Annotated in this window: 54 protein-coding genes, 2 tRNA genes and 1 pseudogene (2 of these 57 cut by a window edge); 30 read left to right on the forward strand and 27 right to left on the reverse strand. The window is 61.7% G+C overall.

Features of this window, described 5'->3' with window-relative positions; genetic code table 11:
• On the forward strand, nt 1-898 hold the 3' portion of the coding sequence (locus NKH23_RS28385; protein WP_353035939.1) for a peptidoglycan DD-metalloendopeptidase family protein. Its footprint begins 635 nt before the window's first position; only the last 898 of its 1,533 coding nucleotides appear in the window; the start codon falls outside the window, past its left edge; it ends in the stop codon at nt 896-898.
• Nucleotides 899-995: 97 nt separating this feature from the next.
• Here the strand turns inward: NKH23_RS28385 and NKH23_RS28390 are convergent, their stop codons facing one another.
• Complete coding sequence (locus NKH23_RS28390) at nt 996-1,871, reverse strand: ATP-binding protein (RefSeq protein ID WP_353026622.1); 876 nt, start codon at nt 1,869-1,871, stop codon at nt 996-998.
• A 275-nt stretch (nt 1,872-2,146) separates the two neighbouring features.
• On the opposite strand from NKH23_RS28390, the gene yajC reads away from it, so the two are divergent.
• Genes yajC through NKH23_RS28410 form a run of 4 tightly spaced genes read left to right on the forward strand, consistent with a single transcriptional unit; the run spans nt 2,147 to nt 6,350 of the window.
• On the forward strand, nt 2,147-2,488 hold the full coding sequence (gene yajC, locus NKH23_RS28395) for a preprotein translocase subunit YajC (protein ID WP_352719163.1): 342 nt from the start codon (nt 2,147-2,149) through the stop codon (nt 2,486-2,488).
• 51 nt (nt 2,489-2,539) lie between these two features.
• Nucleotides 2,540-5,092: a protein translocase subunit SecDF gene (secDF, locus tag NKH23_RS28400; protein ID WP_352719164.1), complete on the forward strand. Its 2,553-nt coding sequence runs from the start codon at nt 2,540-2,542 to the stop codon at nt 5,090-5,092.
• A 15-nt stretch (nt 5,093-5,107) separates the two neighbouring features.
• The gene (locus tag NKH23_RS28405) at nt 5,108-5,497 is read left to right on the forward strand and encodes an Mth938-like domain-containing protein (protein ID WP_352719166.1); all 390 of its coding nucleotides are present in this window, start codon (nt 5,108-5,110) and stop codon (nt 5,495-5,497) included.
• Between the two features lie 25 nt (nt 5,498-5,522).
• The gene (locus NKH23_RS28410) at nt 5,523-6,350 is read left to right on the forward strand and encodes a phytoene/squalene synthase family protein (RefSeq protein WP_502912385.1); all 828 of its coding nucleotides are present in this window, start codon (nt 5,523-5,525) and stop codon (nt 6,348-6,350) included.
• Nucleotides 6,351-6,435: 85 nt separating this feature from the next.
• On the opposite strand, the gene NKH23_RS28415 is transcribed toward NKH23_RS28410, so the two are convergent.
• From NKH23_RS28415 to trmFO, 3 genes are all read right to left on the reverse strand, one after another.
• Nucleotides 6,436-6,768, reverse strand: a complete 333-nt coding sequence (locus NKH23_RS28415; protein ID WP_352719168.1) for a type II toxin-antitoxin system RelE/ParE family toxin — start codon at nt 6,766-6,768, stop codon at nt 6,436-6,438.
• Nucleotides 6,740-7,042, reverse strand: coding sequence for a type II toxin-antitoxin system ParD family antitoxin (locus tag NKH23_RS28420; protein WP_352719169.1), 303 nt, complete (start codon nt 7,040-7,042; stop codon nt 6,740-6,742). The genes NKH23_RS28415 and NKH23_RS28420 overlap by 29 nt, the downstream gene beginning before the upstream one ends.
• Before the next feature lie 78 nt (nt 7,043-7,120).
• Nucleotides 7,121-8,530, reverse strand: coding sequence for a methylenetetrahydrofolate--tRNA-(uracil(54)-C(5))-methyltransferase (FADH(2)-oxidizing) TrmFO (trmFO, locus tag NKH23_RS28425; RefSeq protein ID WP_353026617.1), 1,410 nt, complete (start codon nt 8,528-8,530; stop codon nt 7,121-7,123).
• Between the two features lie 239 nt (nt 8,531-8,769).
• Here trmFO and NKH23_RS28430 point away from each other — a divergent pair, with 239 nt between their 5' ends.
• On the forward strand, nt 8,770-9,231 hold the full coding sequence (locus tag NKH23_RS28430) for a hypothetical protein (RefSeq protein WP_352719171.1): 462 nt from the start codon (nt 8,770-8,772) through the stop codon (nt 9,229-9,231).
• 359 nt (nt 9,232-9,590) lie between these two features.
• On the opposite strand, the gene NKH23_RS28435 is transcribed toward NKH23_RS28430, so the two are convergent.
• The gene (locus NKH23_RS28435) at nt 9,591-9,731 is read right to left on the reverse strand and encodes a DUF1127 domain-containing protein (protein WP_023678914.1); all 141 of its coding nucleotides are present in this window, start codon (nt 9,729-9,731) and stop codon (nt 9,591-9,593) included.
• Nucleotides 9,732-9,778: 47 nt separating this feature from the next.
• Nucleotides 9,779-9,919, reverse strand: a complete 141-nt coding sequence (locus tag NKH23_RS28440) for a DUF1127 domain-containing protein (RefSeq protein ID WP_091596947.1) — start codon at nt 9,917-9,919, stop codon at nt 9,779-9,781.
• Between the two features lie 223 nt (nt 9,920-10,142).
• Between NKH23_RS28440 and NKH23_RS28445 the strand changes: the two genes are divergently transcribed.
• Nucleotides 10,143-11,261 (forward strand): DUF2157 domain-containing protein, encoded by a 1,119-nt coding sequence (locus NKH23_RS28445; RefSeq protein WP_352719172.1) that lies wholly within the window; start codon nt 10,143-10,145, stop codon nt 11,259-11,261.
• Nucleotides 11,258-11,842 carry a GDYXXLXY domain-containing protein gene (locus NKH23_RS28450; RefSeq protein ID WP_352719173.1) on the forward strand — a complete coding sequence of 195 codons (585 nt, stop codon included), beginning with the start codon at nt 11,258-11,260 and terminating at the stop codon, nt 11,840-11,842. Before NKH23_RS28445 ends, NKH23_RS28450 begins: the two co-directional genes overlap by 4 nt.
• A 91-nt stretch (nt 11,843-11,933) precedes the next feature.
• Here NKH23_RS28450 and NKH23_RS28455 read toward each other — a convergent pair.
• Nucleotides 11,934-12,018, reverse strand: a tRNA-Leu gene (locus tag NKH23_RS28455).
• 343 nt (nt 12,019-12,361) lie between these two features.
• Here NKH23_RS28455 and tig point away from each other — a divergent pair.
• From tig to NKH23_RS28480, 5 genes are all read left to right on the forward strand, one after another.
• The gene (gene tig, locus NKH23_RS28460; RefSeq protein WP_353035953.1) at nt 12,362-13,837 is read left to right on the forward strand and encodes a trigger factor; all 1,476 of its coding nucleotides are present in this window, start codon (nt 12,362-12,364) and stop codon (nt 13,835-13,837) included.
• A 160-nt stretch (nt 13,838-13,997) separates the two neighbouring features.
• Nucleotides 13,998-14,522: a hypothetical protein gene (locus NKH23_RS28465; RefSeq protein ID WP_352719174.1), complete on the forward strand. Its 525-nt coding sequence runs from the start codon at nt 13,998-14,000 to the stop codon at nt 14,520-14,522.
• 187 nt (nt 14,523-14,709) lie between these two features.
• Complete coding sequence (locus tag NKH23_RS28470) at nt 14,710-15,090, forward strand: c-type cytochrome (protein ID WP_352719175.1); 381 nt, start codon at nt 14,710-14,712, stop codon at nt 15,088-15,090.
• Between the two features lie 147 nt (nt 15,091-15,237).
• Entirely contained in the window at nt 15,238-16,170 is a 933-nt protein-coding gene (locus tag NKH23_RS28475) for a heme o synthase (RefSeq protein ID WP_353035942.1), read from the forward strand.
• Between the two features lie 315 nt (nt 16,171-16,485).
• Nucleotides 16,486-17,298, forward strand: a complete 813-nt coding sequence (locus tag NKH23_RS28480; protein WP_352719177.1) for a DUF2189 domain-containing protein — start codon at nt 16,486-16,488, stop codon at nt 17,296-17,298.
• Nucleotides 17,299-17,360: 62 nt separating this feature from the next.
• Here the strand turns inward: NKH23_RS28480 and NKH23_RS28485 are convergent, their stop codons facing one another.
• The 7 genes from NKH23_RS28485 to NKH23_RS28515 all read right to left on the reverse strand — a co-directional run bounded on the left by NKH23_RS28485 (nt 17,361) and on the right by NKH23_RS28515 (nt 23,195).
• Nucleotides 17,361-17,834 (reverse strand): aminoacyl-tRNA deacylase, encoded by a 474-nt coding sequence (locus NKH23_RS28485; protein ID WP_352466993.1) that lies wholly within the window; start codon nt 17,832-17,834, stop codon nt 17,361-17,363.
• Nucleotides 17,835-17,978: 144 nt separating this feature from the next.
• Nucleotides 17,979-18,383, reverse strand: a complete 405-nt coding sequence (locus NKH23_RS28490) for a cytochrome C oxidase subunit IV family protein (protein WP_353026611.1) — start codon at nt 18,381-18,383, stop codon at nt 17,979-17,981.
• A 10-nt stretch (nt 18,384-18,393) separates the two neighbouring features.
• Nucleotides 18,394-19,116 carry a heme-copper oxidase subunit III family protein gene (locus NKH23_RS28495; protein WP_352719179.1) on the reverse strand — a complete coding sequence of 241 codons (723 nt, stop codon included), beginning with the start codon at nt 19,114-19,116 and terminating at the stop codon, nt 18,394-18,396.
• Nucleotides 19,117-19,129: 13 nt separating this feature from the next.
• The gene (locus NKH23_RS28500; protein ID WP_352719180.1) at nt 19,130-19,834 is read right to left on the reverse strand and encodes a cytochrome c oxidase subunit 3; all 705 of its coding nucleotides are present in this window, start codon (nt 19,832-19,834) and stop codon (nt 19,130-19,132) included.
• On the reverse strand, nt 19,831-21,600 hold the full coding sequence (ctaD, locus tag NKH23_RS28505) for a cytochrome c oxidase subunit I (RefSeq protein WP_353035944.1): 1,770 nt from the start codon (nt 21,598-21,600) through the stop codon (nt 19,831-19,833). The genes NKH23_RS28500 and ctaD overlap by 4 nt, the downstream gene beginning before the upstream one ends.
• A 91-nt stretch (nt 21,601-21,691) precedes the next feature.
• Entirely contained in the window at nt 21,692-22,507 is an 816-nt protein-coding gene (gene coxB, locus NKH23_RS28510; RefSeq protein ID WP_352719181.1) for a cytochrome c oxidase subunit II, read from the reverse strand.
• A 331-nt stretch (nt 22,508-22,838) separates the two neighbouring features.
• Nucleotides 22,839-23,195 (reverse strand): SPW repeat protein, encoded by a 357-nt coding sequence (locus NKH23_RS28515; RefSeq protein ID WP_051409696.1) that lies wholly within the window; start codon nt 23,193-23,195, stop codon nt 22,839-22,841.
• A gap of 495 nt (nt 23,196-23,690) precedes the next feature.
• On the opposite strand from NKH23_RS28515, the gene NKH23_RS28520 reads away from it, so the two are divergent.
• The 3 genes from NKH23_RS28520 (at nt 23,691) to NKH23_RS28530 (ending at nt 28,952) form a co-directional block, all read left to right on the forward strand.
• Entirely contained in the window at nt 23,691-24,881 is a 1,191-nt protein-coding gene (locus NKH23_RS28520; RefSeq protein WP_353035946.1) for a glycosyltransferase family 4 protein, read from the forward strand.
• A 139-nt stretch (nt 24,882-25,020) separates the two neighbouring features.
• Nucleotides 25,021-25,887, forward strand: a complete 867-nt coding sequence (locus tag NKH23_RS28525; protein WP_353035948.1) for a class I SAM-dependent methyltransferase — start codon at nt 25,021-25,023, stop codon at nt 25,885-25,887.
• Nucleotides 25,888-26,372: 485 nt separating this feature from the next.
• A complete protein-coding gene (locus tag NKH23_RS28530; RefSeq protein ID WP_353026641.1) occupies nt 26,373-28,952 on the forward strand; it encodes a bifunctional diguanylate cyclase/phosphodiesterase in 2,580 nt (859 codons plus the stop codon).
• Nucleotides 28,953-29,069: 117 nt separating this feature from the next.
• Here NKH23_RS28530 and NKH23_RS28535 read toward each other — a convergent pair whose 3' ends face one another.
• Complete coding sequence (locus tag NKH23_RS28535) at nt 29,070-29,591, reverse strand: MarR family winged helix-turn-helix transcriptional regulator (protein ID WP_352667981.1); 522 nt, start codon at nt 29,589-29,591, stop codon at nt 29,070-29,072.
• Nucleotides 29,592-29,682: 91 nt separating this feature from the next.
• Here NKH23_RS28535 and NKH23_RS28540 point away from each other — a divergent pair, with 91 nt between their 5' ends.
• Together NKH23_RS28540 and NKH23_RS28545 are read left to right on the forward strand one after the other, a co-directional pair.
• Entirely contained in the window at nt 29,683-30,126 is a 444-nt protein-coding gene (locus NKH23_RS28540; protein ID WP_352719184.1) for a DUF417 family protein, read from the forward strand.
• 61 nt (nt 30,127-30,187) lie between these two features.
• Nucleotides 30,188-31,717: an MFS transporter gene (locus NKH23_RS28545; protein WP_352914998.1), complete on the forward strand. Its 1,530-nt coding sequence runs from the start codon at nt 30,188-30,190 to the stop codon at nt 31,715-31,717.
• 78 nt (nt 31,718-31,795) lie between these two features.
• On the opposite strand, the gene radC is transcribed toward NKH23_RS28545, so the two are convergent.
• Together radC and map are read right to left on the reverse strand one after the other, a co-directional pair.
• A complete protein-coding gene (gene radC / locus NKH23_RS28550; protein WP_502908404.1) occupies nt 31,796-32,461 on the reverse strand; it encodes a RadC family protein in 666 nt (221 codons plus the stop codon).
• 34 nt (nt 32,462-32,495) lie between these two features.
• Nucleotides 32,496-33,323 carry a type I methionyl aminopeptidase gene (map, locus tag NKH23_RS28555; protein WP_353026601.1) on the reverse strand — a complete coding sequence of 276 codons (828 nt, stop codon included), beginning with the start codon at nt 33,321-33,323 and terminating at the stop codon, nt 32,496-32,498.
• A gap of 300 nt (nt 33,324-33,623) precedes the next feature.
• Between map and NKH23_RS28560 the strand changes: the two genes are divergently transcribed.
• Nucleotides 33,624-33,920, forward strand: coding sequence for a DUF982 domain-containing protein (locus NKH23_RS28560; protein ID WP_023678889.1), 297 nt, complete (start codon nt 33,624-33,626; stop codon nt 33,918-33,920).
• A 126-nt stretch (nt 33,921-34,046) separates the two neighbouring features.
• Here the strand turns inward: NKH23_RS28560 and NKH23_RS28565 are convergent.
• The 3 genes from NKH23_RS28565 to phaC form a co-directional block, all read right to left on the reverse strand.
• Nucleotides 34,047-34,121 (reverse strand) — tRNA-Glu (locus NKH23_RS28565).
• A 174-nt stretch (nt 34,122-34,295) separates the two neighbouring features.
• Entirely contained in the window at nt 34,296-35,411 is a 1,116-nt protein-coding gene (locus NKH23_RS28570; RefSeq protein WP_353026639.1) for a YcbK family protein, read from the reverse strand.
• A 327-nt stretch (nt 35,412-35,738) separates the two neighbouring features.
• Nucleotides 35,739-37,574: a class I poly(R)-hydroxyalkanoic acid synthase gene (gene phaC, locus NKH23_RS28575; RefSeq protein WP_353026599.1), complete on the reverse strand. Its 1,836-nt coding sequence runs from the start codon at nt 37,572-37,574 to the stop codon at nt 35,739-35,741.
• Nucleotides 37,575-37,671: 97 nt separating this feature from the next.
• Between phaC and NKH23_RS28580 the strand changes: the two genes are divergently transcribed.
• The 5 genes from NKH23_RS28580 (at nt 37,672) to recJ (ending at nt 43,698) form a co-directional block, all read left to right on the forward strand.
• Nucleotides 37,672-38,058, forward strand: coding sequence for a hypothetical protein (locus NKH23_RS28580; protein ID WP_353026597.1), 387 nt, complete (start codon nt 37,672-37,674; stop codon nt 38,056-38,058).
• 40 nt (nt 38,059-38,098) lie between these two features.
• Complete coding sequence (locus tag NKH23_RS28585) at nt 38,099-39,316, forward strand: LL-diaminopimelate aminotransferase (RefSeq protein ID WP_353026595.1); 1,218 nt, start codon at nt 38,099-38,101, stop codon at nt 39,314-39,316.
• A gap of 40 nt (nt 39,317-39,356) precedes the next feature.
• Complete coding sequence (locus tag NKH23_RS28590) at nt 39,357-40,670, forward strand: homoserine dehydrogenase (RefSeq protein WP_352719223.1); 1,314 nt, start codon at nt 39,357-39,359, stop codon at nt 40,668-40,670.
• 199 nt (nt 40,671-40,869) lie between these two features.
• Complete coding sequence (glpX, locus tag NKH23_RS28595) at nt 40,870-41,853, forward strand: class II fructose-bisphosphatase (RefSeq protein ID WP_352719224.1); 984 nt, start codon at nt 40,870-40,872, stop codon at nt 41,851-41,853.
• A 60-nt stretch (nt 41,854-41,913) separates the two neighbouring features.
• A complete protein-coding gene (gene recJ, locus NKH23_RS28600; protein WP_353026592.1) occupies nt 41,914-43,698 on the forward strand; it encodes a single-stranded-DNA-specific exonuclease RecJ in 1,785 nt (594 codons plus the stop codon).
• Between the two features lie 20 nt (nt 43,699-43,718).
• Here the strand turns inward: recJ and NKH23_RS28605 are convergent, their stop codons facing one another.
• The 3 genes from NKH23_RS28605 to folE all read right to left on the reverse strand — a co-directional run bounded on the left by NKH23_RS28605 (nt 43,719) and on the right by folE (nt 45,916).
• Nucleotides 43,719-44,690, reverse strand: coding sequence for a patatin family protein (locus NKH23_RS28605; protein WP_352466977.1), 972 nt, complete (start codon nt 44,688-44,690; stop codon nt 43,719-43,721).
• Nucleotides 44,691-44,774: 84 nt separating this feature from the next.
• Nucleotides 44,775-45,245 (reverse strand): phosphoribosyl-AMP cyclohydrolase, encoded by a 471-nt coding sequence (hisI, locus tag NKH23_RS28610; RefSeq protein ID WP_353026590.1) that lies wholly within the window; start codon nt 45,243-45,245, stop codon nt 44,775-44,777.
• Between the two features lie 35 nt (nt 45,246-45,280).
• Entirely contained in the window at nt 45,281-45,916 is a 636-nt protein-coding gene (gene folE / locus NKH23_RS28615) for a GTP cyclohydrolase I FolE (protein WP_352719227.1), read from the reverse strand.
• A gap of 240 nt (nt 45,917-46,156) precedes the next feature.
• Between folE and NKH23_RS28620 the strand changes: the two genes are divergently transcribed.
• Nucleotides 46,157-46,603, forward strand: coding sequence for an iron-sulfur cluster assembly scaffold protein (locus tag NKH23_RS28620; RefSeq protein WP_023678879.1), 447 nt, complete (start codon nt 46,157-46,159; stop codon nt 46,601-46,603).
• Here NKH23_RS28620 and NKH23_RS28625 read toward each other — a convergent pair.
• Nucleotides 46,600-47,514 (reverse strand): annotated as a pseudogene (locus NKH23_RS28625) (LysR substrate-binding domain-containing protein). The gene NKH23_RS28620 and the pseudogene NKH23_RS28625 sit on opposite strands and share 4 nt — an antisense overlap.
• Nucleotides 47,515-47,838: 324 nt before the next feature.
• Here NKH23_RS28625 and yidD point away from each other — a divergent pair.
• The 4 genes from yidD (at nt 47,839) to NKH23_RS28645 (ending at nt 52,350) form a co-directional block, all read left to right on the forward strand.
• Nucleotides 47,839-48,225 (forward strand): membrane protein insertion efficiency factor YidD, encoded by a 387-nt coding sequence (gene yidD, locus NKH23_RS28630; protein WP_502912384.1) that lies wholly within the window; start codon nt 47,839-47,841, stop codon nt 48,223-48,225.
• A gap of 145 nt (nt 48,226-48,370) precedes the next feature.
• A complete protein-coding gene (gene blaOXA / locus NKH23_RS28635; RefSeq protein WP_353026586.1) occupies nt 48,371-49,186 on the forward strand; it encodes a class D beta-lactamase in 816 nt (271 codons plus the stop codon).
• 168 nt (nt 49,187-49,354) lie between these two features.
• Nucleotides 49,355-51,328, forward strand: coding sequence for a threonine--tRNA ligase (gene thrS, locus NKH23_RS28640; RefSeq protein WP_353026584.1), 1,974 nt, complete (start codon nt 49,355-49,357; stop codon nt 51,326-51,328).
• An 83-nt stretch (nt 51,329-51,411) separates the two neighbouring features.
• Nucleotides 51,412-52,350, forward strand: coding sequence for a lysophospholipid acyltransferase family protein (locus tag NKH23_RS28645; protein WP_353035951.1), 939 nt, complete (start codon nt 51,412-51,414; stop codon nt 52,348-52,350).
• An 11-nt stretch (nt 52,351-52,361) separates the two neighbouring features.
• Here the strand turns inward: NKH23_RS28645 and NKH23_RS28650 are convergent, their stop codons facing one another.
• Entirely contained in the window at nt 52,362-53,327 is a 966-nt protein-coding gene (locus NKH23_RS28650) for an RgsD C-terminal domain-containing protein (RefSeq protein ID WP_352466968.1), read from the reverse strand.
• A gap of 156 nt (nt 53,328-53,483) precedes the next feature.
• Between NKH23_RS28650 and NKH23_RS28655 the strand changes: the two genes are divergently transcribed.
• Nucleotides 53,484-54,068: a nitroreductase family protein gene (locus tag NKH23_RS28655; RefSeq protein WP_352466967.1), complete on the forward strand. Its 585-nt coding sequence runs from the start codon at nt 53,484-53,486 to the stop codon at nt 54,066-54,068.
• 20 nt (nt 54,069-54,088) lie between these two features.
• Here the strand turns inward: NKH23_RS28655 and NKH23_RS28660 are convergent, their stop codons facing one another.
• Nucleotides 54,089-54,970 carry an HpcH/HpaI aldolase/citrate lyase family protein gene (locus NKH23_RS28660; RefSeq protein WP_353027346.1) on the reverse strand — a complete coding sequence of 294 codons (882 nt, stop codon included), beginning with the start codon at nt 54,968-54,970 and terminating at the stop codon, nt 54,089-54,091.
• Nucleotides 54,971-54,973: 3 nt separating this feature from the next.
• Nucleotides 54,974-55,325, reverse strand: partial view of a MaoC family dehydratase gene (locus tag NKH23_RS28665; RefSeq protein ID WP_502908456.1) — the 3' portion only. Its footprint extends 140 nt past the window's final position; the window shows 352 of its 492 coding nt (coding positions 141-492); its start codon lies beyond the right edge, outside the window; its stop codon occupies nt 54,974-54,976.

Below are 55,325 nucleotides of genomic sequence, written 5' to 3' on the forward strand. Positions count from 1 at the left end.
GCCGAAAGTCGCCGACGCCAAGCCCGCGAATGGCACCAGGCACGACCAGCCGGCCGACGCGCCGGAGAAGGTGGCCGTGCTGCCGCAGCAGCCGAAGCTTAGGGAAGGCAAGTCTACCGCGCAGGTGGACGCCTCGGCTGCCGCAAGCCAGCCGAAGGATGGAAAGGCCGCGGCGAAGGTGGCTTCGGCGACGGCCAAGCCGGCCAGTGCCGGCGGTACCTACACGGTTCAGCAAGGCGATACGCTGTCCGCCATCGCCAGAAAGACCGGCGTCGGCGTCGTCGCGTTGAAGCAGGCGAACGGCATGCAGGATGGACTGCTCAAGATCGGCCAGACCCTGCAAGTGCCGGCAGGCGGAACCGCTGTCGTCGCCGGTGCGAAGCCGGCAAAGGTCGATCCGGTGACGACGGCCACGACCCAGCCGCCTGCCAAGACAACGCCGACGCAGACGCTCGCCTCCTACACGCCGCCGAAGAAGGACGCGAAAGTCATCCAGCAGGCCGAGGACGACGATGCGGTGGCGCCGGACGCAACCGGCATCGGCAAGATGCGCTGGCCGGTGCGCGGCCGTGTGATCTCAAGCTTCGGCGGCGGCAAGGACGGCGTCGACATCGCCGTGCCCGAGGGGACGCCGGTCAAGGCGGCCGAAAACGGCGTCGTCATCTATGCCGGTGACGGCCTCAAGGAATTCGGCAACACGGTGCTGGTGCGGCACGAAAACGGTCTGGTCACCGTCTACGGCCACGCCAGCTCGATTGAGGTGCAGCGCGGCCAGAAGGTCAAGCGCGGCCAGGAAATCGCCCTGTCCGGCATGAGCGGCACCACCGACTCGCCGAAACTGCATTTCGAAGTGCGGAAGAACTCGGCGCCGGTCGATCCTTCGACCTATCTCGAATAGAAGACGAAAAGCAATTTGCGGGCCGCCTGACCTTCAGCCCGCCGAGGAAGTCCGCTCCGCAAGGTGCGGGCTTCTTCTGCTGTTAGTCCTTGAGCGGCTAATCCTTGAGCGATTTTCCGAGCCGGCCTGCCAGATCCTGGGTGAACTGCCAGGCGATGCGGCCCGAACGGCTGCCGCGCGTCGTCGCCCATTCCAGCGCCTCGGCGCGCAGCGTCTCGGGATCGATGGCGAGATCGTGATGGCGGACATAGCCGTCGATCATGTCGAGATATTCATCCTGCGAACATTTGTGGAAGCCAAGCCACAGGCCGAAACGGTCCGACAGCGAAACCTTCTCCTCGACCGCTTCGGACGGATTGATCGCCGTCGAGCGCTCATTGTCGATCATGTCGCGCGGCAACAGATGCCGCCGGTTCGAGGTGGCGTAGAAGATGACGTTGGCCGGGCGGCCCTCGACGCCGCCTTCAAGAGCTGCCTTCAGCGATTTATAGGACGTGTCGTCATGGTCGAATGACAGGTCGTCGCAAAACAGGATGAAGCGGAACGGCGCGGCCTTCAGCAGTCCCATCAGCTTCGGCAGCGTGTCGATGTCTTCGCGATGGATCTCGATAAGCTTGAGCGGCAGGTTGAGCTTGGTCGAAGCGTTGACCGCGGCGTGCACCGCCTTGACCAGCGACGATTTGCCCATGCCGCGCGCGCCCCACAACAGCACGTTGTTGGCAGCATAGCCGGAGGCGAAGCGCTCGGTGTTGTCGACCAATATGTCGCGGACGCGATCGACCCCGCGTATCAGGCCGATGTCGACGCGGTTGACCTTGCGCACCGGCTCCAGATAGCCGGGATCGGCCTGCCAGACGAAGCAATCGGCTTCGCCGAGGTCGGTTTGCGGCACCGGCGGCGGCGCGAGGCGGGCGACCGCCTCGATCAGGCGGTCGAGCTTCTGGCTCAGGGTATCGATGGTGCTGTCGGTCATCTCTTGTCTTTTTTGTTTCGCATTCGGGACGTGCGGCAGGCCAACCTACCTGATTTCAGCGGTTTCGAAACTCGTCCCAAGCATTTGTTCGGGCATGATCTTTTGCGAAAACCGAGCGTCGCTTTTCGGGATCACCCTCTAACACGGCTCACCAGCCCGGAAAAGCAGCCGATTTGCCCGGCGGCGCAGTTGCATTGGCAACGTTACCGACTATATTCCGGCCAAATTTGGCGGGGCCGCCTTGCGGCTGTTTTTCAAAGTTCAGGAGTACCTCGATGTTCGTGACACCGGCATACGCCCAAGGCATCGGCGGGGACTCGTCCGCAATGTTTATCCAGATCGTGCCGTTTGCTCTGATTTTCGTGATCATGTATTTTCTGATCATCCGGCCGCAGCGCACGCAGCTGAAGAAGCGCGGCGAGATGCTGGCGGCGGTTCGCCGCGGCGATACGGTGGTCACCGGCGGCGGCTTCGTCGGCAAGGTGACCAAGGTGATCGACGACAACGAGCTCGAAATCGACCTTGGCGGCGGCACCAAGGTGACGGCGCTGCGCTCGACACTCGCCGACGTGCGCGTCAAGGGCGAACCGGTGGCGAACCAGAACGCCAAGAAATAACCGAATTGTCGGCGGAACGATCCGCCAGCACGCCCTGACGGACGACGCCATATGCTTTATTTTTCGCGCTTCAAGATGATCCTGATCTGGCTGGCCGTGGCCGCCACAGTGGTCCTCGCTGCGCCCAACCTTTTTTCCGCCAGCACGCTGGCCAAGTTGCCCGACTGGCTGCCGAAGCGGCAGATGACGCTCGGCCTCGACCTGCAGGGCGGCTCGCACATCCTGCTCAGGATGGATCCGAACGATCTGATCAAGGATCGGCTGGAGACGACGCGCGACGAAATCAGGACGCTGCTGCGCGATGCCAAGATCGGCTATACCGGCCTTTCCGGAACGGGCCGTACGGTGCAGGTCCGCATCACCGATCCCGCACAGATCGAGGCTGCCAAGACAGCCTTGAAACCATTGACCAATCCGGTGGCCGCAGGCCTGTTCAGCGGCGGCTCCATCCAGGAGATGACGCTGGATGATTCCGAGCCCGGCCTGCTCAAATTTGCCGTCACCGATGCGGGGATCAAATATCGCACCTCGACGGCGCTGACGCAGGCGATCCAGGTTGTCGAGCGTCGCGTCAACGAACTCGGCACCACCGAGCCGATCGTGCAGCGCCAAGGCGACGACCGTATCCTGGTGCAGGTGCCTGGTCTCCAAGACCCGCAGCGGCTGAAGGAAATTCTTGGCCAGACCGCAAAGCTGACTTTCCAGATGGTCGACCAATCGATGCCGGTGCAGGACGCGCTGAACGGCCGTCCGCCGCCGGGATCCTCGGTGCTGTATTCGCAGGACGACCCGCCGGTACCGTATCTGATCGAGAACCGCGTCATCGTTTCGGGTGAAAACCTCGTCGATGCCCAGGCGACCTTCAACTCCCAAAACAACGAGCCGGTTGTTTCGTTCCGCTTCGATTCGAAAGGGGCGCAGCGGTTCGGCCAGGCGACATCGCAGAACGTCGGCAAGCTGTTTGCCATCATCCTCGACAACCAGGTGATTTCGGCGCCGCAGATCCGTGAACCGATCCCCGGCGGTACCGGCCAGATATCGGGGAATTTCACCGCTGAGAGCGCCAACGACCTCGCCGTGTTGCTGCGTGCCGGCGCCTTGCCTGCGACGCTGACGGTGATCGAAGAACGCACGGTGGGGCCGGGACTTGGCCAGGATTCCATCCATGCCGGCAAGGTCGCCGGCATCATCGGGTCGATCCTGGTGGTGGCATTCATGTTCGTCGCCTACGGTTTCCTCGGCTTCCTCGCCAACATCGCGCTGGCGGTGCATGTGGCGATGATTGTCGGGCTGCTGTCGCTGCTTGGCGCAACGCTGACCCTACCCGGTATCGCTGGTATCGTGCTGACCATCGGCATGGCGGTCGATTCGAACGTTCTCATCTATGAGCGCATCCGCGAGGAGCGGCGTAACGGCCGCTCGGTGATCCAGGCGATCGACACCGGTTTCAGCAAGGCGCTGGCGACCATCGTCGATTCCAACGTCACCTCGCTGATCGCGACCGTGGTGCTGTTCTGGCTCGGAACCGGACCGGTGAAGGGCTTTGCCGTCACCTATGCCATCGGCATCCTGACCACGGTCTTCACCGCCTTCACCTTCACCCGCCTGCTGGTGTCGATCTGGCTTCGCCGCGCCCGTCCGAAGGAGTTGCCGCGGGCGCCTGTGACGTTCATTCCGCCCGGCACGAAAATTCCGTTCATGGGCATCCGCCGCTGGACGTTCACACTGTCCAGCGTGCTTTCGGTGTTGTCGGTCATCGGCTTCATGACCATCGACATCAATTACGGCATCGATTTCAAGGGCGGCTCACTGATCGAGGTGCAGTCCAAGGCCGGCAATGCCGATCTGGCCGACATCCGCGGCAGACTGACGGAACTGAATATCGGGGAGGTGCAGGTTCAGCAGTTCGGCGAGCCGAACGACGTGCTGATCCGCGTCGGTACCCAGGAGGGTGGCGAGAACGCCGAACAGACCGTCATCGACAAGGTGCGCGGCGAACTGCAGGACCAGTATGATTTTCGCCGCGTCGAAGTGGTGGGGCCAACGGTTTCGGGCGAACTTGCCAAGCAAGGCACCATTGCCATGCTTGTCGCGCTGCTCGGCATCCTGATCTATGTCTGGTTCCGCTTCGAATGGCAGTTCGCGGTCGGCGCCATCGTTGCGACCGTGCACGACGTGGTCATGACGATCGGCTTCTTCGTCATCACCGGCCTCGAATTCAACCAGTCGTCGCTGGCGGCGATCCTCACTATCATCGGTTATTCGCTCAACGACACCATCGTCGTCTATGACCGTGTTCGCGAGGATCTGCGAAAATACAAGCGAATGTCGCTGCCGCAATTGCTGAACAACGCCATCAACGAGACGCTGTCGAGGACGACGCTGACCTCGGTGACGACGATCCTGGCGCTGCTGGCGCTGGTGCTGTTCGGCGGCGAGGTGATCCGCTCGTTCACCATGGCGATGCTGTTCGGCGTCGTGTTCGGCACCTATTCGTCGATCTTTATCGCCGCGCCACTGCTTATCCTGTTCAAGCTGCGGCCGCAGGCCACAGCATCCGATGAGGAAAAGCCGGTGGGCGGCGGCAAAGCCATAGCCACCTGACGGCTTGCCGCAAAAGTGGCCAAGGGCATCGTCATCCGCGAGGCGCATTTCCCGGGCCGCGCACCGATCGAGGCTTACGGCAATGGCGGCTTCCGCTTTGCCGACATGTCGCATCGCGGCTCGCTGCTGTGCCTGCCTTCGGGCATATACGGCTGGGAGCCGGCCGATCCGCTGGCGCTGACGGCAGCGGATTTCGCCAAGCTGTTCAATGAGGCCGACAAGGTCGAGATCCTGCTGGTCGGCAGCGGCAGGGATCTGAGGCCGTTGCCGGCCGCGCTGCGTACGGCGCTGAAAGAAGCGGGCATTTCCGCCGATCCGATGTCGACCGGGGCGGCGGTGCGGACCTATAATGTGCTGCTGGCGGAAGACCGCGCCGTGGCCGCAGCGCTCATCGCCGTCGACTGACGTGGCCGAAAACACCAAAGCCGTCATGGAGACGGTGCGCGCCGCCGACCATGACCGCTATCTCGCCGCGCTCTACGCGCCCGAAGACAAGCGGGACGCGGTGTTTTCGCTCTATGCCTTCAACGCCGAAATTGCCGGCATACGCGATCGCATCCGCGAAGCGCTGCCGGGTGAAGTCCGGCTGCAATGGTGGCGAGACATCATCGCCGCCGAAGAGGATCGCGCTAAGGTCGGCCATCCCGTGGCGGACGCGCTGAGGGCGACTATTTCCGCTCACCGCCTGCCCAAGGCCGCTTTCGACAATATGCTCGAAGCGCGCATCTTCGATCTCTATGACGACCCGATGCCGTCGCGCACCGACCTCGAAGGCTATTGCGGCGAGACTGCCGCAGCACTTATCCAGCTTGCGGCGATGGTGCTCGATCCGGTCGAAGCACCGCGCTTTGCCGAACTTGCTGGCAGGGCAGGTTGTGCGCAGGCAATGACCGGTCTCCTGCTTCTACTGCCGCTGCATCGCAAGCGAGGGCAATGCTTTGTCCCGGCCGACATTTTGGCGGCGGCGGGATCGTCGCCGCAAGAATTCGTTACAGGCGACGGCGGGCCGGGCGCGGAACGCGCAGTGGCCGCGATGATCGCGCTGGCACGCGAGCATCTTTCCGCTTTCACGCAGGGGGCGTCCGCTCTGCCGGTTTCGCTGCGCCCGGCCTTTCTGCCGCTGGCGTTGTCGAGCGCCTATCTCAGCAAGATTGACGGCTCCCGCCATTCACCGCTTGATGGCGCGGTGCGGCTTTCGGCCTTGCGCCGGCATTGGCTTTTGTTCCGGCGCGCGACGCGGGGCTGGCCGGCGGTGTGAAGGCTGATTGCTAATGAGGAAATCCGGCCCGGCCGCCAAGCCGGGACTGCCGGCGGCGAGCATCGGCCCGGCCGAGTAGCTTCCATCACGATGGATCACTCGACCCGCCATCGCGCATCAGCGTTTCATAATCGCGACCGCCATAGAAGATGTTGACGATGCGAACGAGATCGTCGCTGACAACATAGGCGATAATAGCCGAGTGCTCGAACGGCACCGTTCGCAATCCTGGTGCAATGTCGTCGCGCGGCCGGCCGCCACGCGGTGCATTGCCGATGTTTCCGCAACGCAGCTTGATCCTGTCGACGAAATTGTCCGCAGCCGCTTCGCTCGCACCGCGGTTGACGATATAGCCGGCAATCGATACCAAATCCGTGATCGCGCCTTCGCTAAGAACTACGGCGAGACGCTGGATCATCGTTCCCCCTCGCCAACTCCGAAATCCTGCTCTTCACTCTCGTGATTGCCTGGTCCAGCGGAACGTCAGGCCTTGTGTCCTCGATCGAGGCCTTCACGCGCGCCCGGATCGAGGCCATGCGCTCGGCATGTTCTTCCTCTTCGCGCTGGAAAGCGCGAAGTGCCGCGCGGATGACCTCGCTCGCCGATCCGTAGGAGCCGTCCTCGACCTTTTCGCGGATCATACGCGCCATGGCGGGCGTTACGGTGACGGACAGTTTCTCAGCGGATTCCATGGGATTTTGGCCTCGCGATACAAAGTAGGATAATATCCTACTTCTCCGCCGCGCAACGCGCAAGAGCGGAGATCGGCACTATTCCGCAGCTTCCGCCCGGGAAGGCAGCCCCAGCCATTCGCGGCAGTCGGCCAGCGCGCGCGACGTCACGGCGTGCCGCTTGGCGACCGTCTTGTCCTTGCCGCGCAGCCGCTTGCCTTCGATCTTCGGCGTGTCCACGGGCGGGAACAGGCCGAAATTGACGTTCATCGGCTGGAAAGAGCGCTTTCCAGGCTCGTCGTCGGAGACAATATGGCCACCGGTGATGTGGTTGAGCAGCGCGCCAAACGCGGTGGTCAAGGGCGGCAGCGACGGCGCGTGGCCGAGCCGTTCTGCGGCGGCGAAGCGCCCGGCAAGCAAGCCTATGGCGGCGCTCTCGACATAGCCCTCGCAGCCGGTGATCTGGCCGGCAAAACGCAGGCCGGGTCGCGACTTCAACTGCAACGAAGCGTCGAGCAGCGTCGGCGAATTGATGTAGGTGTTGCGGTGCAGGCCGCCGAGGCGGGCGAACTCGGCATTCTCCAGCCCGGGGATGGTGTGGAAAATGCGCACCTGCTCGGCGTGCTTCAGCTTGGTCTGGAAGCCGACCATGTTGTAGAGCGTGCCCAGCGCGTTGTCCTGGCGAAGCTGAACGACGGCATAGGCCTTTACGGACGGATTATGCGCATTGGTCAGCCCCATCGGCTTCATCGGCCCGTAGCGCAATGTCTCGACGCCGCGCTCGGCCATCACCTCGATCGGCAGGCAGCCGTCGAAATAGGGCGTACCTTCCCACTGCTTGAATTCGGTTTTCTGGCCGTCGACCAGCGCCTGCACGAAGGCAAGGTACTGCTCCTTGTCCATCGGGCAATTGATGTAGTCCTTGCCGGTACCGCCGGGCCCGACCTTGTCGTAGCGCGACTGGAACCAGCAGATGTCCATGTCGATCGTGTCGAAATGGACGATCGGCGCGATGGCATCGAAGAAGGCGAGCGCGTCGGCGCCGGTCACTTCCGCTATCGATCGGGCGAGCGAAGGCGCGGTCAGCGGGCCGGTGGCAACGATTGCCTGGTCCCAGTCCGCCGGCGGCAGGCCGGGCACTTCCTCGCGTCGGATGGTGATGAGCGGGTGGGCTTCGAGCTTCCTGGTGACCGCTTCGGAAAATCCGTCGCGGTCGACGGCCAGCGCACCGCCGGCCGGCACCTGGTGCGCATCGCCGGCGCTCATGATCAGTGAACCGGCCAGCCGCATTTCGGCGTGCAGCAGGCCGACGGCATTGGTTTGCGCATCGTCCGAGCGGAAGGAATTGGAACAGACGAGCTCGGCCAGCCCGTCGGTCTTGTGCGCTTCGGTGCCGCGGACGGGACGCATTTCATGCAGGACAACGGGGACGCCGGCTTCGGCCGCCTGCCAGGCGGCTTCGGCGCCGGCGAGACCGCCGCCGATGACGTGAATGGGATTCTTGTCCATGAGCGCCGAAATAGTCGCTTGGCGCGAGGATTGCAATTACACGAATGAGCCGCGCTGTTGCCGCCACGCGCTGCAATCGTCTACTATCGCGAATGGGTGGGAGTCTCGGGGTCTTTGCCAGAGCGACATTTCTGACAGTCGTGACCGCGGTAGGCGGATCAGCGGCCGCCGGCGAACTGGCCGCGACGGCTCCCAAACGGATCCCCATATGTCACGGCTACGGTTGCAACTATCGCACAATGCTCGCGCTTGGCCCGAGTGACGGTGCGCGTTTCCGCTCTATCCTGCGTGCGGGTGCGGCTTCGCCCCAGGCCGAGCGTTCCGCTATTTCCAAGGCGGTCCGCTATTTCGAGCAACGCATTTTCCAGGCCATCGGCATTCGTGACCAGCCGCAGTCAGAATTCGGTGCCTCGCGCATCAGGGGCCAAATGGATTGTGTCGACGAATCGACCAATACGCATGCGTTGCTGGTCTATCTTGCCGAGCGAAAACTGCTCAGGTTTCACAAGGTCGAGGACAAGGCCTCGCGAGGCCTGTTTGTCGACGGGCGCTATCCGCATTGGACGGCGGTGATCAGCGACCGCGGCGATACGGAATGGGTGGTGGATTCCTGGTATGCGCCGATGGGCGGCGCGCCGGACATCTTTCCGCTGAGCCAGTGGAAGGAACGGGGCGTGCTGAAAAGCGGGGCGCTGGACTGACGATAGGGCCGTCCCGCAAAGACGGCTCTCCCCAAAGCAGCTTCGGAGTGCCTAGACCTGAAAACAACAACACCCGCCGGGGGAGGAGGTCCGGCGGGTGTCGTTTTGTTGGTCGATCCTCGGGAGGAGGTGAAGATCGACCGTATTCGTCATCGCCGGGGAGGAGGTCGGCTTTGACGAAATTCTTTTCGCCATTTGAAAGGGCGCGAAACCCTTTTTAGAAACAACTTAGAAACAGCGCCCGCCGAGGGAGGAGGTCCGGCGGGCGCCGTTTTTGTGGTCAACCCTCGGGAGGAGGTGAAGGCTGACCGTATCCGTCAGGGTCGGGGAGGAGGTCGACCCTGGCGAAATTCTTGTGGTTAGATCGCCCTGCGAGCGACCATCTTGATCTCGTCACGGACGATGCCGAGATCGTTGAGCTGGCGGTTCGACAGGCGACCCAGCTCGGTAACCGTCTCGCGGTAGACGCGCCAGTTACGATAGTTGCGGATCAGGTTCATTGTCGTTCTCTTTTCAAAACTGGTCGGACCATTTGCGGCCCGAAGGATTAGACCGCCTTGCGGGCGACGTAGTGAATGTCGCTGCGGCTGATGCCGAGGTCGGTCAGTTCACGGGTGCTCAGGCGGCTCAGCTCGGACACGGTGTCCCTATAGCGGCGCCAGTTGCGATAGTTGCGGATCAGGTTCATGGTATTCTCGTTTCGTCTTTCTTTCGGATCATTCCGTCTTTGTGTGCACCGTGAAAATAGGTGGGATCATATCGATTTAAAAGCGCTATTGGTGCATGGCAGCAATGCAAATTGTGCAATGCAACATTAACGCGCGTCCGGCTTTCCGCCCAAATCGGAAAATGCCGTAAGGTCAAACGCTTGGGCGCACGAGCTAAAAGGACGAAGCGAAAGGGGAGGGGCAATGGCGAGCTATTCGTCACGGGTCAGGTCGGATATCGCGCGATGGCAGCAGGCCGGCCTGATCGACGCGCCGACAGCCGATGCGCTGACGCGCGACGTCGAGGCCAACGAACGCAAATCGCTGAGCTTCGGCTCGATCCTGGCGATGATGGCGGCGCTGCTGTTCGGCGCGGCTATCCTGATTTTTATCGCCGCCAACTGGGAAGTCATCCCGCGGCTGGTGCGGGTCGCGGCACTTTTTGCCGTTATCCTTGCCGGCTATGTCGGCGGCGCGGTGCTGAAGATGCGCGACCATGCGGCGATCGGCGAGGCGCTGTGGATCGTCGCAGCGGCGGCATTCGGCGGATCGATCGCGCTGATCGGCCAGATGTATCATTTGTCGGGCGACGAGGCCTCGGCCTTGATCACCTGGGGCGTCGGCACGGCGCTGGCGGCGGTGGCGCTGCGCTCAAACCCGCTGACCGTCGCTGCCGTCGGCATCGCCGATGCCTGGCTGTTCCTGAGAGGGTTCGACTACTTCCGGCGCACGGAATTTCCGCATCTCTTCGTCGTCATGGCGCTGGTGCTGTTCGCCGTTTCGTTCTGGACGCGCAGCCAGGCGGCGCGCCACCTGATCATCCTGTCGGTCCTTTTCTACCTGGTGCTGTTGGTCATGGAGTACGACACGCTGCAAGTCGCCATCCCGCTCGTTGCCGCGTCGGTGCTGCTTTTTACCGCTGCGATCTTTGCTGCCGGGCCGGTCGAGAGTGTTTTGCAACTCGGCGGCAGGTTGCCCTTGCATGCGCTGATCGGCTTTCTCACCGGCCTGGCGATGATCCAGTTCGAACTGGCGGATGAAAGCAGCTACAGCAGCGGCTTCGCCATTGCCTCGGCTGTTGCGCTGGCCGGCATCGTCGCGGCGATCGTGCTGGGCGGCCGCGAGAGCCGGGGGCTGCGCTGGGTTGCCTATGCGGGCTTCGCCTTCGAACTCGCCATCATCTATGTGGTGATGCTGCAATCAATGCTCGACACGGCAGGCTTCTTCCTTGCGGCGGCGGTGCTTCTCGCCGTTCTGGCCTTTATTATCATCCGCATAGAAAAGCGCATGAACGCCTCGAACATGACAGGAGCGGCGGCATGATGACCGGCAAAAGACTGATCATCTCGGCGCTGGTCCTGGCGCTCGTCCAGATCGGCTTTCTGAGCTGGATCATCGCCGGACGCGCGGCGATCCTGCGCGACGGCAAGCAGGTCCTGCTCAGGGTCGAGCCGATCGATCCGCGCGATCTCTTGCGCGGTGACTATATCTCGCTTGGCTACGAGATTTCGCGCATACCGGTGAAGCTGATCGGCAACATTCCGGCCGGCAAGCTTTCCAGCGAGGAAACGTCGATCGTGGTCAGGCTGAAGCAGGGCGCCGATGGCTATTGGGGGCCGACCGCGGCTTGGTTCGGGCAAGCGCCGGTGCCGGCAGCATCCGGCGAAGCCGATATCGTCGGACACGTCTCCGAGGGCTGGGATATCAGCCAGGGAGCAACGACGATCGCGCCGGAGTACGGCATCGAGCGCTTCTATCTGCCGGAAGGCGAGGGGATCGCGATCCAGAACGATATGCGGGTGCGGCCGTTCGGCATCCGCGTGGCGATCGCGGCCAACGGCACGGCGCAGATCAAAGCGCTGGTGGACGGCGACAAGACACTGTTCGAGGAGCCGCTTTACTAGATCGCGCTACGGCCTTGGCAATGATCCTCCTTCGCCAAGGCTTCAGAGGAGCTTCGAGTGGCCTGCCACCCGAAGCTCGAAGAGCGAAGGGTGGTGCGGATGAAGGGACTCGAACCCCCACGCCTTTCGGCACTGGAACCTAAATCCAGGGCGTCTACCAATTCCGCCACATCCGCATTGCCCGGCCAATCCCATGTAGCCATCATTCTGTCAATGTCAGGGCCGATATCGGCATCATTGGCCGGAATGCAAAGATGGTTGAAAATCAGCGTCGCCTGTGACAAAAGGCGTGTCGAATGTGACGGGACGCGACGATCCGCTTCTGCAGAATGTGATAAGAAGTAGGAAAAACAAAGACTTATTCACATTTTGGAGCGTATTTCTGGAGGATTTGTGCCGCGTTGGGCGGACAGATCGCCAAGTCCCGCACCAAAAGCCATTCCCGGCAAGATCATACCGGCAGGCTGTAAACGGCAGGGGCCGTTTGACGGCCTCATTGGTGGAAACAAAGGTTTTATGATGCAGGTCACCGAAACGCTCAACTCCGGTCTCAAGCGCGAGATCAAGATCACCGTGCCGGCCGGTGACATGGAAGCCAAGCTGATGGCGCGGCTCTCCGATGCCAGGAACAAGGTCCGCATCAACGGCTTCCGCCCGGGCAAGGTGCCGGTGCAGCACCTGCGCAAGGTCTACGGCAAATCGTTCATGGCCGAAGTGGTCAACGAGATCCTCAACGATTCGACCCGTTCGATCATCACCGGGCGCGGCGAAAAGGCCGCCATGCAGCCCGAAGTGATCATGACGGAGGACGAGAAGGAGGCCGAGAAGATTCTGGCAGGCGGCGCCGACTTCGAGTTCCGCTTGAACTATGAGGTCATTCCGCCGATCGAGATCAAGGATTTCTCCGACATCAAGGTGACGCGCCAGGTGTTCGACGTGCCGGATGAAGAGATCGACGAGCAGGTCAAGCGTGTCGCTGAATCCGCCCGCACCTACGAGCCGAAGACCGGCAAGGCCGCCGAGGGCGACCGCGTGACCATCGATTATGTCGGCAAGATCGACGGCGAAGCCTTCAACGGCGGCGCCGGCACCGATCAGCCGCTGGTACTCGGCTCCAAGGAATTCATCCCCGGCTTCGAGGACCAGCTGGTCGGCAGCAAGGCTGGCGACGAGAAGCAGATCACGGTAACCTTCCCGGAAAACTACCAGGCGGCGCATCTGGCCGGCAAGGAAGCCACTTTCGACGTGACCGTCAAGGAAGTGTCGAAGCCCTGCGAACTTGAGATCAACGACGAGATGGCCAAAAACCTCGGCCTGGAGTCGCTGGAGCGCCTGCGCGTGGTGGTGCGCGGTCAGATCGAAAATCAGTTCGGCTCGATGACGCGCCAGAAGGTCAAGCGCCAGTTGCTCGACCAGCTCGACGCCGCCTACTCGTTCGAGGCGCCGTCCAAGCTCGTCGAGGCCGAGTTCAACAACATCTGGAACCAGGTCAACCGCGATCTCGAAGCCGCCGGACGCACCTTCGCCGACGAAGAGACGACTGAGGAAGAAGCGCGCGCCGAATATATGCGCCTTGCCGAACGCCGCGTGCGTCTCGGCCTGGTTCTCGCCGAAATCGGCGAGAAGGCAGGCGTCACGGTGACGGACGAGGAACTGCAGCGCGGCCTGTTCGAGCAGGTACGCCGCTATCCGGCCAGCCAGCAGCAGGAAGCCTTCGAATTCTATCGCAACAATCCCGAAGCGCTGAATACGTTGCGCGCGCCCATGTTCGAAGAGAAGGTGGTCGACCATCTGCTCGGCCAGATTTCGGTCACCGATGTCAAGGTCAGCAAGGAAGAACTGCTGGCCGACGACGAGGATACGGAGACGACCAAGGCAAAGCCGGCGAAGAAGCCGGCCGCGAAAAAAGCCGACGCCAAGAAGGCCGACGACGACGCTGAAGAGCCGAAGAAAAAGGCCGCGCCGAAGAAGAAGGCCGCCAAGGACGCTGAATAACGTCCCTGCTGAATTCCGAAAGGCCGCCTTCTCGAGGCGGCCTTTTTCGTTGTGGCGCAGACGCAACGGATTTCACGCATCTGGCGGTCGAGGTGGCGATACGAAGCTTTGATGATTATCTGCGCAGGGTTGCTGACCGCAGCGGTTGTTGGAGGCATCGTTGAGACAGTTCTTCGGTATCGGAAGCGTGATGGCGGCGGCATTCCTGCTTGCGTCGGTCTGCGGGATCGCTCAGGCTGATACGGTTCTCGACAACTGGCGGTTCGACAAGACCAGCGATGGCCTTGTCACCGCCTCGCTTTACGCGACCAACAAGCTCATCACCGGCGGCGGCGCATTGAGTTACAGCCCGGTATTGACGATCGCCTGCCGGACCGCCGGCGAACCGCGTTGGAGCGAATGGCTGCAGCTGAGCGACACCGTTTCCGCCAGCCGAACCATCGCCATGTCGGTGACTGTCGGCCAATCCGGCAAGCTCAACGAAAGCTGGTCGGTCGGCCCGCGCAGCAGGATGCTGGTCCGCGACGGTGCCGACGGCATCAGGCGACTGATTTCCGCGGACCGGCTGCTGCTGTCCTGGCGGTTCGGGCTGCTGTCGGGGCGCGGCAAAGCCGAGTTTGACCTAGCCGGAGTTGAAGAGGCGGTCGGCCGGATCGCCACCACCTGCAACACCAAATTGCCTTGAGCGCGGATTATCCGCATTAATCCATTCAATGATCGAACTCTACCTGCCGGCCGGGTTCTGTGGTATGTAGGTGCCGCAACTCCAGGCAGTGGATATCCGTTCTGCCATTCAAGAGCGCATGCCAGCGGACTAGATGTCGGCCTGTGCAGGTCAGCCAGGGCAAATTGGCGATCAGGGAGGAAATGCCATGCGTGCCATTGTGTTTTTTATCGTCATGTCCGTCGCGACCGTCATTGCCGGCCCCTCGTGGGCCCAGGATGCCGCGGCGGGTGAGAAGGTCTTCGCCAAATGCAAGGTCTGCCACGTGGCAGACAAGGACCAGAACAAGATCGGTCCGTCCTTGAACGGCGTCATCGGCCGAACGGCCGGGACGCATCCGGGGTTCAGCTATTCCAAGGCGATGACCGAGGCCGGCAAGTCCGGCGTCAAATGGGATGAGGCCACGCTGACCACCTACCTTCACGATCCGAAAGCGATGGTCAAAGGAACGAAGATGGCGTTTGTCGGCCTCAAGAAAGACGAGGACATCGCCAATGTCATTGCCTACCTGAAGCAATTCTCCAAATAACGCGGCTCTTCCGCCGGATCTTGGTATCGCAAACAGGTCGAGGCATAGCCTCGGCCGCAATCTGCCGGCAGCGTCAGGTGGGGAGGCGGCTCGTTGCAAAAAAGACATTGGCCGGCTAGGCTGCCGTTCCCATCGGTGGTCGTCTGAATGTCGACTGAAGAAAGCCGTCTCAAGGATACCGGCATCCGCCTCTCGGAGGCGACGGCGGGTGATTTCTTTGCGCTTTTGAAACCGCGAGTCATGGCGCTTGCCGTTTTTACCGCCTTCGTCGGCCTGATGATGGCGCCCGGCGTAATGAATCCAGTTACCGCCGTAATCGCCATCGGCGCAATTGCGGTCGGAGCAGGAGCCGCCGGCGCGCTCAATATGTGGTACGACGCAGACATAGACGCCTTGATGTCTCGCACGTCCAAGCGACCAATTCCGTCCGGTCGCGTCACGCCTGGCGAAGCTCTCGGCTTCGGTCTGGTGCTTTCCGCACTGTCGGTCATGACGCTCGGCGTGCTGGTGGGGTGGCTTGCCGCATCGCTGTTGGCGTTCACCATTTTTTTCTACGTCGTTATCTACACAATGTGGCTGAAGCGCTCGACGCCACAGAACATCGTCATAGGCGGCGCGGCAGGCGCCCTTCCTCCGGTGATCGGGTGGGCGGCTGCAACCGGCGCTATCGGTATTGAAAGTCTCATCCTGTTTCTGATCATTTTCCTCTGGACGCCGCCTCATTTCTGGGCGCTGGCCCTTTTCAAGGTCGGCGACTATGCCGCGGCGGGTATCCCGATGATGCCGAATGCGGCCGGCCAGCACTCGACCAGAAAACAAATCTTCGCCTATTCGCTGCTCTTGGCGCCAATCGGCGTTCTCCCTTGGGGCTTTGGCTTCGCGAGCGGATATTACGGCACTGTTTCAGCCGCATTGGGCGCAGGTTTCATTTGGCAGGCCTGGAAGGTTCTCGTCGCCGACAAGGAGATGAAGCCGGCAAAGGCGCTGTTTGCGTATTCGATTGTCTATCTTTTCGCAATCTTTGCGGCGCTGCTTGCCGACACCATTGTAATGCGAGTGGTCGCGTCAGCCGGCTATTGACACCTGCTCCAAAACATCACGTCGGCAGAGCACAAAATCCCAGCAACAGCAGAATAACGACGCCAAGGCCGAGTATGAGAACTGTCCTTCCATCCATGACCTTCACCTTCGACTAGAAGAGCATATCGAAAAACGGCGTCTGGAGCTAGTCAGGCTACCCGGGACCCTTACTCCCGGCCTTCCTACAAAGCGCGACAAGTCCCCCGCATGAGAGTATATTGATCATGGTGCAGGTCGCGGTTTGCGTGGGCCAATCATGCAGAACGGCAGCACAGTAAAACGCGACCTTACCGGACCTGGTCTGGAGGAATGGTCATGGCAAGCTTTCACGTGATAGCAGGTGCCAGCGAGACGCTGGAACACACCAGAGTTCGAAAAATCGGTGTCTCCGATCTTTTTGATGCGCTCAGGCGTGGGGTCGATGATTTTATGGTCAAGCCGTCGCACATCGTTTTTCTCTGCCTGATCTATCCGCTTGCGGGAATCGTGCTTGCTGTCTGGACATCAGGCAACAACACGCTGCCATTGCTGTTTCCGCTTGTGTCCGGCTTTGCACTGATTGGTCCGTTCGCGGCGATCGGCCTCTATGAGATCAGCCGGCGACGGGAAGCCGGGCTCGATGCCTCGTGGAGACACGCCTTTGAGGTCAGGAGTTCTCCGGCACTGCCGGCTATTGCAGCGGTCGGCATCATGCTGCTTGCGATCTTCATCGCCTGGCTTTTGACGGCCCAGATTTTCTATCAGACCCTGTTCGGCCCGGCGCCACCGCAATCGCTGTCCAGCTTCATCAGTGAAATATTCGCCACGGGACGCGGCTGGACGCTCATCATCCTGGGTCACGCCATCGGCTTCGTGTTCGCCGCGGTTGTGTTGTGCACCACGGTCGTCGCATTCCCGTTGTTGCTCGACCGCGATGTCGGGGCCTACGAAGCCATCCACACCTCGGTGCGCGTTGTCCTGGCCAACCCGATCGTGATGGCGGTGTGGGGCCTTATCGTCGCCGTCGCCCTGATCATCGGCTCGCTGCCAGTGTTCGCCGGGTTGGCAGTCGTGCTGCCGATCCTTGGTCATGCCACCTGGCATGTCTATCGGAAAGTTGTGGAATCGCCGCCGGCCACCAGACCGTGAGCTGAAAACCTGCCGTGCCCGTACCGGCGAAATGCCGGTGCGGGCAGGGTGGGGCAGAGCTTTCAATAGGCGGGGTGGCTGAAACGGGCCTGGCGCGCGTCCTTTGTCAGGTCGCGGAAATCTTTGCCGCTCACATGCACAAGCGTCTTGTGGTCGCCGCCCTCGAAATAGACTTCGGGAGCGTCGCCGAGGCTTTCGTCGAGGACCACCGGCACATCATAGGCAGCGCCGATCGGCGGCACGGCGCCGACGTCGCAATCGCCGAACAACGAGACCACCTCGTCTTCAGAGGCCAATCCAAGGGGCTTGTCCATGACATCCTGCAATGTCGCGAGTTCTATCCTGTGCGTGCTTGGAACCACGGCCAGCGCGTAGCCACGGTCGTGGTGAACGACAACCGATTTGGCCATTATGCTGCCAGGCACATGTGCCGCAATGGCGGATTGTCTGCTTGTCGCCGTGCGGTGATGCTCGACGGTGTCGTAGGAAATTCCTTTCCTATCGATGAAGTCCTTCAGTCTGTTTGCGATGGTCATCTTGGGCGCCCCTTGCTGGTGTTCGCGACGCATGTGGAAACGCCGGCATGGCCAGTCGTTTCCGATACCAACAGAAATGGACCAGCCGTGGATTGTTTCAAGGCGAAGGCTCCAGGACCGGACGGCCTGGATCCGGATTGCATGTCAGGGCCCGGCCCCGAAAAACGCCATTCTGGTGAGAAGCGTGTAGTCCGCTTCGAAGACCATCATCGTCACGAACACCAGAACCAGCACCGGCGGCAGGATGATCGCATATGTCAGCGCCAGCCGTTCCCAGGCCATGTGCATGAAGATGGCGACGATCAGCCCGGCCTTGAGGATCATGAAGATCAGGATCAGCGACCATCTGAGATAGCCGTGGAGGCCGAAATAGTCGACCAGATAGGAGCAGGTGCTGAGGATGAACAACCACGCCCAGACCACCAAATAGAGCTTGATCGGGTGCTCCTGATGAACCTCCGCCGGGGTAACGCCGGTCGTCGTCGCATCATGGGTATGGGCGCGGTCCAGCGTATGCTGTCCCAGGCCGTTTGCGGTTGCTTCAGCCATGTCCTGCCTCTCACCAAAGATAGAAAAATGCGAAAATGAACACCCAGACCAGGTCGACGAAATGCCAGTAAAGCCCCATGATTTCGACGTTCTCGTAGCGGCCCCTCCGGCTGGTGAAGAAGCCGGGCCGTCCGACGTCGTAGTCCCCGCGCCAGACCTTTCGCGCCACGATGATCAGGAAGATCACCCCGATCGTCACATGCGTGCCGTGGAAGCCGGTAATCATGAAAAAGGATGCGCCGAACTGTGCAGCGCCCCATGGATTGCCCCAAGGCCGGACGCCTTCGGTGATCAGCTTGGTCCATTCGAAGGCTTGCATGCCGACGAAGGTCGCGCCGAGTGCTGCGGTCAAAAGCATCAGGACTGCAGTCTTGCGGCGGTCGCGGCGATAGCCGAAATTGACCGCCATGGCCATCGTTCCGCTGCTTGAGATCAGCACGAAGGTCATTATGGCGATAAGGATCAACGGAATGTCGGAGCCGCCGATGCGCAGGGCAAAGACCTCGCTCGGATTGGGCCACGGCACGCGTGTTGAGATACGCGCGGTCATGTAGGAGAGCAGGAAGCAGCCGAAGATGAACGTGTCGCTGAGCAGGAAGATCCACATCATGGCCTTGCCCCAGGACACGTTTTTGAACGCCCGCTGATCCGAGGACCAGTCGGCGGCGATGCCTTGCCAGCCTGGGGGGCGCGGCCCCGTTCGGCCGATGTGGGTCAGTGTCGTCTCTGCCATCCGCCCGTTCCTCCTAGGTCAGCAACCCTCGGCAAATGTCGATTAAAGTCGAAGCCCAGCCGGCCAGAAGAGCAAAGATGGCGAGCCAGACGAAAAGCAGGAAATGCCAGTACATGGCGCACAGCTCGACACTGAGGCGAAGCCGGTGCGGCGGCGCTCCGTTCCAGGCGCCGACGCTCGTTCTGCCCAACCCGACCAGCCCCCCCAGTATATGCAGGCCATGCATTCCCGTTAGCAGGTAGAAGAAGCTGTTGGCCGGATTGGACGCCAGAAAATAGCCGTCCGCACTCAGTTCCCGCCATGCCACAAGCTGTCCGATCAGGAAGACGAGCGCTGTGAGCCCAGCGGTGGCGAGGCCGAGCCTGACCATGTCCACTTGACCCTTGCGCGCCGCGAGCGAAGCGCACTGTATCGCAATGCTGCTCAAGACCAGTACGCCGGTGTTAAGCCAGAGCAGGTGCGGGATGGGCAGCGGCCGCCAATCCGACAGCGCCATGCGCATGAAGTAAGCACTGGTGAACAGCGCGAACAGGCAGCCGACGACGGCAAGGAAGACGCCGAGACCGATCTTTGCGGTCGGCAGCGCCGATCGGTCCAGGGCGACAAAATCCCCGATCATACCTTGCTCGAGCCACGGCTTCGTCATTAGCCGCTGATGGGAAAGCCACCACCCAGCAATACCGGCGATCACGAGCAGGAAAACCAGGATTACGCTCATGCCGGCTCCCTGGAGGGCGCGAAGGAGCCCGGAACGTTTTGCGGTATGAAGTCCTCCTTGGCTCCCGGCACGCTGTAGTCATAGGCCCAGCGATAGACGATCGGCAGATCCTTGCCGAAATTGCCGTGGGCGGGCGGTGTTTCGGGCCTCTGCCACTCAAGCGTCGTTGCCCGCCACGGATTGCCGCCAGCCTCACGGCCATGGCGGATGCTCCAGATGAGATTGAACAGAAACACAATCTGGGCAAAACCGACGATAAAAGCCATGATGCTGATGAACGAGTTCAGGTGGTGGGCCGATTCCGTCATCACCGTCATGTCGGTCAATTCGTTGTAGCGCCGCGGCACGCCCATCAAGCCGAGATAGTGCATGGGAAAGAAGATCAGATAGGCGCCGAGGAAGGTGACCCAGAAATGGAACCGGCCCAGTGTCTCGTTCAGCATCCGACCGGTGACCTTCGGATACCAGTGATAGATCGCGCCGAAAATCACGATGATCGGGGCGACCCCCATGACCATATGGAAATGGGCGACGACGAACATTGTGTCCGACAGCGGAACGTCGACGACGACATTGCCGAGGAATAGCCCGGTCAACCCGCCATTGACGAAGGTGACGATGAAGGCCAGGGCAAAAAGCATCGGTATGGTGAGATGGATGTCGCCGCGCCACAGCGTCAGTACCCAGTTGTAAACCTTGATGGCTGTTGGAACTGCGATGATCAATGTCGTGGTGGCGAAGAAAAAGCCGAAATAGGGATGCATGCCGCTGACATACATATGGTGCGCCCAGACCACGAAACTCAGCGCGCCGATGCCGACGATGGCCCAGACCATCATGCGGTAGCCGAAGATGTTCTTGCGCGCATGGGTGCTGATCAGGTCGGACACGATGCCGAAAGCCGGAAGCGCAACGATGTAGACCTCGGGATGGCCGAAGAACCAGAACAGATGCTGGAACAGGATCGGGCTGCCGCCGCCATGCTGCAACTGTTCGCCCATCTCGACGATCGCCGGCATGAAGAAGCTGGTGCCGAGCGCCCGGTCGAGCAGCATCATCACGCAGGCGACGAACAGCGCCGGGAAGGCGAGCAGAGCCATGACCGTGGCGGTGAAAATACCCCAGACGGTGAGCGGAAGGCGCATCAGCGTCATGCCGCGCGTGCGGCCCTGCAGCACCGTCACGACATAGTTCAAGCCGCCCATGGTAAAGCCGACGATGAACAGGATCAGCGAGACGAGCATCAGGATGATGCCCCAGTCCTGGCCGCCTGGCGTACCGGTCATGATCGCCTGCGGCGGATAGAGCGTCCAGCCGGCACCCGTCGGTCCGCCGGGCGCAAAGAAGCTCGACACCAGGACCAGCACGGCGAGCAGATAGATCCAGTAGCTCAGCATGTTGACATAGGGAAAGACCATGTCGCGAGCGCCAACCATCAGCGGGATCAGATAGTTGCCAAAGCCGCCCAGGAAGAGTGCGGTGAGCAGGTAGATCACCATGATCATGCCGTGCATGGTGATGAACTGGTAGTAGGCTTCCGGAGTGATGAAGTCGAACGTGCCGGGGAAGCCGAGCTGCAGCCGCATCAGCCAGGACAACACCAGCGCCACCATGCCGATCGCCGTCGCCGTCGCCGAATATTGGATGGCGATGACCTTGGCATCCTGCGAGAAGACATATTTCGTCCACCAGCTGTGCGGATGGTAAAGTTCCATTTCCGCGACTTCGGCCGGCGGTACCGCATCTGCAGGTGTGATATCGACCATAGGAACACCTCCGTGCCCTTTTCGGCCAGCCCGACAGTTCGGGCTTGCCGCACTATTTTCAATCCCGACGGCGCGCCGTCGTTCCGGTTTCCTACTCTGCCGAGCCCATCTGCTGGGGCGCGGACAGCTGCGCAAAAGTCTGCTGCTGGCCAAGCCACGCCAGATAGTCTTCCTGAGTATCGACCATGACCACGCCATGCATCATCGGATGTCCCTGGCCGCAGAGTTCGGCACACAGGACCTGGAAGGTTCCGGTCTTGGTCGGAGTGAACCAGAAATAGGTGACCGAGCCCGGGATCATGTCCATCTTGGCGCGGAATTCCGGCACGTAGAAATCGTGCAGCACATCGATCGAGCGGAGCAGCATCTTGACCGGTTTGCCAACCGGGAGGTGCAGGTCGGCCGCTTCCACTACGACATCGTCCTGGCCGTTGGCATCGGCGGCGATCACGCCGAGTGGATTTTCAGCGTTGACGTCGCGGGTGTCCGATGTGCCGAGCTTGCCGTCCTTGCCGGGGAGGCGGAAACTCCATTGCCACTGCTGGCCGACGACTTCGACCTCGGTTGCGTCGCTTGGAACGGTAACGAACCGGCTCCAGACGAACAGGCCGGGAACCAGCAAAGCCGTGACGCCAACCGCGGTGACGACCGTCAGCCAGGATTCGAGCCGCCTGTTCTCAGGTTCATATGCCGCCTGATTGCCTTCCCGATGACGGAAGCGGAAGACGCAATAGGCCATGAAAAGAACCACGGCGGCGAAGACGACGCCGGTGATCCAGAAAGTTATAATGATGGTGTTGTCGATATAGTCCCAGTTTGAGGCAATCGGCGTCCACCACCATGGGCTCAGGAAGTGGAACAACACCGAGCCCACGACTATCAGAACGAGTACAAGCGCAACGGCCATGTCCCGGTTCCTCCCGGTATTCCAAGCGGCGCAAAGCCGTCCCGGGAAATACCAAGTGCATCATAACTTGATTTGCGATGAAAATTCTAGAGCCGGCTGTGGGAAGGGCAAAAATACCATTTCTCTGTGCTGGCGGTCCTTCGCATCGGATGAATGGGATGTCCCGCAATCCTGGCCGTCGAACGCGGATTGTCACCGACCCTAATGCGCCATCCTTCTCGGGACTCGTCCAAACAAACTGCCATCCGGCCTCCGGCGGCTGTTGCCGAGAGGCCGGCAGACGACCCATCGATCCGTCAGGCCTAAAAAGGGCGCCGGGTGGCTGCGCCTGCTAGGCGGCGGACTGGGTCGGAGGGTTCTGGTACATCATCCAGAGCTCGATCGCGGCCAGGACGGCGACCAGAATGCCGATCACGACATGCACGGTCATCGCCGTTGTCGCCTGGAATCCAAGCACCCAGGGAGACACGAGGACCCACAGTCCGACGACCAGATTCACCCACTCTTCCCACACGGCAAATGCCGCGAGGGCGGCAATCGAAAGCACGACGATCAAGATTCCGCTGCCGAGGGCGTTCTGCGTCTGCGGGCCTGCCGCAAAGGCGAAGATCCAGGGAGAAAAGAACAGAATTGCCCCAAGGATCAGGTTGGCTACGTCACAGAGCCTGGCGTTTGTCCACTGGTTCATGGCATCCTCCATAGGGAGCGTTTATGGCTCCCGAGTTCGGCAAGGTGGTGCCTGAGTTCGGCGCGATACGCCCGAAGCCGCTCACTCCGTGTCACGGCAGTGCCCTTGCCCGGCCGGAGTTGCGCATCTGGCGAACTCCAGTCAAATCCGGCTATCTAACTGATTTCCGGGCTTTATGTTCCATTGGGCACCGACACGCCTGGATCAATTGATGGTGATCGAGCAAATCCAAAGCTGCCTGGTCAGGGGCGGCGGGGCGGCGGCGCGTAGCTCATTCTGTCTTTTTATCGAGCCGGTGAAACATTTCTCGGCGATCGCAGTTCTTGGATCCAGAGGAATTGAATAAGGGCAACCTAATTGCGCGGGAGGAGCACGGACGGCACAACTATAAATACGCTCTGCATAGAATACTTTGCAACGGGAAGCTCTCGCTTGTCTTGGTTGCCGCCGAAGCTTGTTTGAAAGACGGCGGTTGCCGCCGAAAAGATTTTCTAAATGAAAATAGCCCAGATCGCGCCGCTAACCGAATCCGTGCCGCCCCGAACCTACGGTGGAACCGAGCGAATTGTGTCGTATCTGACCGAAGAACTTGTCCGACAGGGCCACGAGGTGACGCTGTTCGCCAGCGGCGATTCTCGTACCTCAGCCGAGCTGGTGCCGTGTTGCGAGGTCGCGTTGCGCCTGAATCCCAGGGTTCTGGACGGTGTTCCGCACCATGTCATGATGCTTGAACGGGTGCGCCGGCGAGCCGATGAATTCGAAGTTTTGCATTTCCACGTCGATGTTCTGCACTTCCCCATAATTCGGGATTTTGCCAGACGAACGGTTACCACGCTTCACGGCAGGCTCGACCTGCCCGATGTGGCGCAGCTTTATGCGATGTTCGACGACGTTCCCCTGGTCTCGATTTCCTTCGACCAGCGCCGGCCCATGCCGCCCGTCAATTGGGTTGGAACCGTGCATCACGGCCTGCCCCGCGATCTTTTGCCATTCCACCCGAACACCTCTGGCTATCTTGCATTTCTCGGTCGTATCTCGCCGGAAAAGGGGCCGGAAACGGCCATAGAAATAGCAGCGCGAGCCGGGTTTCCCCTGAAGATCGCCGCCAAGATCGACAAGGTGGACCAGTCGTTCTGGAAGGAAAGGGTCGAGCCGCAAGTGCTGCGGCATTCGAACGTGGAGTTCATTGGCGAGATCGATGAGCGGCAAAAGGCGGATTTTCTGGGCAATGCGAAAGCGCTTTTGTTCCCGATCGACTGGCCGGAACCCTTCGGGCTCGTAACGATCGAAGCAATGGCCTGTGGTACGCCGGGGATTGCGTTCCGGCGTGGCGCCGTCCCGGAGATCATCGATCACGGTGTGTCCGGATGGATCGTGGATACGGTGGAGGAAGCTGTGGGCGCGCTCCGGCGGATAGACAGCCTCGAGCGCGCACGAGTGCGGCAGACGTTCGAGAAGCGGTTCACGGTCGAGCGCATGTGCAGCGATTATGTGGCACTCTACCGAGCACTCACGAGCGGCACAGCAGACGCAGTTGACCCCGCAAACGAGCTCTCCAGAAACATCGCGATGGTGGCCGCGGGGGCTGAGGAACCGACTAATCCACATGCAGACCACGACGGCGGCGTCAGGGAGCGCCTGCGGGGTCTTGTCGCCGGGCGCGGCGATTGCGCCAGAAGCCTTTGATCAGCAGCAAGCCTTCCTGGGCCATGGCTTTTGCGAGCGCTGGCGCACTGCCGCCCGGTCCGGATTGACGCGCGATACTTTCGCTGCAAAGGTACTTTAACGACTTGTTTACCATGCGTCAGTCAGGGGTGGGGGGAATTTGGAACGGTTTCTGGGCGCGAACCGCCTTAATTGGGATGATCGGGCCGAACTGCACTCGACCGACACAACGGGCAGCTACCACATCGAGAATGTGCTGGCCGGCGGATCCAATCTCTATGAGCTGGAAACGCGCGAGCTCGGCGATATCGCCGGCAAGGATATCGTCCACCTGCAGTGTCACATCGGTCTTGACACGATCAGCCTTAAGAATCTCGGCGCGGGCAGTGTGACCGGGCTCGACTTTTCACCGACCGCGATCGCCGCGGCGCGGGATTTTGCTGCGAAGGCAGGCACCGACGTGCGCTTCGTGGAAGCGCCACTGTTCGAGGCGGTGGAAGCGCTCGGTCGGACCTTTGACATCGCTTACGTTACTTGGGGTTCGGTAAACTGGCTGGACGACGTGTTCCGTTGGGCGCGGGTGGTTGCCGATCTCCTGCGACCCGGCGGCCGCCTCTACATGGCCGAGGGCCATCCATTGATGTTTCAGTGCGATCGAAAGGCCGCGGCCCTGGAATTGAAGCACGACTGGCGAACGCCGATAGCTCGGCCGCTCGCCTGGAACGAGGAACTGACCTACACCGGCGATGACCGCATCTTGAAGCATCCTCGCTATTATGAGTGGATCCACCCGATCAGTGACGTGGTGAATGCGCTGATTTCAGCGGGTCTGACGCTCGATTTTCTCAATGAGCATGACACGGTTTCGTGGCAGCACTTTTCATTTGCAGTGCGGGCCGGCAAGGATATGTACGGCCTGCCCGAGAACTCTCCCAAGATACCGATGGCCTATTCCATTGGCGCGACGAAGCGCAGCGTCGGCAAGATACCATACTTTGTGTCTCCCAAGGCGATTGAGGGCCACTAGTCCAGGCCAACACTCTTGAGTACTCGGGTCGGAGCGTCGAAGTGTGCAATCGCGCTCGCGCTCCTCGATCTTCCGAGCAAGCCTGGTCTAGCTGGCCTCTCTGTCGGTCCGCTTCCACAGACGAACGCCATGAGATGAGCAGGGAACGGCGGCCGGCCGCCGTTTCCCGCTCGCATCAGATCTCCTCGCGAATGGTCAGCAGACGCTGGATCCCCGGCGCCAGCGCATCGCAATCAGTGGGACGATGGCAGTGGAAATCGGCAGCTGGCTCCAGCCGCTCGGGCCTGCAACATCAGCAACGGTCGGAAAGTGCAAAAGCTCTAAGGAGCGTGAAGGTCAAATTAAACATTGAAAGCTAATGTTCCTCATCGGGTCGACCCGGGAACCTGAAATGGCACTTGAGGAATCGCCTATTGGCTTTTTTCCGCGCTAGGTTCGGCGGCATCAAGGAGGTCGTCTTTTCGTCGGCAAATATTCCGGCGGCGATCGCGCTTGTCGTCATACTTATCAGCGCAGCGTTCGCGGAGCACCAGAACAAAGTCGTCTCGGACCAGGCCGTCCGTGCGGACGTGCTGACCAAGGTCAATCTCATCCGTGCCAAGCTCGAAGGCAATATCAACGGAAACCTTCAACTCGTGCGTGGATTGGTCGCCGCGGTCGTGACCGAGCCCTATATGGGACAGCAACGCTTCGCCTCGCTGGCGAGCAATCTGTTTGGCGCCGACTCGCAATTGAACAATATTGCCGGCGCGCCCGATCTGGTCGTTTCCCTGATGTACCCGATGGAGGGTAACGAGCAGGCGATGGGCCTGGACTACCGCAAGAACGAGCGGCAACGTGCGGCTGCGCTAAGGGCGCGAGACGAACGCAAGCTGGTGCTTGCCGGTCCCGTCGAGCTGAAGCAGGGAGGACAAGGCTTCATTGGCCGCTTTCCGGTTTTCGTGCCGAGCGCGGGCAACACGGAAAGGTTCTGGGGCATTATTTCCGCCGTTGTCGACGTGCAGCGCCTTTACAGAGCGAGCGGCATGCTTGACGACGATCTCGGGATCGACGTCGCGCTGATCGGCAGGGACGCCCTCGGTCACCGTGGTGGTCAATTCTACGGCAATGAGGAGATCAGCAAAAGCGATCCGGTGACGGCTGACGTTTTGCTTCCTTCCGGCTCGTGGCAGCTCGCTGCCATTCCCAAGAACGGCTGGCCTTCGACGCCAAGTAATGCATGGTTGCTGCGCGCGATCATGGCGACGGCCGGGGCCTTGGTTGTGTTCCCCTTCCTGGTCACGGGTCGTCTGATAGGCGAAAGACAGCGCAATTATGCGGAATTGCGCCGATTGTCACGACGCCTTGAACTCGCTCTGGAAGCCTCGGCTATTGGGGTTTGGGAACACGATCTCGCGACCAACGAGCTTACATGGGATGAACGCGTCAATGAAATATATGGCAAACCAGCGGGGGAGCACCGGGGTTACACAGACTGGGCGGGAGCGATCCATCCAGATGATCTGGCTGGCGCCAATGCAGATTTCGATAGGGCGGTGGCCAGCGGACGACCATATTTGTCGGAGTACCGGATTGTGCGCCCGAATGGCGAAGTCCGTCATGTCCGCTCCAAGGCGATCCTTTACCGGGCCGCAAACGACACCCCAAAAATGATCGGCGCGGAATGGGACGTGACTGCCGACGTCCTGCTGAACAAGGATCTGGTTCGCGCAAAACAGCTGTCCGAGTCGAAAAATGCAGAACTCGAGTCGGCCAAGGCGCGCATAGAGCACATCGCGCTTCATGACTCGCTGACCGGCTTGCCCAACCGACGCTACCTCGACCAGGTACTGGAAGACTACGCGGCAAACGCCAGGCGCTCCGGCGGGCGTGCGGCACTGCTTCACATCGATCTGGATCGGTTCAAGCACATCAACGATACGCTGGGCCACGCCGCCGGTGACGCGATGTTGGTTCACGCGTCGACAGTCCTCAGATCGAAGGTCGGCGACGAAGGATTCGTCGCCCGAATCGGAGGAGACGAATTCATCGTTCTGTGCGTGGTACGCGACGATACCAAGCAACTGGCGCTGCTTGCCGATCGGGTCATCAGCCAGATGCGCGAACCCGTCTACTATCAGGGCCATCGATGCCGTTTTGGCGTCAGCGTGGGTATAGCTGTCGACAACGGAAAAGATGTCGAAGCAAAACACCTGCTGGTGAACGCCGATATTGCGCTTTACCGAGCAAAGAGGCGTGGGCGCAATCGATACGAATTCTTCACCGACGCGATGCAAAGCGAAATCGTCGATACAAAGCGGATTGCCGACGAAATTCTCGGCGGCCTCGAGCGCAACGAGTTCATCCCGTTCTACCAGCCCCAATTTGACGCAAAGACGCTCGAAATCGTTGGGGTTGAGGCGCTGGCGAGGTGGCGACATCCAGTAAAGGGTATTTTGGCGCCCGACGTCTTCCTGAGGATTGCAGAAGAACTGAACGTCGTCTCGATCATCGATCAAGCCATATTGAAGCAATCGCTTTCGGATTTCGAAGAGTGGTCCGCTGCAAAACTTAACATTCCACGGGTGTCGGTCAATGTCTCGGCGAGGCGCCTTCAAGACGAAGAGCTCATCAAGAGCCTGCGAGAACAAAATATCAAGAAAGGAACAGTTTCGTTTGAGCTCGTTGAGTCGATTTTCCTGGACGAGAACGACGATCTTGTCACCTGGAACATCGAGCAGATAAAAGAACTGGGGATTGACGTCGAAATAGACGATTTTGGTACCGGCTACGCTTCGATGGTCAGTTTGCTGAAGTTGCAGCCTCGCCGGCTGAAGATAGATCGGCAGCTGGTTACCCCAATCGTCAAATCGCCGCAGAGAAGGCAGGTTGTCTCGTCGATCATTGAAATCGGCAGGTCGCTGGGTATCGAGGTCGTCGCGGAAGGCGTCGAGACGATGCAGCATGCACGGATACTCAAGGGCCTGGGCTGCGACATATTGCAGGGTTATGCCTTCGGCCACGCGTTTGATTCCGAGGGACTTAAGACCTTTGTCCGAACGCGGCGCCTGCGCACGGCCAGCTGAGCCTCGGCGCCGGAGTTTATCGACCCGACCTGCCTTGAGCCTCACGGTACATCCGCGCAACAAAGCTCAAAACAACAAACCTCAAATCAGCAGCAGCGACGCAAGGTACATGGTCCGTCAAATTTCGGGCCAAGACTCTATGTTGGCGTGCATCGGGCACTGGTCCCCGGGACACGCCGCAAATTCGCAGAGGCGACAAAAATGGCTGACCCCGTATGCATCCGTCGCTAGTGGGCGCATTAGCTTTTCGAGAAGGCCGGTGAGTTGTTTTTCTTCAGCCGCGGTGAGGACCCCAAGATAGTCGTTGACCGCCGCGCAACGTGCGACAAGAGCGGGCAATACGGCTTCGCGGCCGGCCGGAGTGACGTGGAGGTGCGTAGCACGCTTGTCTTCACCCTTGCGAGCTTCGACGAAACCCTGAGCCTCAAGCTTGTCGACCAGACGCACCGTCGCAGTGTGCGAGAGGTTTAGCGCCCGCGCGAGCTGCGCGTTGGTGATGCCCTCCCAAAAGCCCATGATGTTGAGCGCAGCTGAGGCAGAGTCGGTTTGGTTGGGGTGACTTTTGAGGGTCGCGTCCACGCGTTCAGCGATTTCGCCAGCGAAGGCGGCAAGCATATTGGCGGTTCTCAAACGTGTCATGGCGGCAGTCTTTATCATGAGGGGTTGACGGCGCTAGCGATTATATGACTTATTATGTGCGTGTAGCACGCACTTATCAAGGAAAAAAGTCATGACAACTTTGCAGAAATGGACCCTGGTGGCAGGGCAGGTGGTAGCTCGATATAGCGTTGTCCTATTTTTCGCGTTGTTCGGAGTGGCGAAGTTCACTGCGGCCGAAGCGACGGCGATTCATCCGTTGCTTGTTCACAGCCCGTTCTTATTCTGGCTCCCCGGACTGCTTAATCAGCAGCTGTCCTCGGACCTCATCGGCGTTGTGGAGATCGCCTTGGCTCTCATGATGGCCTCGCGTCCCTTTACGCCATGGGTCTCGGCAATTGGCAGTTACGGCATCGCTGCCTCGCTGGTGGTCACGCTGAGTTTCCTCGTCACCACGCCGCAACTCGACCCGGCGCTTGGCGCCTTCATCGTCAAGGACCTGACCCTTCTCGGGGTTGCGCTTTGGTCCGCTGGTGAGGCCTTGGAGGCCACAAAGCCGCGCGTGTCTTCGCTTTGAATGATAGCGGCGTAAGCAGCCAGGCAATCCGTCAGCGGACTTCAACAATCGGGAGATGGCAATGGGCACATCCGACACCACCGGCCTGCACGCGGGCCGAGCCACGCATCGCGAATGGATCGGCCTCGCCATCATCGCGCTGCCCTGCATACTCTACGCGATGGATCTGACCGTGCTGAACCTGGCCGTGCCATCGCTAAGCGCCGACCTCAAGCCCACGGCCGCGCAACTGCTCTGGATCGTGGACATCTACGGCTTTCTGGCGGCCGGGTCGCTCCTCATCATGGGAGCTCTTGGCGATCGCATCGGCCGGCGGAAGCTGCTGCTGATTGGATCTACGTCTTTCGGGCTCCTGTCGCTGGTCGCAGCCTTTGCGCGCAGTGCCGAGATGCTCATCCTGGCTCGGGCGCTGCTCGGGATTGCTGGCGCAACGCTGGCGCCCTCGACGCTATCTCTCATCAGCAACATGTTCCGCTATGACCGTCAGCGGACCTTCGCTGTAAGCGTCTGGGTCGCGAGTTTCTCGTTTGGCGGCGCGATCGGCCCGGTCGTTGGTGGTCTGCTTCTATCACACTTCTGGTGGGGAGCCGTGTTTCTGGTGCCTCTCCCCATTACGGCGCTTCTGCTGATAGTCGGACCGGTATTGCTGCCCGAGCACAGGACCCCAAACGCCGGGCGACTTGATATCCTGAGTGCTGCCTTGTCTCTGGCAGCTGTGTTGCCGATCGTCTTCGGGATCAAGCTAGTTGCTGAGGGCGGCAGTGTCGTGTGGGCGGCATCCGCGGTCGCACTAGGCCTGTTGTTCGGAGTGGTGTTCGCAAGGCGGCAGATGAGCTTGCCCGATCCGCTGCTTGACTTGCGCCTGTTCAAGCGGCCGGCTGTGGTGGCGGCGCTCGGCATTAACGTCCTCGACTTCTTCGTTGGCTTCGGAATTCTCGTTCTTGTCGCCCAGTATCTCCAGTTGGTCTTGGGGCTAACCCCCCTGGAAGCGGGCCTCTGGAGCATCCCGGCCGGGCTCGGCTTCATCGTGGGATCATTGTTGACTTCGGCTGTGCTCAGGCTGATGCGGCCAGCTTATGTCCTCGGCTTCGGCCTGACGCTTGCTGCTGGCGGTCTTGCCCTGATGGCATACGCTGGGGAAATACACAGCTTGGTTCTGATTGTTCTGGGAAACGTGCTGTTCTCGATCGGCTCGGCTCCCGGCATTGCGATCGTCGCGGACCTCGTCGTAAGCGCGGCGCCCAAGGAGCGATCCGGCGCTGCCTCGGCCCTTTCCGAGACGGCCTCCGAGTTCGGTGGCGCGCTAGGCATCGCCTTGCTTGGCAGTCTTGCCACCCTCCTTTATCGCACTGCGCTCGGCGTCACCATGCCCGCGGGTATTCCCGCCAATACAATAGAGACCGCGCTACGCGGTATTGGGGCAGCGAGCAGCCTTGCGCCAAGTCTCGGCGACGGCAGCGCGTTATTGTTGGCAGCGCGAAGCGCGTACACGAGCGCGGCGGACATCACGTTGATGACTGCCGCGGGGATTGTGCTGCTGACGGCAATTGTCGCGGTGACAATGCTTCGGGGGCTGAAGACGCAGGGATAACGCCTCGCCTGGCCAAGTGCAGTATCGTCGCCTGTCTTCATCGTGCGCGCGCGATCGCGGTGATGCAGGCATTCTCGATCAAATCAGCAGCAGGCCCTTCATGCTGGAGTGGCCTTTCCTGCCGATGATGATGTGGTCGTGAACGGCAATGCCCAGCGGTTTGGCCGTCTCGATGATCAGCTTGGTCATCTCGATGTCGGCGCGCGACGGCGTCGGGTCTCCCGACGGGTGGTTATGCGCCAGAATGATCGCCGTAGCGGAGAGCTCCAAAGCGCGCCTGACCACCTCGCGCGGATAGACCGGTGTGTGGTCGACCGTGCCGACCTGCTGCACTTCGTCGGCGATCAGCGCGTTTTTCTTGTCGAGGAACAGGATGCGGAACTGCTCGCGCTCCTCGAAGGCCATCACCGACCGGCAGTATTCGAGAACCTGCGTCCAGGTCGACAACAGCTCGCGGCCGGCGATCTCGCCGCGCGCCATGCGCTGCGCCGTTGCCGCAACCACCTTGAGGTCGAGCGCCACCGCCGGGCCGATGCCCTTCACCTCCTGCAGGCGCTCGACGGGCGCGCCGAGGACCTCGGGGAGGGTGTTGGGACCGGCGGCGAAGCGCTCGCGCAAGCGGTCGCGATGGCCGAGATAATGCGGCTTGTCGGCGGCCACCGCCTTGGCGGGCGATCGCACCGGCCTTTCGGGAAAGAAGGCCCGCTCGTCGTCGTCACCGTTCATGGCTGCCCCACCCAGCATTTGCCGGGCACGGTAACGCCCGATCTGCCAGACACTAGGCCCGCAGGCCGGGGCGGTCGAGGTTTTTTGGCGACAGCGTGAAGATCTCGCAGCCGCTCTCGGTGACGCCGATCGTGTGCTCGTACTGCGCCGACAGCGAACGGTCGCGCGTCACCGCGGTCCAGCCGTCCGACAGCACTTTTACATGCGGCCGACCGAGATTGATCATCGGCTCGACGGTGAAGATCATCCCCGGCCGCATCTCGACCCCTTCGCTGGCGCTGCCGTAATGCAGGATGTTCGGCGCGTCGTGAAACAGCCGGCCGACCCCGTGGCCGCAGAAATCGCGCACTACCGAGCAACGCTCGGCTTCGGCGTAGGTCTGGATGGCGGCGCCGATGGCGCCGGTGCGGGCGCCCGGCTTGATTGCCGCGATGCCGCGCATCAGGCACTCGTACGTGACTTCAAGCAGCCGCTCCGCGGCACGCTTGATCGTGCCCACCGGATACATGCGCGAGGAGTCGCCATGCCAGCCGTCGAGGATATAGGTGACGTCGATATTGACGATGTCGCCATCCTTCAACGGCTTGCTGTCGGGTATGCCGTGACAGACGACGTGGTTGATCGAGGTGCAGGATGATTTCGTGTAGCCGCGGTAGTTGAGCGTCGCCGGAAGCGCGCCATGGTCCATGCCGAACTCGAAGACGAAGCGATCGATCGCTTCGGTGGTGACGCCGGGCGCCACCATCGTCACCAGTTCGTCGAGGCAGCGCGCGGTGAGATCGCAAGCCTTGCGCATGCCGACAAAACCTTCCTCGTCGTAAAGACGGATCTGGCCGGTGTTTCTGAGCGGTGCCGTGGCGGCGTCGAGATAGGTGACCATTTTTATCCGTCTTGCAGAGATGCGAGGCTGGATGAGCCTCCGCGAGAGAAATCTCCCCAGATTTGGCACTGGAAAGCGCAAGGTTCAAGGACGAACTGCCGGCGACGGCCGAAGACCGGCGATATTCACGCCCTGGGGGCATTCTCCTTGCGTGTAGCGGCCCATGCTTCCGCCGGGTTCATTGGCTACCGTAGTGACGACACATTTCTAGGCGAGAAGCGGCCCAAGCATTAAGCCGCCACGGCAATTTTTTTGCGACGAACGGCGTTGCTGCGGGGGCGTCGGTTCGGGAGACATCGAATGGACAGACTGCAATTCGAGGTGCCGGTGCGGATCGCGCCTGTGCCCGGCCAGCCGGTCGAGGAAATCTATAGTGTCGAGCAGGCGCTCGATTTCCTGCAAACGTGGCCGGTTCGCCGGAAGGGGCCAACCTACCAGGCCGCGTTCAACGCCTGTTTTGGTGCCACGGTGGACATCGTCGAGACCGAAGACGCATGGCGGGCCTTCATGGCCTTTTGCCGGGTGAGCGGCCTGCTTGCCAGGGACATGATGGTTCCACGCAAGCGCGGCGGCGAGGCGAGGGGACTGCGGGCGTAGGAAGCGTTCGACACAATCTTCAGTCTGTCTTCGCGCCTTCTTGCCGACATCCCCATCAGAGTAGCGGGTCCAGCAAAGCTTGCGCAGCATCACGCTGGCGATAGACATATGCCAAGTTGAAATTGCTGGTACGCCCAAGGGGAATCGAACCCCTGTTACCGCCGTGAAAGGGCGGTGTCCTGACCGCTAGACGATGGGCGCGCTCAGATGTGAGCGCTTATAGTTGCGTCGCGACAAACCGGCAACCCGTCTGCCGCCGGCTGCGACAACTTTTTTCCTTTGGCTCCAAACTGCGTCTTTCCGACAGCCAAGCTGGTTTTGCGGCATGATGCAACGCCGCCGAGGGGGCCTTCGCAGTGCCCGAAGAACCTCGCCCTAGCCGCGCCTGCGGCAGCGCCAGTTCCAGTCGCGCTCCGGTCCGACATCGACGTGAACGGATTCGGTGTGGCAGTAGGTACCGACGCCGCCGCGGCCCGGCATGGTGCGGAGGTAGCTCGCCAGTTCCCATTTCGAGACGCCGGGGACCTGGATGTCGGCGGCGGCGCAGTACATGTGCAGCGAGTTCTTGGCACCATTGGCGCGGCGGTTGCGGGCCGGATCGCGATAGCCGGAGGTGACCGTCATCTTGCGGCCGTAGTGACCTTCGATCGTCTTCAGCACGCGAACCAGCGACGGCTTCAAGCAGGCGACGTCGACGCTTTCGTTCTGTTTCAGGAGACCGTTGGGCGCCAGCCGGGCGAGGCCGGCGGCGGAGGCGACCTGGTAGGCGCCACCCGAACCTTCGTCTTCGTTGAGATCGACATCACTCTCATCGTCGAGGCCGGATTTGCGCTTGATCTCGAACAGCGCCGTCTGGCGCACACCGGGCAGCGCATCGGCCGTGAAGTGGCTGGTATCGCCTGTCGACACCAGCTGCACCGGCTTTTCAGCCGGGTTGGCCGAGGCCAGGGTAACGGTGGGTTTTGCCGCGGGCGTCGCCTTGGCCTGCATGACCGTTGGTTGCCCGCCTGATCTGCTGTTGGCCGGCGATGCTGCTGCCGAAGCGGGGGTGGCGCTGAACAGCGAGGCCAGGAAGTTTTTCTTCGGTGCGTAGGCCTGTGGCTGCGGCATCTCGCCGGCGGTCACATAGACCGGGTTGTTCATCGCCGGCGCGGCGGCCTTAGCGTCGGGCTTCGATGCGCCGGCACTGTTCTGTGCCACGGCCGGATCGGCCGTCTGGGCGTTTGGATGCAGCGGTTGCGGCGTGTGTCCCGCGATCGTCTCGGCTGCCGTGGGAACGGCGATCGGGAAGCCGGCATCGGGCTTGGCCCCTGGCTTGGCCAATGGCACATAGGCGACCTGCCCGGGAAGGTTGGCGTCGCCCTCTGCATTCATCGTCATTTGTGCGGTTGTCATCTGCGACGATGACGCGGCCGTGCTGGCCTGGGGCGCACCGGCGGCCGTGCTGATTTCGGTAGTCGAGGTATTATAGCCTGGCATGCCGACCGACATGGTCGGGTCGCCGGCAGAGGTGCAGGACGCCAGGAGCACCGAGAAAAGCGCCGCCACAATGGCGCGGCTTTCTCCCTTCGCGAGGCGCGATCCTGCTGATCTCAAAACAAAATTCCCCCTCGATATCCGACCGGTTCGTCATTGGCGCGGCGTCGAAACGTCTCGTCGAAATGACCCTTGTTCCCCGAACCGGAAACGAGACCTGTGTCAAATCTGCAAGCCTCAAAGTAATTTGGCGGCTAGAGGATGAATCAAGGCTGCTCAGGGTTGACGGCACCATTTCGCCCGCTTTTGGCGGCGCGTCAACTCACCACACATTACAGATGGTTACACGCGCACCTTGACATAGGTGCCGGGGGCTTCGCCTAGAACTTGCATATGCTCGCCCGGTTTGCGGGCCGGTACGCGGGTATTGTCCCTGGCTTCGATCCAGCGTTGCCAGTGCGGCCACCAGGAACCGGGATGGTCGGTGGCCCCGGCGAGCCATTGGTCGAAGTCGCCGGCCGGCTTGCCGCCGGTCCAGTAGTGATATTTCTGCGCCGCCGGCGGATTGACGACCCCGGCGATGTGGCCGGAGCCGGCCATGACGTAGTCGACCTCGCCGCCGAAATATTTAGAGCCGAGGAATACCGAAAGCGCCGGCGCGATGTGGTCCTCCTTAGAGGCGAGGTTGTAGACCGGAATGGTAACGTCCTTCAGCGAAACCGTGCGGCCAGCCAGTTCCATCGTGCCTTGGGAAAGCCTGTTCTCGAGATAGCAATTGCGCAAATAGAAAGAATGGTTGGCAGCGCCCATGCGGGTCGAATCGGCATTCCAGTAGAGCAGGTCGAAGGGCAGGGGATCCTTGCCGCGCATGTAGTTGTTGACGACATAGGGCCAGATCAGGTCGCCCGAGCGCAGCATGTTGAAGGCGGTCGCCATCTTGGTGCCGTCGAGATAGCCTTTCTCGTTCATCGCCTTTTCGACGGCCGCGACCTGCTCCTCGTCGACAAACACTTTTAGATCGCCGGCATAGGTGAAATCGACCTGGGTGGTGAAGAAGGTGGCGGATTTGATGCGGTGGTCGCCTTCCTGCGCCATCAGAGCCAGGGCCGCCGCCAGAAGCGTGCCGCCGACGCAATAGCCAACGGCGTTGACTTGCCTTTCGCCGGTGGCCTTTTCGATCGTGTCGAGGCCGTATTGCAGGCCCTCTCGGATGTAGGCCTCCCAACTCTTGGCGCCGTGCCGCTCGTCCGGGTTGATCCACGAGATGACGAAGACGGTGTGGCCTTGCTCGACTGCCCAACGAATGAAGGATTTTTGCGGATTGAGGTCGAGAATGTAGTATTTGTTGATCCATGGCGGGCAGATCAGCAGCGGCCGCTTGAGCACGGTCTCGGTCGCAGGATCGTATTGCAGGATTTCGGCGACGTCGCTGCGGCCGACCACCTTGCCGGGCGTGGTTGCGAGATTCTTGCCAATCTCGAAGGGTGAATAATCGGCCTGCCGCAGCTTCAGGTCGCCCTTGCCGGCGGCAATGTCCTCGGCCAGCATTTTCATGCCGCGCACCAGGTTTTCGCCGTTCGAGGCGACGGTCTCGCGGAACAATTCCGGATTGGTCAGGATGAAATTCGACGGCGAGATGGCGTTGGATACCTGCCTGACGTAAAAGCTGGCCTTGTGGCGGGTGTGTTCGTCCAGGCCGTCGGCGTGCTCAACCAGTTCGGCCGCCCAGCGCGAGGTGACCAGATACGCCTGTTTCAGAAAATCGAAGAAGGCGTTGCGGCCCCATTCGGGGTCCTGGAAACGCTTGTCGCCGCGCTCGGGTCTGACCGCATCTTCGGCGTCCTCGGCGCCGGCGCTGAGGCGCTGGATGGAGTTGGCCCAGACGGTCATGTAGCCCGAAAACAGCCGCGTTTGCGCCTCCAGCGCGCGCTGCGGGTCGGAGAGCCAGTACTCGGTGAGCTTGGAGAAGGTCTTCACCATGTCGACGACCGGCTCGGCGACGTGATCGCGCACCTCGCCCTTTTCCCGCGGCTCGGCCCATGCCGAGGCGGCTTTGCCGGCCTGCTCGATCATGCGGGCCATGTTCAGAGCGAAGCGTTCCGGGTCCTTCACCAGATATTGCTCGACGGTCGAAGGTTGGTCATCTTCCGCTTTGCCCGAATCGGGTGTTTTGGACATGGTTCGCGGGGTTCCTCCCGAAGCGTTTTGTTGACATATTACCATGGGATATCGGACAGGGTCCAATGTGCTCTAACCCGGCCGCCAGGAAAACAATATGACGATTAATATTGGCAAGAACGTTTTTTCCGGCACTGGTCGTTTTTGCCGCATGGGGCTCGTCCTGTTGGCGATGGCCGGCTGCACGAGCAGCAACATAGAAGGTGCGGCGCCCGCCACCGGCCTTGTCGGCGCGAAGGACACCGGTTCCTACCCGAACCTGAACATCCGGCCGCAGGTGGCGGCCGAGCAATTCACCGACGAGGAAAAGAACGCCAAGCTCGCCCAGTTGAAGGCCGAGGAGCAGAGCCAGGCCGCGAAGGGCGGCGGCGTCAAGGTCGCGGACCAGGCAGCGCTGGACCAGCTGGCAAAAAAACACGGCGCCGAGGCGCTGAAGCAGATCGAAGGCAAATGCGACCCCGCTCTCGACCCTAATTGCAAATAAGCTTATACGCGCGACCGCAACCTCACTGTCTGGAACTGCCATGGAAGAATTTCACAAGGTCCGCCGGCTTCCGCCCTATGTCTTCGAACAGGTCAACCGGCTGAAGGCAAGCGCCCGTTCGCGCGGCGCCGACATCGTCGACCTTGGCATGGGCAATCCGGACCTGCCGACGCCCAAGGCCATCGTCGACAAATTATGCGAGGTGGTGCGCGATCCGCGCACGCACCGATATTCGTCGTCGCGCGGCATTCCGGGTCTGCGCCGTGCCCAGGCCAACTACTATGCCCGCCGCTTCGGCGTGAAGCTCGACCCGGACAGCCAGGTGGTGGCGACGCTCGGCTCGAAGGAGGGCTTCGCCAATATGGCGCAGGCGATCACCGCCCCCGGCGACGTGATCCTGTGCCCCAATCCGACCTATCCGATCCACGCCTTCGGCTTCATTATGTCGGGCGGCGTCATCCGCTCGCTGCAGGTCGAGCCGGACGACGGCTTCATCCCGGCATTGGAGCGCGGCATCCGCCATTCGATCCCGAAGCCGCTGGCACTGATCCTCAATTATCCGTCCAACCCGACGGCACTGGTCGCTTCGCTCGATTTCTATAAGGAGGTGGTGGCCTTCGCGAGGAAGAACGACATCATCATCCTGTCGGATCTTGCCTATTCGGAGATCTATTTCGACGGCAATCCGCCGCCTTCGGTGCTGCAGGTGCCGGGCGCCATAGACGTCGCGGTCGAGTTCACCTCGATGTCGAAGACCTTTTCGATGCCGGGCTGGCGCATGGGTTTTGCGGTCGGCAATGAACGGCTGATCTCGGCGCTGACGCGCGTGAAATCCTATCTCGACTACGGCGCCTTCACGCCGATCCAGGTGGCGGCGGCGCATGCACTTAATGGCGACGGCGCCGACATCGCCGAAGTGCGCGACGTCTACCGCAAACGCCGCGATGTCATGGTCGACGCATTCAGCCGCGCCGGCTGGACCATTCCGGCACCGGCGGCATCGATGTTCGCCTGGGCGCCGATCCCGGAACCGTTCAAGCACCTCGGCTCGCTCGAATTCTCCAAGCTCCTGATCGAGCACGCCGACGTCGCGGTGGCGCCGGGCGTCGGCTTCGGCGAGCATGGCGACGATCACGTGCGCATCGCGCTGGTCGAAAACGAGCACCGGATCCGGCAAGCGGCGCGCAACATCAAGCGCTTCCTCGCGTCCAGCGCCAAGCAGCCGAATAACGTCGTACCGCTCGCCGCGCATCGCTGATTTTTTACACATCAATCGACCGAATGGGGCGTCGCCGGACATGGCTGAAGCGTTGCGTGTTGGAATTGCCGGCCTGGGCACCGTCGGTGCGTCGGTGGCCCGCGTGCTGCGCGACAAGGCGGCCGAACTGACGCGGCAGTGCGGACGCGACATCGTCGTGTCGGCGGTTTCGGCCCGCGATCCCAAACGCGACCGCGGCGTTGATCTTGGCACAGCACAGTGGTTCGACGACGCCGTCAAGATGGCGCAGACCGCCGAGATAGATGTCTTCGTCGAGCTGATCGGCGGCGACGAAGGCCCGTCACGCTCGTCCGTCAAAGCGGCGCTCGAGGCCGGCCGCCATGTCGTCACCGCCAACAAGGCGTTGCTTGCCAAGCACGGGGTGGCATTGGCCGAGATCGCCGAGAGGAAAGGCGTGCTGCTCAATTACGAGGCGGCGGTGGCCGGCGGCATTCCGGTCATCAAGACAATGCGCGAGGCGATGGCCGGCAATTCGGTGACCCGCGTTTTCGGCATCCTCAACGGTACCTGCAACTATATTCTGACGCGCATGGAAGCCGAGGGCCTGTCCTTTGATGCCTGCCTGAAGGATGCGCAACGGCTGGGCTATGCCGAAGCCGACCCGACCTTCGACATCGAGGGCCACGACACCGCGCACAAGCTGTCGATCCTGACCAGCCTTGCCTTCGGCACGAGGATCGCCGCCAACGATATTTACATGGAAGGCATCTCCAACATCAGCCAGGCCGACATCCGCGCGGCCGGCGATCTCGGCTACCGGATCAAGCTGCTTGGCGTCGCCCAACGCACCGAAAGCGGCATCGAGCAGCGCGTGCACCCGACCATGGTGCCGACGGCCTCGGTCATCGCGCAGGTGCACGGCGTCACCAACGCGGTCGCGATAGAAACCGACATCCTCGGCGAATTGCTGCTTTCCGGCCCTGGCGCCGGCGGCAACGCCACCGCGTCGGCGGTGATCGGCGACATTGCCGACATCGCCAAGAGCCGGCCTGGCTTCCAGCATGGTCCGGTCTTCGGCCGGCCGGCGAAGGAATTGAAGCCCTACAAGAAGGCGCAGATGCGCAGCCATGCCGGCGGTTATTTCATCCGGCTGACCGTGCACGACCGCCTCGGCGTTTTCGCGGCAATAGCCAAGCGCATGGCCGACAACGACATTTCGCTGGAATCGATCGTCCAGCATGCCGCTGGGCCGGAAACCGAGGCACAGAAGACCGTCATCCTGGTGACCCACGAGACGACCGAGGCGGCGGTGCGCAAGGCCGTCGACGGCATCACCAGGGACAGGCTTCTGACCGACAAGCCGCAAGTCATCCGCATCGAGCGGGCCGGATAGTAGTCTCACATTTTGCGTTTAATCGATTGATATTGCTGCGCTTTCAAAAAGGTCCAGCGCAGGTCTTGCTGTTGTCACGGGGCTTTGACACAAGAAGCGCGTCTCCGGCGGGAGGCTAATGCATGTCGCCCAAAAGTGTGCGGCGGTTTTGGAACAACGACATGCATAAAAACAAAGTGCCAACGAGGATTGTCCATCGATGAATGTGGCCCAGAACATTGTCGCCGGCCTCGACCGGATACTGACCATGGAATTGGTGCGCGTCACCGAACGCGCCGCGGTCGCGGCCGCCAGATTGCGCGGACGCGGCGACGAGAAAGCCGCTGACCAGGTTGCGGTCGATGCCATGCGGCAGGAGCTCAACCGTCTTGCCATCAACGGCACGGTGGTGATCGGCGAGGGCGAGCGCGACGAGGCGCCGATGCTCTATATCGGCGAGGAGGTCGGTACCCGAAAAGGCCCGGCTGTCGACATCGCGCTCGATCCGCTGGAAGGCACGACGATCTGCGCTAAGAACCTGCCCAACGCATTGGCCGTTATTGCCATTGCCGAAAAAGGCAGCCTTTTGTTCGCGCCGGACGTCTATATGGACAAGATCGCGATCGGCCCGGGCTATGCCGACGGCATCATCGACATCGATGCCTCGCCGGCCGAAAACATCGCCAGCCTGGCCAAGGCCAAGGGCGTGCCGGTGGCGGAGATCACCGCCTGTATTCTCGACCGGCCACGCCATGGCGCGTTGATCGAAGCCGTGCGGGCGACCGGAGCCGCAATCCGTCTGATCGGCGACGGTGATGTCGCCGGGGTCATCCACACCACCGACCCGGACGAGACCGGCATCGACATCTATCTCGGCACCGGAGGCGCGCCGGAAGGCGTGCTCGCAGCTGCCGCCTTGCGCTGCACCGGTGGCCAGATGCAGGGCAGGTTGATGCTCGACACGCCGGAAAAGCTGGTGCGCGCCGCCAAGATGGGCATCTCCGACCCCAAACGGATCTACCACACGCAAGACATGGCACGCGGCGACGTGCTGTTTGCCGCGACCGGCGTGACCGACGGCAATATGCTGGCCGGCGTCAAGTTCGGCCGCAATTTCATCACCACGCATACGATCGTGCTGCGCTCGTCATCGCGGACCGTGCGCGAGATCAAGGCCAGGCACCAGGATCTGGAAAAGTTTTGATTTCGACTCAGTTAGCCGTTGCATATTGTGCGCAATGACAAATTGCAGACGGCGCGTCACGTGACGGGGGAAAGACGCTTTTTCCTCGATGTCAGGCAATCGGCCACCGGCGTTTCCTGGGAACACCGGCTGACCGAGCGCCAGGACATGGCTGCGCTCGCCATCGCGCAAGGTTATGGCGTGCCCGATATCGTGGCGCGCGTGCTGGCCGGGCGCGGCGTCACCGCCGAGCAGACCGAGCGGTTTCTGGATCCGACCATCCGCAACCTGCTGCCCGACCCGGCATCGCTGACCGACATGGACAAGGCGGCCTCTCGCATCGCCCAGGCGGTGATGGCCAGGGAAAAGGTGGCGATCTTTGGCGACTACGATGTCGACGGCGCCGCCTCGTCGGCGCTGCTCAAGCGCTTCCTCGCACATTTCTCGGTGCCGTCGGAGATTTATATACCGGACCGCATCTTCGAGGGTTACGGCCCCAATCCGGAAGCGATGCGCGAACTCGTCTCGCGCGGCGCGACGCTGATCGTCACCGTCGATTGCGGCACCAATAGTGCTGCTTCCATCGACGCGGCGAAGGCCGCCGGCGCCGACGTCGTGGTGCTCGATCACCATCAGGTCGGCGGGCCGTTGCCGGGGGCGGCTGCGGTCGTCAACCCAAATCGCGAGGACGACCTTTCCGGCCAGGGCCATCTTTGTGCCGCCGGCGTCGTCTTCCTTTGCCTGGTGCAGACCGCGAAGATCCTCCGCAGCCGCTTGCCGGATGCCGCACCGCCGGACCTGCTTGCCCTGCTCGACCTGGTGGCGCTGGGCACAGTCTGCGACGTGGTGCCGCTCACCGGCGTCAACCGCGCCTTCGTGGTCAAGGGGCTGCAGGTGGCGCGGCAGCAGAGAAACGAAGGGCTGGCGGCGCTGGCGCGGGTCTCGCGTATAGGCGAGCCGATCAGCACGTTCCATCTGGCCTTTCTGATCGGTCCGCGCATCAACGCCGGCGGGCGCATCGGCGACGCAGCACTTGGCAGCCGCCTGCTTGCAACCGACGACCCGGTCGAAGCCCGCACCATCGCCGAGACGCTGGATCGGCTCAACCAGGAGCGGCAATCCATGGAGCAGGAGATGCTGGCCGCGGCGCGCTCAGAGGCCGACGCGGAGCTTGCCGGCGGCAATGGTCCGGCCATCGTGGTCACAGCCAGCAGCAACTGGCATCCGGGCATTGTCGGCCTGCTTGCCTCACGGCTCAAGGACCATGCAAGACGGCCGGCCTTTGCCATCGCCTTCAACGCCAATGGTGTCGGTACGGGGTCAGGCCGTTCGGTGTCGGGCTTCGACCTCGGCCGGCTGGTGCGCGAGGCTGCCGATGCTGGGCTGATCGTCAAGGGCGGCGGCCACGGAATGGCGGCCGGCATCACTGTCGAGCGGGCGAAGCTCGGCGAACTCAGGGCTTTCTTCGAAGAGCGCGCGGCTGTGGATGTGTTCCGCCTGCAAGGCGAGGAGAGCCTGGCGATCGACGGCGCGCTTGCCGCCGAGGGCGCGACGCTTGCGCTGCTCGATGCGCTTGAGAGGGCAGGGCCGTTCGGCGCAGGGCACGTCGCGCCGGTGTTCGCGCTGCCGCGCCACCGGCTTGTCGATGCGCGGGCGGTCGGCAGCAACCACATCCGCGCCGAACTGCAGTCGGAAAGCGGCGGCCGCATCCAGGCGATCGCCTTTCGCGCCATCGACACGGCTCTTGGCGAATTCCTGTTCAAGAACAGGGGCAAGCCGGTGCATGTAGCCGGCTCACTGTCGGGCAACCACTGGAACGGCAACCGCACGGTGCAATTTCGTATCGTCGACGCGGCGCTTGCCTGAGAGCTCGCTGACCGCTCTGCCTAAGCGAGGACGGTCTGCAGCCGGGTCAGATCGCCGATCTGCGCCATCGTTGCCTGGTAGCCGATACGGATCGCTTCGTCGGCGCGGTGGAATTCGGTCAGGCCGATATGGCTGAGCTTCGGCTGCAGCGATATGTCCGGCGGGTCACCGGCCAGCCTGGCGCGCGAGATGCGGTCTTGGATGATGTTGAAGGCTTCGACCATGACGCCGGTAATGCCGAGCCGCGTCTCGCGCGACTGACGTTCGGGATCGGCGTGGCCGGCCCGCGGCGCGTCTTTCTCGATGACCAGCTCGCCGGCACTGTGCTTGATCACCGCGGCGCGGCCGAACAGATCGTAGTGAAGGTTCACCGCAACCACGAGCGGCTGCTCGTAGGCACGGCAGACCGAGACCGGCACCGGATTGACCAGGGCGCCGTCAACCAGCACACGCCCATTGCAGGCGACCGGCTCGAACACGCCGGGCAGCGCGTAGGAGGCGCGCATGGCGGTGCTCAACGAGCCGCTCGACAGCCAGATCTCATGGCCGGTGCGGATTTCCGAAGCGACGCAGACGAATGGTTTTGGCAGGTCCTCGAAGCGGATGCCGGCTATGTGCTCGCGCAGCCGCGCATCGAGCTTCATGCCACCGAACAGGCCGCTGCCGCGTAGATTGAGGTCGAGAAGACCAAAAATGCGCCGCCTGGTCAGGCTGCGCGCGAATTCTTCCAGCTCGTCGAGCTTGCCGGCAACATAGCAGCCGCCGACCAGCGCGCCGATCGAGGTGCCGGCGATCATCGACACTTCGATGCCGGCTTCGTCAAGCGCGCGCAGCACGCCGATATGCGCCCAGCCGCGCGCACAGCCGCCACCCAATGCCAGCGAAATCCCTGTTTTGCCCGGGGATTTGGTTTCGGATGCGCCCGCGGCCGAGGAGAGGCCATTGGCCTCCCGAACGTCAGGTCTGTTGCGCAATGACGCCCAGTCGAGCATCACAATCTCCCTTGTCCCACGGTCATCCTACAGGCGGGCCGTATCGAAATCATGAATATACGTGGCTGAAGTGCTGCGAATGGTTCATATTGATGGTGTATCGGGCTTTCGATAGGTTTTTTCCGCATCGAACAGCGGCTTGCTGCCGTCGCTGGCAAGCGTCCCTTTGCCATCGCTCAGCCCCACCGTCCGATAAAAGCATGAACGTCGGCCGGTGTGACAAGTTGCTTCGTGACCCTGCACTTTGACGCGCAACCATATCGCGTCCTGGTCACAATCCGTGAGCATCTCGACGACCTGCTGGACATTGCCAGAGGTCTCGCCCTTCTTCCACAGCGCATTGCGCGAACGCGACCAGTAGTGCGCGACGCCGGTCTCGAGGGTTAGCGCCAGCGCCTCGGCATTCATATGCGCGACCATCAGCAGCATGCCGTCTTCGGCATCGGTGACGACGACGGTGACGAGGCCCCCGGAATCGAAGCGCGGTGAAAGGACCCTGCCTTCCTCAAGCGCCTTTTTGTCTGTTGGAGCTTTCGGGAATTCCAATGCCGACATTCGCCGGTCCTTATCTAGCGAAGCCGGCAGGCCGATCAGATCCTGCCGCCGCGCACCATGGTAACGAAGCGGACCTGCTCTTCGGGTGTGTCCTTGAAGACGCCGGTGAAGGTCGAGGTCAGCGTGGTCGAGCCCTGCTTGCGGATGCCGCGCATGGCCATGCACATATGCTCGGCCTCAAGCATGACCGCGACGCCGCGCGGATTGAGTACGTCCTGGATGACGCCGGCAATCTGCGCGGTCATCGCTTCCTGGGTCTGCAGGCGATGGGCGAAGATGTCGACGACGCGGGCGATCTTGGACAGGCCGACAACCTTGCCGTCAGGCAGATAGCCGACATGCGCCTTGCCGATGATCGGCACCATGTGATGCTCGCAATGCGAGTGGAAGGATATGTCCTTGACGAGGACGAGGTCGTCATAACCAGCGACTTCCTCGAACGTGCGGCCAAGTTCCTCGGCTGGGCACATATCATAGCCGTTGAACATTTCGCCGAACGCCTTGGTGACGCGCTTCGGCGTGTCGATCAGGCCCTCGCGGTCCGGATTGTCGCCGGTCCAGCGCAACAAGGTGCGCACCGCGGCTTCGACTTCGGCCTCGCTCGGCCGGTCGGTGACCGGCTTTTCCATATAGGCAGACCGCGGCATGAGTTTCTTGATAACGGCGTCCATAAAGGCGTCTCCCGTAGTTCCTCTCTCAGGAGGAACGAGTTGAACGGACCACGACCTTTCGGGTGTTAGAAACTCGCCCGGTTTCCAGCCCGTAAGTGGCGTGAACAGAATTGGGCATGACGAGGTTTGTGGTCGCCTTGTCGATACCCGACTACCGCCATTATATATGTTCGTACCGAGCGAAAGGAAGACGCCAGAGCGGCAATGACTGTTCGCTGGGCGGCGACGGATTGGAAAAATATGATCGACGATGTCTACAATGCGAAAATTCTGGGTTTTGCCGGAAACATCGCACGGATCGGCCGGCTCGACCGGCCCGACGCAACCGCACGAGCACATTCCAAGCTGTGCGGCTCGACGGTGACCGTCGATCTGAAGATGGATGACGGCGTCGTCAGCGATTTCGCGCATGACGTGAAGGCCTGTGCGCTTGGCCAGGCGTCGTCTTCGATCATGGCGCAGCATGTCGTCGGCGCCAGCGCCGAAGAATTACGCAGCGTGCGCGAGACGATGCTGAAGATGCTGAAGGAAAATGGCCCGCCGCCCGAAGGCCGCTTCGCCGACCTGAAATACCTGGAACCGGTGCGCGACTACAAGGCGCGCCACGCCTCGACCATGCTGACCTTTGACGCAGTGGTCGATGCCATAGGCCAGATCGAGAAGAAGCGGGCGGAAGAGGCGGCTTAAACCTTGGCGAGAAAACGCCGGCTTTCGGCGAATTCCGCCCGGACCCAGTCGGCAAAAGCCCTGGCCGGCTCTGAAAGGTCATTCAGCCTTCTGGCCACTAGCCAATAGGCGCCCGACGCGACGTCGATGTCGAAAGGCTTGATCAGCGCGCCGGACGCAAGTTCTTCGCCGATCTGCAAAAGATCGGCCAGCGCGACACCATGTCCAAGCAAGGCTGCCTGCTTCGAAAGCGAAGCATCCGCGAGCATCGGGCCGCGCGCAGGCACGGCATCAGCCGTCACGCCCGCCGCTTCGAACCAGCGCGCCCAAGCCTGACGGTTTTCTTAGTGCAGCAATGTATAGCGACCAAGGTCGATCGGCTTTTCCAGAGCTGGGCCGGATGCAAGAAGTGCCGGCGACAGAACCGGGGAATCGACGACCGCGGCAAGCTGTTCGGCTTCGCTGCGTGGCCATGAGGTGGCGTGCGCACTGAAGCGTAGGGCAAGTTCGGGCTGATCGCTGCGAAACTCTATCAACCTCGGGTTGACCTCAAGGGAAACGTCGATATCGGGTCGCAACTCGCGAAAGCGGTTGAGCCGCGGCACCAGCCATACGGATGCAAGCGATGGCTCGACGCTGACACGGACCACGGACTGCGTCGGGGCCGCCGTCAATTCCGAAAGCAGCCTGTCGATGCCCTCGAAACTTCTGACCAACTGGTCGAGCAGCCGCCGGCCGGTGTCGGTCAACTCGACGCGGCGATGATGGCGGAAGAATAACGGTTGGCGCAGGAAGGCTTCGAGCTCGCGGATCTGGCGGCTGATCGCTGCCTGCGAGACGTAAAGCTCCTCGGCCGCACGGCTGAAGCTCAGGTGACGACCGGCTGCTTCGAAGCTTCTGAGAGCCGTCAGGGGCAGGTGTCCACGCTTCACTCGCATAACTCAGAGTTATCTGACGTGGACGTTATACTCGTTTGAAGAGCAAGGCCAGCGGGGCTCTAATCAGTGCTCAAGGAGTGCTGCCATAATCCAGTTTCTCAACATTCTGGGCGACGTTGTGCGGATCGCGACGTTTCAATGGCACGACGAGAAACCGCGTAGGGATTGGTGCGAGGAGAGGCGGCCGACCAGCGTCGCCGTATGTCGGAAGCCGACGCCCGACCGCTACCCGGTTCGCCGTACCAGGCCATGACGGGATTGCCAGACGGCATTGCGTTCCTGGCCCGATGCGCACATCTATCGTAGGGAAAACGCGATGTGGAGACTGCGGTGGTTGGCCAACATCGGCATGCGCACGGCGCCAGGCCGATTCGACAAGGACGCAACTGGCCCGGCCCATGGCGCAAGACGCCAGGCCGCGTCGTCGGCACGGCGCTCGTCCGGTTCTACCAGTTGACGCTGTCCGGCTTCGTCGGCAATTCCTGCCGGCATCTGCCGACCTGTTCCGAATACGCGCACGAAGCGATCGCCCGCCACGGGCTGTGGGCCGGCGGCTGGATGGGGTTTTTCCGGGTGCTGCGCTGCGGACCGTTCGGAACGCACGGCATCGACCGCGTGCCTAAGGTGCTGGCGGATCGCTACCTCTGGTTCACGCCATGGCGGTACTGGCTGATCGGGAAAAAACGTAGCGACCTGGACAGCTGACCGCAACTGTTCAGTGCACAACCGGACCGCTTTTACGATTTGGTAGGGTTAACCGCAGCTTGCGCAGACATCGCGCATTTGAGACAAAATCGAGACAAGACACCTCACTAAGCCGCTCCTGACACCCTTCAGGAGAGATTACCAAATGCGCCGGATAGATCGTCTTCCTTTCGTTTTCGCCGTGGTTCTCTATGTCCTGGCGTGGCTGTTGGGTTTTCCGATCCGTGCGCAGTCGGCGCCCCTCGGGGACGTCGAATGCACGCTGATCGTCGACGCCGCCAGCGGCGAGACGCTGTATCGCCAAGGGACCTGCGACCAGCGCTTCAGCCCCGCCTCGACATTCAAGGTTCCGCTGGCGCTGATCGGCTACGATGCTGGAATCCTGAGCGACGAGCACACGCCAAGCTGGGAGTACAAGGCAGAGTTCAATGCGCCGAAACGGGACCGCAAGACCGTCGACCCGACGATCTGGGAAAGGGATTCGGTCCTTTGGTTCTCACGCGAGGTTACACGCCGGCTCGGCAGCAAACAGTTTGCCAGCTATGTGTCCAGATTGGACTATGGCAACACCGACGTCTCCGGCAATTCCGGCAAGAATGACGGCCTCACCCATTCCTGGGTGAACTCTTCGCTTGAGATATCGCCGGTCGAACAGGTCGATTTTCTGCGTAAGCTGCTGGCGCGGAAACTGCCGGTCTCGGACAACGCCGATGCGATGACCAGCGCGATTGTCCCGACCTTCCGGGTAGGCGGCTGGACGGTGCAGGGCAAGACTGGAACGACCAAGCTCGGCGACAGCGCCGACAAGCGCTCGCTTGGCTGGTTTGTCGGCTGGGCGCAGACCGATGCCCGCAAGATCGTCTTTGCCCGCCTGGTAGTCGATACGAAACGTTCCGACACGCCAAAGGGGCTCAAGACGCGGGCGATGTTCCTGAAAGAGCTGCCGAATCTCCTCAGGTGACCTACATCCGGCTTTACGGCGCCGAGAACTGTCCATAAAAGACCGCTCGCCGCCGGACGCATCCGGCTCTTACTGATGCATGTCTTAGCCCCAAAAACCGCTAAGCAGTTTTGGGCGACATGCATTTCACCACCCGCGCTCGTTTGCGGGACTGGATAGGAGAATTTTATGCTGAATTCCGTTTCCCTGACATTTCCCGATGGCTCCATCCGCGACTACGACGCGGCGATGACCGGCGCCGGCCTGGCGGAATCGATCTCGAAGTCGCTGGCCAAGAAGGCCGTTGCCTATTCGATCGACGGCACAGTGCGCGACCTTTCCGACCCGATCGGCAAATCGGGCAAAGTCGAGATCATCACCCGCGAGGACCCGCGCGCGCTGGAGCTCATCCGCCACGATGCGGCGCATGTGCTGGCCGAAGCCGTGCAGGAACTTTGGCCGGGAACGCAGGTGACCATCGGACCGGTGATCGAGAACGGATTCTACTACGATTTTGCCCGCAACGAGCCGTTCACGCCCGACGATTTCCCGGTGATCGAGAAGAAGATGCGCGAGATCATTGCGCGCAACAAGCCGTTCACCAAAGAGGTCTGGTCGCGTGAGAAGGCGAAAAGGATCTTTGCCGACAAGGGCGAACGCTACAAGCTCGAGCTGATCGACGCCATCGCCGAGGATCAGGATCTCAAGATCTATGCACAGGGCGACTGGTTCGACCTTTGCCGCGGCCCGCATATGGCCTCGACCGGCCAGATCGGCAACGCCTTCAAGCTGATGAAGGTCGCCGGCGCCTATTGGCGCGGCGATAGCAACAATCCGATGCTGACGCGCATCTACGGCACGGCCTGGGCCGATCAGGCGCAGCTCGAAGCCTATCAGACGATGCTGGAGGAAGCCGAGAAGCGCGACCACAGGAAGCTCGGCCGTGAGATGGACCTGTTCCACTTCCAGGAGGAGGGCCCCGGGGTCGTGTTCTGGCATGCCAAGGGCTGGAGGATGTTCCAGAACCTGGTCAATTACATGCGTCGCCGCCTCGACGAGCAGGGCTATCAGGAAGTCAACGCACCACAGGTGCTCGACAAGAGCCTGTGGGAGACGTCAGGCCACTGGGGCTGGTACCGGGACAACATGTTCAAGGTGACGGTTGCTGGCGACGACACCGACGACGACCGGGTGTTTGCGCTGAAGCCGATGAACTGCCCCGGCCACGTCCAAATCTTCAAGCACGGGCTGAAGTCCTACCGCGATCTCCCGGTAAAACTTGCGGAATTCGGCAATGTGCATCGCTATGAGCCGTCCGGCGCGCTGCACGGGCTGATGCGCGTGCGCGGCTTTACCCAGGACGATGCCCACATCTTCTGCACCGAGGAACAACTCGCCGACGAGTGCATCAAGATCAACGACCTGATCCTGTCGACCTATGCCGATTTCGGCTTCGACGAAATCACCGTCAAGCTGGCGACCCGCCCTGAAAAACGGGTCGGCACCGACGCGATGTGGGATCATGCCGAGGGCGTGCTGCAGGATGTGCTCGACAAGATCGCGGCGCGGTCGGGCAACCGGATCAAGACGGGCGTCAATCCGGGTGAGGGCACGTTCTACGGGCCGAAGTTCGAATATGTGCTGAAGGACGCCATCGGCCGCGACTGGCAATGCGGCACCACGCAGGTTGATTTCAACCTGCCGGAACGGTTCGGCGCCTTCTACATCGGCTCGGATTCGGAAAAGAAGCAGCCGGTGATGGTGCATCGCGCAATCTGCGGCTCGATGGAGCGGTTTCTCGGCATCCTGATCGAGAATTATTCCGGCCATTTCCCGCTGTGGTTCGCGCCGCTGCAGGTGGTGGTGGCGACAATCACTTCCGATGCCGACGATTACGCGCAAAAGGTCGTCGCGCAGCTGAAGGCGGCCGGGCTGATCGCCGAAGCCGACCTGCGCAACGAGAAGATCAACTATAAGGTTCGCGAGCATTCGCTTGCCAAGGTCCCGGTCATCCTCGTTTGCGGCAAGCGGGAGGCCGAGGAACAAACGGTCAATGTCCGCCGTCTCGGGTCGCGCGATCAGGAATCGCTCGGCCTCGCAGCCGCCGTAAAGCTGCTTGCCGACGAGGCGGTGACACCCGACCGCAAGCGCCGCGCGGCCTGAACCAGCCGACCAGCAATGAATGGCGGTGGAGCGATCCACCGCCATTTTCATATGCCTGTCACGCCAATTGTATAGCGAGCCCCATGCTCAAGCTGAAGATGCGTGAAAGACCATTTCCAGAGCTCTCCTATGCCAGTCCGCATCAGCCGGCGCTGACGCGCTGGTTCATCCAATCGGTCGAAGGCCTGTCTGGACGCGATCGTTTCGCGGCACTTTATGATTTCTGGCGCCGGCACGTGGTGCCGAGCGGCGAGCGCGTGTTCAGCCGCATGCTGGAGCTGATCGATGTCCGGGTGCGGACCGCCGGTCAATGGCCGCCGGCAAACCTGCCCGACACGCCGCTGGTGATCGTTGCCAACCATCCGTTCGGCATCGGCGATGGTATTGCCGTGCTGTCGCTGGCGGAGCAACTCGGCCGGCCGTTCCGCGTCATGATCCACAAGGATCTGCTCAAGATCCGCGAGATGGAGCCCTATTCGCTGCCGATCGACTTTTCCGAGACCAAGGACGCGCTGAAGAACAACATGGCGGTCCGCCATGAAGCGGTGCGGCTGCTCAAGCAGGGCGTCAGCATCGTTGTCTTCCCGGCCGGCGGCGTGGCTACCGCGCCGAAGGGATTTGGCTGGGCGCGCGATTTGCCGTGGAAGATGTTTCCGGCCCGTCTCGTCCAGGATGCCAAGGCATCGGTCATCCCGATGCATTTTTCCGGCCAGAACGGTCGGCTGTTCCATCTGGTCAGCGGGCCGATGAACATGGCCGAGCGCGACGGGCGTGTCGCGAAATTCGTCGGCAAGGCCTCGCTGACGCTGCGCACATCGCTGCTCATCCGTGAATTTGCGCGCCTATCCGGCAAATCGATCGACGTGCGCGTGGGCGATGCGCTGGGGTGGGACGAACTGGAGCCGCTGCGCGACCGCAAGGCCTTGCTCGACCGCCTTCAGCGCGGGGTCTTCGACCTGGCGCCGGCCGAGGCGCGTGGCCGCGTGTCGTTGCTGGCGCGACGCATGGGCAAAGCAGCCTAGAGGGGCGCGGCTTAGTCGGCGCCTTCCTCGGAATCGATAGCGGAAGCCTCGGTGGCCAGAACTTCGATATCCTGGTTGTGCCCCGCCACCACCGTAAAATCCTTCTGGTAGATGCGGTCGCGGTTCTTGGCGATGATGGTGTAGTCGCCCTCGGCCAGCACCATCGAGGCAAAGGCGCCGACGGTTTCCTTGATAGGATCGCCGGACTCGTTGAGCAGCGACCAGGAGGTGTCGGCGATCGCCTCGCCGCCTGGTTCGCGCACCAGCTTCATGGTCATCTCGGCGGCACGGTGCTCGACCGTCGCTTCGGTCAGCTTGCCGGCCTCGACGCGGATGTCGGAGCGGATGACCGCGTTCACCGCACCATAGGTCGACACGACATGGTAGGTGCCGGCATTGAGCCGCACCACGCTGTTCGGCTCGACATCGGGTATGATCAGCGCACGATCGCCATCGGCCGCGGCGTGGCTCTCATAAATCGAGAAGCGCAGCTTCTTCGGCGGTATGCGTACCCCGCCGGACAGAACGGCATCGAGCTTGAGGCCGCCGGCATCGAGCACGAGGCTTTCGCGCTTGGCTTCCTTGCCGACAGTGATGCGCTTGGTGGCGCCGGCCCGCCCGTAGGAGGCGTGGACCAGATAGGAACCCGGCTCAAGCTGGAATACGGCGGTGCCGCCATGAGCGGAGGCGACCATCGGCAGCTTGCCGTCGCTGGCCGATTCGGGCTTGAAGACGCGCCAGACGATGCCGCGCGTGATGTCGGCGCCCTTGTCGGTCAATTGCGCCGACAGCGTGATTGCCCCGCTGCTCCCCAACGCCAGCGATGTCTCGCTTTTCGGAGGCGCATAGCCCGAAATTCCGGGAAGTTTCAGCTCGCCGAGGCCGTCCACATCCTGGGCGACGGCGAGCGAAACCGGCACCATCAACAGTGCGGCAGCGAGCCATATCAGGAAAAGACGCAATGTCCCCTCAAACATGCCTTGCGTTGAAGCCCAAGGCGGTGGCAATTTCAAGGCTTAAGAGTCCGGTCGGCTTCTGCTACAGGGCTCTTTGTCCGGCGCGCCGCGCCAATGCCCAAGCCGCCCGATGTCCCGATGGTGCGCTTCAGCTCAAATTCCAGGAGACTTGCGCCCATGGCGTCGCCGATCATCGATCTTCTGCTGACCCGAAATTCCGCGCCGATCCCGGATTTGAAAGAACCGGCGCCGAGCGATACGGAGATCGCGACGATGATCGCCGCCGCCTCACGGGTGCCGGACCATGGCCGGCTGGAGCCTTGGCGTTTCATCCTTTATCGCGGCGAGGCTCGCATCGAGATCGGCAAGAAGCTGGCAGAACTTGCCGAACAGCGCGAAGGGCCGCTGCCGGAAGGCCGGCGCAACCAGGAATTGGCGCGCTTTTCACGGGCCCCGCTGGTCATCGGCGTGATCTCGATCCCCAGGGAAAATCCAAAGATCCCGCAATGGGAGATGTTCCTGTCCGGCGGCATGGCGGCGATGAACCTGATGCTTGCCGCCAATGCGCTGGGCTACGGCACCAACATGATCAGCAACTGGTATTCCGACGTGCCGGAGGGCAGGGCGATCCTCGGCTTGGCGCCGCATGAGCGGGTCGTCGGTTTCGTCCATATCGGCTCCTATCAGGGGCCAGCGCCGGAACGGCCGCGGCCAGATCCGGCAAAGCTCTATGCCGACTATTCGGGGCCGTGGGTGGGATAATTTCGGAGCGGAACAGACCCCTAAGGATCAAGCCCCGATGCCTTGGCTCGCGCCAGGAGCCGCTCTGCGAGCTTGAGATGCGGCCGGTCGTACATCTTGCCATCCATGCCGACGACGCCGGGATTTCCTGCCGCCTTGAACGCCTCGACGATCGCAAGGGCGCTTTTCACCGCTTGCGCCGAGGGCGTGAAGGCGGCGTTGATGACCGGCACCTGCGCCGGATGGATCGCCAGCTTGCCGGTGAAACCGTCGCGCTCGGCCTCGGCGCATTCGGCCTCGAAACCGGCCATGTTGCGAAAATCCGGAAAGACGGTGTCGATTGCGGCGACTTCCGCGGCACTTGCGGCGAGGATGGTCATGGTGCGGGCGAAGCGGAATACATCCGTGTAGCGGCCGTTCTCGTCGCGCGTCGCGCGCGCGCCGATTGCCGCCGACAAATCTTCCGCCCCCCAGGTGACGCCGACAAGCCGCGCGCTTGCACGGGCGTAGGTCGCTGCGGCCAAGACGCCTGCGGCCGTTTCTGTGATGATCGGCAGGATCTTTATAGCTCCATCCGGCAGGCCGCTTTCAGCTTCGTGCACCCTGAGCTTGGCCGAGAGATGCTGAACATCCAGTCCGCTGTTCGACTTAGGCAGCATGATGCCGTCTGGTTTTGCTGGCACGAGCGCCGCCAGATCGTCGTCGGTCAGTCCGGTCGAAAGGTCATTGACGCGCAGATAGATCACGGAGTTGGTTCGGTGCCTGTGCTCGGCGATGAAATGCGCCGCTGTGTCGCGCGCCAGACCCTTGTTCTGCGCGGCAATCGAATCCTCGAGATCGACGATGACCACGTCGGCGCCCACGCCAAAGGCCCTTTCCAGCTTCTTTTCCGAATCGCCGGGAACGAAGAGCAGGGAACGCATCGGCTATGCCTTTTTCATCATCATCGCTTGCCTCGTGCATTTGGCAACCAGGACGTCGTTCTGGTTATAGGCGCGATGCTCGAACTCGACGACGCCGCGGTCCGGCTTCGACCTGGATTCGCGCACCGAGACGACAGTGGTCTCGACGCGAATGGTGTCGCCATGGAAGACGGGGTGCGGAAACACCGTCTCCTTCATGCCGAGATTAGCGATGGTGGTGCCGACGGTGATGTCGTTGACCGAGATGCCGATCATCAGGCCAAGCGTGAACAGCGAATTGACCAGGGGCTTGCCCCATTCGCTCTTGGCGGCGAAGTCGAAATCGATGTGCAGCGGCTGCGGGTTCAGCGTCATC

This window comes from Mesorhizobium sp. M1328, from assembly GCF_040318075.1.
Classification (GTDB): Bacteria; Pseudomonadota; Alphaproteobacteria; order Rhizobiales; family Rhizobiaceae; genus Mesorhizobium.

What these genes read in the sequence shown, in the direction of transcription:
- NKH23_RS28535 (WP_352667981.1), bottom strand. Translation starts at nt 29,591, where the DNA reads ATGACACGTTTGAGAACCGCCAATATGCTTGCCGCCTTCGCTGGCGAA.
- NKH23_RS28420 (WP_352719169.1), bottom strand. Translation starts at nt 7,042, where the DNA reads ATGGAATCCGCTGAGAAACTGTCCGTCACCGTAACGCCCGCCATGGCG.
- NKH23_RS28440 (WP_091596947.1), bottom strand. Translation starts at nt 9,919, where the DNA reads ATGAACCTGATCCGCAACTATCGCAACTGGCGCCGCTATAGGGACACC.
- NKH23_RS28430 (WP_352719171.1), top strand. Translation starts at nt 8,770, where the DNA reads ATGCTCGCGCTTGGCCCGAGTGACGGTGCGCGTTTCCGCTCTATCCTG.
- NKH23_RS28545 (WP_352914998.1), top strand. Translation starts at nt 30,188, where the DNA reads ATGGGCACATCCGACACCACCGGCCTGCACGCGGGCCGAGCCACGCAT.
- NKH23_RS28480 (WP_352719177.1), top strand. Translation starts at nt 16,486, where the DNA reads ATGGCAAGCTTTCACGTGATAGCAGGTGCCAGCGAGACGCTGGAACAC.
- NKH23_RS28585 (WP_353026595.1), top strand. Translation starts at nt 38,099, where the DNA reads ATGGAAGAATTTCACAAGGTCCGCCGGCTTCCGCCCTATGTCTTCGAA.
- radC (WP_502908404.1), bottom strand. Translation starts at nt 32,461, where the DNA reads ATGCTGGGTGGGGCAGCCATGAACGGTGACGACGACGAGCGGGCCTTC.
- NKH23_RS28570 (WP_353026639.1), bottom strand. Translation starts at nt 35,411, where the DNA reads ATGTCGGTCGGCATGCCAGGCTATAATACCTCGACTACCGAAATCAGC.
- NKH23_RS28645 (WP_353035951.1), top strand. Translation starts at nt 51,412, where the DNA reads ATGCTCAAGCTGAAGATGCGTGAAAGACCATTTCCAGAGCTCTCCTAT.
- ctaD (WP_353035944.1), bottom strand. Translation starts at nt 21,600, where the DNA reads ATGGTCGATATCACACCTGCAGATGCGGTACCGCCGGCCGAAGTCGCG.
- glpX (WP_352719224.1), top strand. Translation starts at nt 40,870, where the DNA reads ATGAATGTGGCCCAGAACATTGTCGCCGGCCTCGACCGGATACTGACC.
- hisI (WP_353026590.1), bottom strand. Translation starts at nt 45,245, where the DNA reads ATGTCGGCATTGGAATTCCCGAAAGCTCCAACAGACAAAAAGGCGCTT.
- phaC (WP_353026599.1), bottom strand. Translation starts at nt 37,574, where the DNA reads ATGTCCAAAACACCCGATTCGGGCAAAGCGGAAGATGACCAACCTTCG.
- NKH23_RS28655 (WP_352466967.1), top strand. Translation starts at nt 53,484, where the DNA reads ATGGCGTCGCCGATCATCGATCTTCTGCTGACCCGAAATTCCGCGCCG.
- NKH23_RS28485 (WP_352466993.1), bottom strand. Translation starts at nt 17,834, where the DNA reads ATGACCATCGCAAACAGACTGAAGGACTTCATCGATAGGAAAGGAATT.
- NKH23_RS28515 (WP_051409696.1), bottom strand. Translation starts at nt 23,195, where the DNA reads ATGAACCAGTGGACAAACGCCAGGCTCTGTGACGTAGCCAACCTGATC.
- NKH23_RS28560 (WP_023678889.1), top strand. Translation starts at nt 33,624, where the DNA reads ATGGACAGACTGCAATTCGAGGTGCCGGTGCGGATCGCGCCTGTGCCC.
- tig (WP_353035953.1), top strand. Translation starts at nt 12,362, where the DNA reads ATGCAGGTCACCGAAACGCTCAACTCCGGTCTCAAGCGCGAGATCAAG.
- NKH23_RS28415 (WP_352719168.1), bottom strand. Translation starts at nt 6,768, where the DNA reads ATGATCCAGCGTCTCGCCGTAGTTCTTAGCGAAGGCGCGATCACGGAT.
- yajC (WP_352719163.1), top strand. Translation starts at nt 2,147, where the DNA reads ATGTTCGTGACACCGGCATACGCCCAAGGCATCGGCGGGGACTCGTCC.
- NKH23_RS28500 (WP_352719180.1), bottom strand. Translation starts at nt 19,834, where the DNA reads ATGAGCGTAATCCTGGTTTTCCTGCTCGTGATCGCCGGTATTGCTGGG.
- NKH23_RS28490 (WP_353026611.1), bottom strand. Translation starts at nt 18,383, where the DNA reads ATGGCTGAAGCAACCGCAAACGGCCTGGGACAGCATACGCTGGACCGC.
- NKH23_RS28620 (WP_023678879.1), top strand. Translation starts at nt 46,157, where the DNA reads ATGATCGACGATGTCTACAATGCGAAAATTCTGGGTTTTGCCGGAAAC.
- NKH23_RS28450 (WP_352719173.1), top strand. Translation starts at nt 11,258, where the DNA reads ATGATGACCGGCAAAAGACTGATCATCTCGGCGCTGGTCCTGGCGCTC.
- NKH23_RS28590 (WP_352719223.1), top strand. Translation starts at nt 39,357, where the DNA reads ATGGCTGAAGCGTTGCGTGTTGGAATTGCCGGCCTGGGCACCGTCGGT.
- NKH23_RS28435 (WP_023678914.1), bottom strand. Translation starts at nt 9,731, where the DNA reads ATGAACCTGATCCGCAACTATCGTAACTGGCGCGTCTACCGCGAGACG.
- NKH23_RS28475 (WP_353035942.1), top strand. Translation starts at nt 15,238, where the DNA reads ATGTCGACTGAAGAAAGCCGTCTCAAGGATACCGGCATCCGCCTCTCG.
- blaOXA (WP_353026586.1), top strand. Translation starts at nt 48,371, where the DNA reads ATGCGCCGGATAGATCGTCTTCCTTTCGTTTTCGCCGTGGTTCTCTAT.
- NKH23_RS28390 (WP_353026622.1), bottom strand. Translation starts at nt 1,871, where the DNA reads ATGACCGACAGCACCATCGATACCCTGAGCCAGAAGCTCGACCGCCTG.
- map (WP_353026601.1), bottom strand. Translation starts at nt 33,323, where the DNA reads ATGGTCACCTATCTCGACGCCGCCACGGCACCGCTCAGAAACACCGGC.
- NKH23_RS28660 (WP_353027346.1), bottom strand. Translation starts at nt 54,970, where the DNA reads ATGCGTTCCCTGCTCTTCGTTCCCGGCGATTCGGAAAAGAAGCTGGAA.
- NKH23_RS28580 (WP_353026597.1), top strand. Translation starts at nt 37,672, where the DNA reads ATGACGATTAATATTGGCAAGAACGTTTTTTCCGGCACTGGTCGTTTT.
- secDF (WP_352719164.1), top strand. Translation starts at nt 2,540, where the DNA reads ATGCTTTATTTTTCGCGCTTCAAGATGATCCTGATCTGGCTGGCCGTG.
- NKH23_RS28410 (WP_502912385.1), top strand. Translation starts at nt 5,523, where the DNA reads ATGGAGACGGTGCGCGCCGCCGACCATGACCGCTATCTCGCCGCGCTC.
- NKH23_RS28650 (WP_352466968.1), bottom strand. Translation starts at nt 53,327, where the DNA reads ATGTTTGAGGGGACATTGCGTCTTTTCCTGATATGGCTCGCTGCCGCA.
- NKH23_RS28520 (WP_353035946.1), top strand. Translation starts at nt 23,691, where the DNA reads ATGAAAATAGCCCAGATCGCGCCGCTAACCGAATCCGTGCCGCCCCGA.
- NKH23_RS28495 (WP_352719179.1), bottom strand. Translation starts at nt 19,116, where the DNA reads ATGGCAGAGACGACACTGACCCACATCGGCCGAACGGGGCCGCGCCCC.
- thrS (WP_353026584.1), top strand. Translation starts at nt 49,355, where the DNA reads ATGCTGAATTCCGTTTCCCTGACATTTCCCGATGGCTCCATCCGCGAC.
- NKH23_RS28605 (WP_352466977.1), bottom strand. Translation starts at nt 44,690, where the DNA reads ATGCTCGACTGGGCGTCATTGCGCAACAGACCTGACGTTCGGGAGGCC.
- folE (WP_352719227.1), bottom strand. Translation starts at nt 45,916, where the DNA reads ATGGACGCCGTTATCAAGAAACTCATGCCGCGGTCTGCCTATATGGAA.
- NKH23_RS28445 (WP_352719172.1), top strand. Translation starts at nt 10,143, where the DNA reads ATGGCGAGCTATTCGTCACGGGTCAGGTCGGATATCGCGCGATGGCAG.
- NKH23_RS28470 (WP_352719175.1), top strand. Translation starts at nt 14,710, where the DNA reads ATGCGTGCCATTGTGTTTTTTATCGTCATGTCCGTCGCGACCGTCATT.
- NKH23_RS28540 (WP_352719184.1), top strand. Translation starts at nt 29,683, where the DNA reads ATGACAACTTTGCAGAAATGGACCCTGGTGGCAGGGCAGGTGGTAGCT.
- trmFO (WP_353026617.1), bottom strand. Translation starts at nt 8,530, where the DNA reads ATGGACAAGAATCCCATTCACGTCATCGGCGGCGGTCTCGCCGGCGCC.
- coxB (WP_352719181.1), bottom strand. Translation starts at nt 22,507, where the DNA reads ATGGCCGTTGCGCTTGTACTCGTTCTGATAGTCGTGGGCTCGGTGTTG.